Source organism: Kordia jejudonensis (assembly GCF_001005315.1).
GTDB classification, from domain to species: Bacteria; Bacteroidota; Bacteroidia; order Flavobacteriales; family Flavobacteriaceae; genus Kordia; species Kordia jejudonensis.
The window spans coordinates 1-57671 of record NZ_LBMG01000042.1 but is presented as its reverse complement, the minus strand read 5'-3'; the positions used below and the strand labels follow the sequence as shown (position 1 = coordinate 57671).

Genomic DNA, 57671 nt, shown 5'->3' with positions numbered 1-57671 from the left:
CCAATAGGACACAACAAAATAGTTGCACGAGATGTTTTAAAAAAGTAGTGAACTAAAACTCTTATGTTGTGGTATTACAATAATTTCAAGTAAGTTTGGTATTATTTATTTTCAATACTCTTTACAACACTGTTAATTGGTGTTATTTGCACTGTTTTATTGTCTTCTTTTAAGTAAAAAATATAACTACTATTGACGCCCATTATTTTTACGTTCACTTTTTCTCCATCAAGAAACGTGATGTGGTCATGATATTTAATATCGTTGTTTTCAATCTTACGTGAAGTTCCTAAGCCTTGTCCCATACCTGTTCCGATAAAGAAACCAAATAACATGATAGAAAATATGAACAGAAAACTTCGTAATAGCGTAGATTCTACTTCTTTATCAGTGAGGTTTTCCTCTAACTTTAAGCGTTTTTTAAACCAATTTTTCTCTCTTTTCTTCACTAACAATTTAGGCAACTGAAATACCAAAAACAGTAACACAAAGAAAACAATTAAGGTCTTTACACTAGATGTTAACTTCGCTATAGGACTTATCAACACATCTAAAATACTGGAATAACTGAGAATGTTAATTCCTATTTGACTGTAATAAAAAGATTCACTTAAAATTCCGATAGCAATTAAATAAATATAGCCTATTGACAGAATTTCTTGAAAGGATTTTACATTATTCATGGGAACACTATTAAGTATGCTCAATATACGTATTAATATAAAAAGTGTAGATTTCTACTCTAAATAGTGTATTGGAATGTGTAAAAAAAAGAGAACAACTAAAATTATTAAGGTTTTACCGTAAGAAAATCATCTGTGTTATTCTTACATTTAAAGAAATTAACTTTTAAACTTTTTACCATGAAAAAAAAGAATCTTAAGTCATTAAAGCTTAATAAGAAATCTGTTTCAGATTTAAACACGGACAGTGCCAAAGGTGGTGGAACTACAACAAGTTATGCGCCTAATAACTGTTGGGGAACGCTACAAGAATATTGTACAGGAAATAACTGTACTCAAAACTGGCATTGTGATATGGGAACACATCCTGCATAAAGATTTTTCGTTACAATAACTGTGATGGTAAAAGTACATAGCATGTAGAAACTGCGGTTTCAAAAGCATTTATACAATGGTAGTTGCTCAATATAAATTTTACAAAGTGATACCATGATCATTACATTTTAAAAATAGTTGTAACAATAGAACTTAGATTATAAAAGCTTAACACAGTTGTTGTGTTGAGCTTTTTTTATGCTAAATTTCATAATAATGTAAGCTAGTTTTTTCATATCTTGAAAGAAATCAAAACTATAAATCATGAAAAAAAGAACAACACAAAGTTTACAATTAAACAAAAAGTCAATCAGTAAATTAGATAGTTTAATCATCACTGGAGGCGATTTGAGCTCATTTAGAGAAACATTTCCACTTGGCGTTTGTACGTGTAATTATACATGTCAATCTGTTGAAATTTGTCCGCCAACCGAACTTGAAACCGCTCAAGAACACTAAACATAGATATCAAAATCTCTTCGTAAGAACTCTATGGAGAGATTTTTTTTTAAGTTTTGTGTTAAAAATGGAACATTTCTTTGAATCTTCCTGTCTTTGCAACAAATCTGTTATATAAATACAATTTTTTAAGAAAAAAGTTGTTATTTTTGTTTCACATTAAAGAAATGATTTAGATACTACATCTGAATCAGACGATAATATTCATGTTTTTTCTACACTGATTGCCCCCCAAATCGAGTATTTCATTTCATGAATCGTTGCAAGCAAATGTGCTTGTTTTTTGATGTGTTTAAATGAATTTAACCCGTTTTAAAAAAATTAGAAAATCACAAAGTAAACTATTGAAAACAAGGCGATTACATAAAATTATGTATCATGTAATGCTTTGTAATATTTTTTTGAAAAATAATCTTGAACGTGAATAAAAACAACTCACTTCATTGATAAAACTAAAGTACTTGTCCTTTTTTCAAGAACTTTACAGTTCATAAAATACTTAAAATCAATAGTTAATGTAAAATTTGTGAGTTTTTTTTTATATTTTTATGTTGTGAAAATACAATTTACCATATTATTATTTTTCATGTGTAGTATTTACTTGCTTGCTAGTACTCCGAAAACAACGGATAACAAGCTAGAAGGCTCTATAACTAGTACTGTAACTGCAAATGATTCTGACGCGTCAGGAGTATTGACGAACGTTTTAGATGATGAAAGTACGCTAAAAGGAAGTTTAAATTCCATTTTAAGCTATTCCATCTTTATCTTCTTTGCCGTATTAATTATCATACTCATCGATAATCGAAATCTTGAAAAACGCTACAAAAGGTTGGTATCTGACTTTAAAAATAAAGATCCACTTTTATAAAATACAATTTCACAAAAAAGCCGAATACTTGTTGTATTCGGCTTTTTTTATATAAGATAATTCAGAATTAACTAATTCCTTTAATAATATCGTATTTGGTAATAATATGGTGTTTTCCATCTCCTAAATCAACCAATACAGCTTGATTATCTTTCGTAATCAATTTAGAAATGTCATCAATAGCAGCATTTTTATGTACTACAGGAAACGGCTTTTGCATGATTTCTGAGATGTACATATCGCTAATTTCTTTATTTTCCATATACTTTGAAAACAAAGTAGTTTCATCTACTGAACCAACAAAACCTTCAGTATCTTCTACAGGAATTTGAGATATTTTAAACTTACGCATACGCTCAATAGCATGTGAAACCAATTCGCCAGTTTTTACAGTAACCAATGGCTTATCGTGATGATCTTTAATTAAATCTGCCGCTGTAGAAATATCTTCATCTAAGAAACCACGTTCACGCATCCAATCGTCATTAAACATTTTTCCAACATATCGACTTCCATGATCGTGGAATAAAACCACAACCACATCGTCTTTAGTAAAATGCTCCTTTAGTTGCAACAATCCTTTGATAGCTGAACCTGCAGAATTTCCTAAAAACATACCTTCTTCCTTCGCCAAACGCTGTGTGTAAACGGCAGCATCTTTATCGGTTACTTTCGTAAATCCGTCAATAATATCAAAATCTACATTCTTTGGTAAAATATCTTCTCCAATACCTTCAGTGACATACGAATAGATTTCATTTTCATCAAAAATTCCAGTTTCATGGTATTTCTTAAACACAGAACCATAGGTATCAACTCCCCAAATTTTCACGTCCGGATTTTGTTCTTTCAAATATTTTCCAACACCCGAAATAGTTCCTCCTGTTCCTACTCCAACTATAAAATGAGTAACTTTTCCTTCAGTTTGTTTCCAAATTTCTGGTCCTGTACTCTCATAATGCGCTTGTGCATTGCTCGGATTATCATATTGATTTACGTACCAAGAATTTGGTGTTTCTTCTCCTAAACGTTTTGAAACTGAGTAATACGAACGAGGATCGTCTGGTTCAACAGCAGTTGGACAAACGACAACTTCTGCACCAACGGCACGTAAAATATCAATCTTTTCTTTCGATTGTTTATCCGCCATCACACAAATAAGTTTGTATCCTTTTACCACGGCAGCCAACGCCAATCCCATTCCCGTATTTCCAGAAGTTCCTTCAATAATAGTTCCGCCTGGTTTCAAACGTCCATCCGCTTCTGCATCTTCAATCATCTTTAACGCCATTCTATCTTTTACAGAATTTCCTGGATTAAAAGTTTCATATTTCGCCAATACCAAAGCGTCAACATCTTTCACTAAGGCATTCATTTTCACCATCGGTGTGTTTCCAATAGTGCCTAATATATTTTCTGCGTATTCCATGCTTGTATTTTGAGCGTACAAAGATACAAACTCTCTTTAGATTTATGTTACCGAATTGAAAAGTCTTGCAGAAGTAGAAAGGGATTATCAAAATTATCTAGTTTGTCAGTTAGAGCATTATTTAAGATCAAATATATTTTGATTAAAAATACCTAGTGAAACTATCGAGAATCAAAACAAATCTAACGTTTTAATTGAATCTCGACTGCGCTCGATTTAACACTAGTTATAAAGAAATTCTTTATTTATTGAAATTTTATAGCCTTTACAGGTGTTATTTTTGTAATGATATACGAAGGTAAAATCAACATTAATACACAAAGTACCAACGTTCCGATGTTGAGCGCAATAATATGCCACAGTTCTATATGTGTAGGAATGATTGCCGTATGATATTGTTCAGGATTCGGAAATTTTAAGAATCCGAATGTTCGTTGCGCCCAAATTAGTCCAATTCCAAGTACATTTCCAACCACTAAACCAATAGCGATAAGATACGTAGCATTGTACAAAAATATTTTTCGAATGCTCCAATTGTTGCTTCCTAATGATTTTAAGATTCCAATCATTGGTGTTCTATCCAAAATAAGCACCAACAAAGCTGTTATCATATTGATTCCGCCAACAATAATGATAATTCCGATGATGAGAAAAATATTTACATCAAACAATGAGATCCACTCAAAAATAAACGGGAACTTACTAATAACGCTTTGTGTGTCTAAATTTGGCGGAATGACGCTGTAAATTTCGTCATCCTTTTGTTGAATCGTTTCAAAGTCGTCTAGAAAAACTTCAAAGTTTCCAATTTCGCCATTTTTCCATCTGTTCATCCGCTGAATGTGGCGAATATCTGCAAACAGCACATTTTCATCAAATTTTTGAAAGCCTGATTCGTAAATACCTACAATTTCAAACGTACGTTCATTTGGTATTTCGCTGGTATTTTCTTTTAAAAATAAGGCTTTAAATGTGTCTCCTAGCTTAAATTCTAAACGTCGTGCTAAATATCTTGAAATTAAAACCTCTTTATTTTCTCGCTTTTCAGTTACATTTGGCAAACGTCCTTCTTTCAAAAAATCTTCAAAAGATGTCCAATCGTAATCAGCACCAACACCTTTTACCAACACACCTTCAAAGGTTTTTTCCGTACGAATAATTCCTGCTTTCGTAGCTACTGCCTGAATGTGTTTTATACCTTCAACTTGTGTGAAATTTGGATAAAACTCTTGATTTGGATCTACAGGAAGTAAAGAAACTTCCGAATCATTATTGTCAAACGTAGAAATTTGAATGTGTCCGTTAAATGTAGACACTTTTTCTTGGATCGTTTTTTGCAATCCCATTCCTGTAGCAATCGCAACCATCATCATTACAATACCGATGGCGATAGCAGCAATAGCAATTTTTATTATTGTTGCAGATACACTACTTTTATACTGTTTTGCCTTAATAATACGTTTGGCAATAAAAAACTCGTAATTCAAATTCAAGAATGGTTTATAATTTTTTCAAAAATACATTTTTATTGTTGTTATTAATCGGATTTTTTACAAGATGTGATGCCAATACAACACAAAACTCAAAGAAATCTGAAGCAACCGCTGCTACTGTAATTCCAGAAACGAAAAAAGATATCGTAGTTGGCGCAAATAGAACAGCCGTATTTTTACCAAAACTCAAAAATAAACGCGTCGGAATTGTTGCCAATCAAACAAGTGTAATTTTTAAATCGGATACCGAATATACACATTTGGTAGATTCGTTGGTAGCACTGAACGTGAATGTACAAACGGTTTTTTCTCCCGAACACGGTTTTCGAGGAAAAGCAGATGCTGGCGAACTCGTAAAACATGGAAAAGATATTAAAACGGGTTTACCCATTGTTTCTTTGTATGGAAAAAACAAAAAACCATATCCCGAACAATTAGAAAATTTAGATATTGTCATTTTTGATGTACAAGATGTTGGCGCACGTTTTTACACCTATATTTCTACTTTACATTATGTAATGGAAGCTTGCGCGGAAGCGAATATTCCCGTGTTAATTTTAGACAGACCAAATCCGAATGGACATTATGTAGATGGACCAATTTTAGAAACGGCGTTTAAAAGTTTTGTAGGAATGCATCCAATTCCAATTGTTCACGGAATGACGATTGGCGAATATGGAAAAATGATCAATGGCGAAAATTGGTTAAAAAATGCTGTTCAATGTGAATTGATTGTTGTTGAAGTTGAAAACTACACACATGATATGTTTTACAGTTTACCCATAAAACCGTCGCCAAATTTACCGAATGATCAATCTATAAATTTATATCCGAGTTTGTGTCTACTTGAAGCAACACGCGTAAGTATTGGGCGCGGAACAGAAAAACAATTTCAAATTGCAGGAACTCCAGATTATTTCTTGAAACGACATACATATAGCTTTACACCAAAGCCAAATTTTGGAGCAAAAAGTCCAAAAAACAATGGAAAAGAATGTCATGGTTACGATTTGTCGCAAGAAAAACGATTGTCAGAAATCAACTTAAAATGGCTGTTAGAGTTTTACAAAACACATCAGCAACACGCGCCAAAAAAATCTTTTTTCAATACAGATAATTTCTTTTGGAAACTCGCTGGAACCGATAAACTACAACAACAAATTGAAGCTGGACTAACTGAAGCTGAAATTAAAGCAAGTTGGCAAGAAGGTTTGGAAGCTTTTAAGAAAATTCGCGAGCAGTATTTGATGTATGAGTGATTGAGTTTTTGGGTGTTTGGTGTTGGGTCTTGGGTCTTGGGTCTAAAAAATACACTTTTGTATTTAAAATTCAGCATTTAATATTTATCATTTCAAACCTTATTTTTCGCTTCTATCCAAAGCGACATATATTTCGTGCTTTTTGAAGTGTGTAACTGTAACATACTTCCGAAAAAGTTATTTGTTCTGTGTGTTGTAAGATTGTTTTGAGTCGTTTCTATTTTGTCTAAAAGCTGTTGCTGAAAGATTTCTTTTTGATAGCGTTTGGAAAGAATTTGAAAACCATTTTGCTGCGCTGTTGACCAACGATTTTTATCTGTGTACAATTCTACTGTTTCATTTACTAAAGTTTCTATATCGTCAGAAACAACTCCGTTCCACGGTAAATTTCCAGGCATTCCTTCTGCTCCAACAGTAGTAGTTACACAAGGTGTCCCGTTTTGCATTCCATCAATAAATTTTCCTTTTAAACCTGCGCCAAAACGTAATGGCGCTAATAGGATTTTAGCTTTTGAAATCACTTCCGAAGCACTTTCAGCTCTGCCATGTACAAAGAATTTTTCTTTTGGCTGATGCAACTGCAAACTGTCTTGTTTTGCATACGAACCATATATGTGCATTTCGGCTTTGGGTAATTTTTTTCGTAAAACTGGCCAAACTTCTTTTTTTAAATACAATACCATATCACGATTGGGCGCATGCAAAAAGTTTCCAATGGTTACAAAATGTTGGCGTGCTTCAAACGTTGGTAAAGCTTGTATGTGTTCTTTTGATAACGATTCCAACATAAATGGAATGTATAACAATAAAGAAGCGTCAATTTTAAAATCATTGATTAAAATATCACGCTCTACTTCTGAAATAAGTAATGAAATGTCACAGCGTAAAATACTCGCAATTTCACGTTGTGCTAGGTTGTAACTTTTTAATTGATCGATATGAAAATCCTTTCCATCTTTCAAGGCTTGCTGTCGTGCTTTTCGCAAACTGTGCAAGTCTTCTGTATCCAGAATTCGCAACGCATTTGGACAATGTTCAGCAACGCGCCAACCAAATTGTTCTTCCATCATGAAACGATCAAACAAAACGATAGACGGATTCAATTTTTGTATATAATCGTCAAATCCTGAATCATTAATCTGAATAGTTTTTGAAGCAATTCCAATCTGACGTAAGTCAACAGCAAATTCACTTTCAGCTGCTGGACAAGCAAACGTAACTTCCCAATTTTGTGCTCGAAATACGTGTAATAATTGCAACATACGCGTTCCTGCGGCGGACGAATTTGGCTCTGGCCAAACGTAACCAATGACTAAAACATGCTGTTTCATGTTGTAAAATTATTCATCAGCATTCAACGTTGTAGGCGGACGATATTTGTTAAACGGAATTTTTAATAAGCTTTTCAAGTTTGCATTTTCCGCAGCTTGTGGATAGGTATCAACGCCGTACACTAAAGTTTCGGGATCTTTTGTAGCAAAGGTTTGAAATATTCGATCCCAAATAGAAAATATATTACCATAATTTGTGTCTGTATATGGCAACACATGATGATGATGTACTTTGTGCATATTTGGCGAAACAATAATGTAACTCAACCAAGTATCAAGTTTTTTGGGAATGTTAATATTGGCATGATTAAACTGAGAAAGTACCACCGACATTGATTGATACAACATAATAATTGCCACAGGTGCGCCAACGATAATTACTCCAATCAACGTAAATGCAAAACGAATGACACTTTCGCCAGGATGATGACGATTTGCCGTTGTCGTATCTACATGTGTATCTGTGTGATGTACTAAATGAAAACGCCATAATACTGGAATTCTATGCTCAACGTAATGCGCCAACCAAGCGCCAAAAAAGTCTAATAAAGCTACGCCAAGTAACACATACCACCAAGCAGATAATGTTGGAAATTGAAGATCAATCCATTGGAGAATTCCAAATTTATGAGTCACTGTCCATTCGGAAGCTTTGAATAATAAAAAGGCCAAGAAAAAATTAATAATAATAGTTGTGAGCGTAAAAAAGATATTGATTCCTGCATGATTTACTTTTTTATAGTTAAATCGAAATAGCGGAATTAGATATTCAATAAGCCAAAAAAATGCGATTCCACCAATTAAAATGGCGCTTCGATGCGAAGAAGGAATTGATTCAAAATATGCTAAGATACTGTCCAAAATAGGTTTGATTTCGTAGGTTATGTAGCTTATAAAGATACGTTTTTCTAAAAATTAGTCCAAATTAACGTTTTGCTTTTGTGTCAATTACCGCTTTTAGCTTTTCCATAATATTATAGGTTGCGGGACAAATGGCAATATTTTGCATTGTAATTTCAGAGATTTTATGAAACTTTTTACGATTGGTATGCGGATATTCGCGACAAGCTTTTGGGCGTACATCATAAATCATACATTCATTATCGGCGCCTAAAAAGTGACATGGCGCGCTTTGTAACACATAATGATTGTCTTCATCAAAGTATAAAAACTGACTTATAAATTGATGTTCTTTCATTTTAAAATGCTTGGAAATTCGAGCAATATCAGCATTTGTAAAAATAGGACTTGTCGTTTTGCAACAATTCGCACATTCCAAACAATCTGTTTTTTCAAACTCTTCATCATGTAAATCTTGCATGATGTAATCTAAATTCTTTGGAGTTCGCTTTTTGAGCTTATCAAAGAATTTTCGATTCTCCACTTCAACGTCTTTTGCCAATTTGGGAAGCTTATCAATAAAATCTTGCATGAAATTTTCAGTTTGCGACAAAAGTACATGATATTTTTTGCTTTTGTTGGGTAACAAATCTTTTCCTGTGTAACTAAAGGTTGAATATCATAAAAAAATCATTCAGCAGATTGATGTTTGTGTATCTTTTTCTTGCACAAATAGGTTAAAATTAAGGTTATAGGTTAATTATTTAGGTTATAGTTAACACGGAAGCAACGAGGAATACAATGTATGAATCGTTGCTTTTTTTGGGTCTTTCGATTAAATATCAATTACTTGATGTACTTTTGCTCGCGAGCAACATTTTAGATTCATGAAAGATTTATTCGGAAAAGCCATTTTAGATTATCAGCAAGGAAATTATACAGAAGATTTAGTCACGGCCACATCGATTTCTGAAGAAGATTCGTTGCCTCTTCCCTATTTATTTCGTTCGTATGAAGAAATGCCACAATTGGAACAAACGGCTTTACAACTCTCTAAAGGAAACGTATTAGATGTTGGTTGCGGCGCAGGAAGTCATAGTTTGTATTTACAAAACGAACGCAACTTAGATGTTACGGCGATTGATGTTTCTGAAAAAGCAATTGAAGCCTGTAAACTTCGAGGAATTTCAACAGCAATTCAAACAGATGTGTTAGATTTTACTGGAAATTTTGACACGATTCTTTTATTAATGAATGGTGCCGGAATGTGTGGAAAGCTACAACACATATCTAACTTTTTACATCATTTAAAAACGTTACTAAATGATGGTGGACAAATTTTGGTTGATTCGTCTGATATCATTTATATGTTTGACGAAGATGAAGATGGCGGCAAATGGATTCCGTCGGAAACTGATTATTATGGCGAATTATTGTATTATGTAAGTTACAAAGGCGAACACGAAGCACCATTTCATTGGTTGTATATTGACTACAATACGTTGCAAAATGCAGCACACGCATGCGGTTTACACTGTGAACTCGTACTCGAAGGAGAACATTATGATTATTTAGCAAAACTATCAAAATAAAAAAGTTCACTTCGAAAATCATAGTGAACTTTATCTAAATTTTATAACTAAGGTTATGATCTAATTAAGACTATATCCTTTTTCGGCCAATTTATTAAGGACACTTTTATACAATTCGCCACTCCATTGCATCGAAATTTCTCCTTCTATTTTTGCCAAACCATCTTTACTCGCAATTATTTTTTGTCCCGTTTCAGAATCGTAAAAATTTCCAATTTGTTGACGCTGTACATTGGTCAATTTTGTAGTATCTGCCAACATTTGCTTTGCTGCTGCTGATTCATAAAAAACAATCATATTTTTGATATCATTCAATGAAAAATAAGCTTTATAAGCGGATACTAAAATAGCTTTTACTTCATCAACTTGTGTACTTTTCACACTTTCTAGCTCTTTCCAAACTGCTTCTGGAATTTTATACGCTTCAAATTGTTTTCGTAACATCGTGAACATTCCGTCAACAGCGCCTTCGTATTGTTGTTGAGTTCCATTAATTGCTAAATAATGCTTTACATTTTCGACATACGGATCAGTTTGTGCAACCGTGTGTTGTAAACTGCATAAAAATAAAATGGCAATACATAAATTTTTCATAGTGTAAAAATAAAACGGGTAGGTGTTTTACAATGAGTGCTTTTCAAATAGTATTCCAAAAGCATTACAAATATATTTTTTTATTCATCAATCTGTTAAAAATTGAAAATTATTAAGAAAAATCTATCAAATTTCACTATAAATCAATAAATATCCATTCATAATGTTATTTTTTTGTTAATTTCACGACAAAAATTACTAAAACTATTTAACCAAGAACTAAATACTATGAAAAAAATTATCCTTCTAGTCTTGCTAGCCTTTATTTTTCAGGCAACAGCACAGAACCTACGTCCAAAACCCGAAAGTTGGAATCTTTCAGAAATTGAAAAAGTGACTCCGATTGAGTTACCAAGACCAAATTTGGCACCTTTACAAGCAGAAGACGCGGTAAATGATATGGATAAGTCAATTCCATGGCGATTTGGTTATGATCATTTTGTTGATTTTGGTTTATCCAATGCTGGAAAATGGCATAACTTACCTAATGGAGATCGTATTTGGAGAATCAACTTTATTTCTCCGAATGCATTGACAATGAATTTAATTTTTGATCGCTACAACATTCCTATTGGTGGAAAAGTATACATTTATAATGATGATCGTTCTGAAATACTAAATGTTTTTACACACGAACACAATAGTCCTGAAGAAATTTTAGGAACTTGGATGGTACAAGGCGAAAACATTTGGATTGAATATTTTGAACCAAAAAAAGTTAAAGGTCAAGGACGCTTGAATATTGGAAATGTCATTCACGGATATCGTACATTACAAAATCATAGTTCAGACGGAAATCCTGAAGCAATTAACGATTCTGGAGCTTGTAATGTAGATGTAAACTGTGATATTTCGGCATTCAATTCAACAGCACACGATATCAAAGAAGATGTAAAAAAATCTGTAGGTATGATTGTTGTTGGTGGCGGAACAGGAATTTGTACAGGATCTTTAGTAAACAATACAAACAACGATGGAACGCCATACTTCTTAACAGCAAATCACTGTTTAGGTGGCTCTGTTGCTGGTTGGGCATTTCGTTTCAACTGGGCAAGTGATGCATCCGTTGCTGACTGTGCTACAAACGCACCAAGTGTAAACAATTCTTTTTTACAAACAGCTAGTGGAGGAATTTTAAGAGCTGCAAACTCTGAATCTGACATGGCATTGATTGAAATTACAGATGCAGCTTTCTTTGCGGGAAGTCCAGATGTAGTTTGGGCAGGTTGGAATCGTTCAACAACTGCTGTACCATCATTAACGGTTGGTATTCATCATCCAAGTGGAGACATTCAAAAAGTATGTGTTGATGAAGATATTGCAGTAAGACAAGCAATTAACTTTAATGGAAATCCATCTACAGAAATATGGCGAATTGCTGATTGGGATTTAGGTGTTACAGAACCAGGTTCTTCTGGATCGCCTTTATTTGATCAAAATGGATTGGTTATTGGAAAACTATCTGGAGGATTTGCTGCCTGCTCAGGAACAAATGATAACAATCAGGAAGATTGGTACGGACGTTTTGGCGTATCATGGGATTTTAGTGCTTCAAGCAATGCACAATTAAAATTTTGGTTAGATCCAGCAGGAACAAATCCAGTATCATTGCAACAATTTCCACCGCTTCAAACATTTGATTTTGATGCGGCTATTAGTGTATTAGACATTCCTACAAGTGTATGCGATGGAACCATTACACCAACCATACGTATTACAAATGCTGGAAGTGTGGCTTTAACAAGTGCAACAATTACTTACCAATTGGATAGCGGCGCGACTTCAACAATCAACTGGACAGGAAATTTAGCAACCGATGCTTTTGAAGATATCACGCTAAATCCAATAGCCGTTTCAGGTGTTGGAGCACACGCATTTAATGCTTCTGTAGCTAATCCTAACGGAAATGCTGATCAATCTACTAGTAATGATTCAAACACAAGATTATTTACAATTCCTGTAACTTATGAAGCAACAACAATCAGAGTTATTATTACACCTGACCGTTACGGAGCTGAAACTACATGGACTTTAGAAAATTCTAGCGGAACTGTTGTGGGAAGCGGCGGACCTTATATTACGACAGGAACTAATGGTACACAACCAGATGAAGTTACAGATGTAACAATTACGACATTTGATGAATGCTATACTTTTACCATTTTGGATTCATACGGAGACGGAATTTGCTGTTTATACGGAGCAGGAACATATCGATTGGAAGATCAAGACAATAATGTATTGATCAATGGAAACGGAGATTTCGGTGGAAGTGCTTCTAACTTATTCAATGTTATCATGCCACTAAGCGTTAGTAAACAAGCGCTGAATAATAACTTACGAATTTATCCAAATCCATCTGCAACTGATTTTACAGTTTCTGTGAATGGATTTTCAAACTTAGTATACGAAATTACAAATATTACAGGACAACGTTTACAAACAGGAGCATTTGCAACTGGCACAAACACCTTGTCCATGCAACGTGAGGCAGCTGGTTTATATTTCATCAAAATCTTAGACCCAGAAACGAATATTAGCATCACTAAAAAGGTCATCAAATACTAACTTAACGTTTACAATTATATAGAGAAGCATCCGTTTTCATAAGAAGAACGGATGCTTTTTTTAGTATACTTTTCAATTGAATAACTTTCTTGGAAATTGTCAACAATCTTTTTGGACTTCATTAAAATCGCTTATTTTTAACGAAATTTTGGAAGTAATGAATAATTCGATGGAAAATTTTAAAGATCATATTGATAAAGGATATGCAACCAAAGGCGATTATATTACCATGGGCGCTGCAATGCATGAAGGAGAAACGGTCACGGAAGCCTATGTAAAAGTTCCTTTAAAAACGCTGAATCGTCATGGTTTAATTGCGGGAGCAACGGGAACAGGAAAAACAAAAACCTTGCAAATTCTTGCTGAAAACTTATCTGACAAAGGAATTCCAGTATTATTAATGGATCTTAAAGGTGATTTAAGTGGAATAGCACAACCAAGTGCTGGACATCCAAAAATTGACGAACGCCACACAAAAATTGGGTTTCCATTTGAAGCCAATAACTTTCCTGTAGAAATACTTTCATTATCCGATCAAGATGGAGTGCGCTTGCGTGCCACCGTTTCCGAATTTGGACCTGTACTTCTTTCTCGAATTTTAGATTTGACCGAAACGCAATCAGGAATTGTCGCAGTTGTATTTAAATACTGTGATGACAACAAAATGCCTTTGCTCGATTTGAAAGACTTTAAAAAAGTATTGCAATACGCAACAGGCGAAGGAAAAGAGGAATTTAAAGAAATGTACGGACGTATTTCAAGCGCTTCCACAGGTGCAATTTTGCGTAAAATAGTAGAATTGGAACAACAAGGAGCCGATTTGTTTTTTGGAGAAACTTCCTTTGATGTTGAAGATTTAACTCGAATTGATAAAGACGGAAGAGGATATATCAACATTATTCGCTTGACAGATATTCAAGATAAGCCAAAACTATTTTCAACCTTCATGCTGAGTTTATTAGCTGAAATTTATGAAACATTTCCAGAGCAAGGCGACAGCGGACGACCAGAATTGGTACTATTTATTGACGAAGCGCATTTAATTTTCAAAGAAGCTTCCAAAGCATTATTAAACCAAATAGAAAGCATCGTAAAACTAATTCGTTCCAAAGGAATTGGATTGTATTTCGTAACACAAAATCCAACAGATGTACCTGATGCGGTTTTAGGACAATTAGGTTTAAAAATACAACATGCATTACGTGCATTTACCGCAAAAGATAGAAAAGCCATTAAACTAACAGCTGAAAACTATCCAGACTCTGAATATTACGATACTGCGGAAGTACTAACTTCATTAGGAATTGGAGAAGCCTTAGTTTCTGCTTTAGATGAAAAAGGACGCCCAACTCCACTGGCTGCTACCATGTTGCGTGCGCCAATGAGTCGTATGGATGTATTGACACCTGCTGAATTAAAAGAGCTCACGGACAACTCGAAATTGATAAAAAAATACAACGAGGAAATCGATCGTGAAAGCGCGTATGAAATGCTAAATGAGAAGATTAAAAAGGCAGAAGCTATTCATGAGAAGGAAAAAGAAGCAAAAGCTGAAGCGAAATCTTCAAGAAGCTCAAGCCGAAAAAGTACACGCCAAAATCCGATTGTAAAATTACTCACAAGTGTTACATTCCTTCGAAGTGTTTTAGGAGTTCTTAAAAAAGTGATCAAATAATAAAAAAGTAAAATTTAAAATAAATAAATGAAGAAGTTTTTATTCCTCGGAATTATCATGATTAGTTTGGCTAGTTGTGCAAAAAAAGAAGATCCATTTTTGATTCAGAAAGATCAAATTGGAAAATTACACAAAGAAATTACGGTACAACAATTGGATTCTATCTATGCAAATGATTCCTTGGTAAAGCGTATTGGCGAAGGCGATTATGTGCAAGCTGGCGATGATAAATATTTGATTTATGAAAAAGGTGGAAAACAATTATTAACTATTACGCCAAGACAACAACACGATACAAACGAAAAAATTAAAACAATTCAAATTCATGATGATCGTTTTAAAACGGCAAAAGGCATTTCTACAAAAAGTACCTTTAAGGATATTCGTGAAAACTATACTATCAAAAACATTTACAATACCATGAATACCATTGTGGTTATTGTAGATAGCAATGAATATTTTACTATTGATAAGAAAGAACTTCCTGAAGATTTGCGTTACAATCCAAGTTTGAATATTGAAGCTGTTCAAATTCCTGATGCAGCCAAAATAAAATACTTCATGATCAATTGGGAACATGTAGAGGAAACCAACACTGAAAACGAAACGAAAGATGAGCACTAAAAAATACCACATTCAAAAAGCACCTTTTGTAGTTCCAACCACAGACGGAAAACTAATTGAAGAGCATTTTGGAAATGCTACAGACGGAAATTCAAATGTAAGCATTGCACATATGATTGCGCCTCCGAAATGGAAAGAACCGTTTCAAACTCCTGAATTTGATGAATTTACTTATATCATCAAAGGAAAAAAGCAATTCATCATTGAAGGTGAAACAATCGTATTAGAAGCGGGACAATCAATCAAAATAGAAAAAAACACGCGTGTTCAATATTCCAATCCGTTTGAAGATGATTGCGAATATTTGGCAATTTGTTTGCCTGCATTCTCAATGGATTTAGTTCACCGAGAAGAAGAATAGTAGAAATATATATATTTAAATAAATCATTAAAACATAGTTTAGTATAAAAAATACACACTGTCATTTCGAGCGCAGTCGAGAAAAATAGGAAATCTATTGTGTGCATTGAATCTCGATAGCTTCGCTACGTATTTTCAATCAAAAAATTTTTCGATTTCAATAATGCTCGATTTGACATTATCCACTAAGATTTTTAAAAACAAAATCATACTATAAAAAGTTACATTAAACTCAAGTTAACAGCAGTAATGAAATACAATTCATTACTGCTTTTTTTATGTTTTAAAACGAATTCTAGTTTACCACCAACGAATTCTAAAAGCACTCCAAAAAACCGTGAAGTTGCTACTACATTTGAAATGTAATTAAGAAACAAAGTCATCTTAATCGCATCTAAAAAATTACAAACAATAAAAAGAAATAACAAATGTGGTACGATATAACAGCAACAAAAATGATTCAAAACTATTTGAATATCTATTCGCAAATCAACTTAAAGTTTGATGCAAAAGGAAAAGTAAACGCGGTTGCTTTATATCAAGAAGGCAGATGGATTTCAAGTCCAACATTAGCAAAACGCATGCAATTGCAACACATTGCATTGCCAATACAGCAAGCAGCGTCTATTACATTAAAAAGATAACTATGAAGATTGGCTCAATGTTGAAAATAGTAAGTTTTTTTCTTTTCCGCAGTGTAGAAATACTTTCTCGTTAAGAATTTTTGAAGCCTTGGAAAAAATTTAGAGAAAGAATTGCGGTTTTAGCTTTTTCAGCTAAAAACACCTCTGGAAATGCTGTGCATTCATGAATACCTTAATTTAAAATGTAGACGACATAAACTAAAAGTGCCCTTTCTTTTGTTTCGTTTTCTTTGGGCAAACAAAGAAAATGAAAAATAGAAACTGAATTTGAATCATTTAAGTAAAATGGATATGAAAAACTTAAATAAGATTAAGTCAAGATCAAATTAAACAAATTAGGTTGGTTAGTTGGGTAAAATCAGCTTGAATAGCTTTTGATGGCTGTCAAAAGTGACTATCAAAATGTATTGAAGAGTGGGTTTTCAAAATGCAATGCTGATAGTCGTTTCAATCCGAAAGCAGATTGAACGTATTCAGGCTGATTTTTACACTAAATCAACAAAATATAACAACACAAAAAACACACAACGTATAATTTTAAAATCACAACACTATGAACACAAAAACATTAAGATTCACAGGATTCATGGGACTTGTATTAGCACTCGTATTTGCATGTTCCCCAAAAGAAGAAACGAAAGATATCGCTTCGTTGGAAGCAAGCGAAAAAGTAGTCGCACAGCAAGCAGTTGTATTTATTGCAGGATACGATAAAGGTTCACAAACGTATTATAAAGATGCAAAAAAGCATTTTGAAGCACAAAATTATACCATTGTTGATGATGCGTTTTCACTTCAAGAAATCATAGCTTGGCTAAATAAAAATCACAATGCACAAGATTACAAGGAAATTCATATTGTAAACAAAGGAAACGCAAAACAAGGACTTTCATTAGAAACAACTATTCATGGCGTACCTTTATCACAAGAATCATTACTAAACTGTTTAAAAGAAAGTACACTTCCTAAACTTGAAAATGTATTGGCAGAAAACAGCAAACTTGTGTTTCACACTTCTGAACTTGGCAAAAACAAAGCATTATTGCAAATATTGAAACAAACGTTTACAGCAAACTATCAGCCAAAAGTATTTGCCACTCCACATGCAACGGTTTTCAACGGGCAATTTCAAAAACACTTCTTAGCCAAAGCATTTTACGGATACTATCCAACAGCACAATCGCCAGGAAATGTAGATTTATCAAAGCAATTTATCCGTAACTATCCTTACGAAGACATTCACTGGTTAGATGCCATCAGAACGAAAGAAGAAACGGAACCTGGAAAGCCATTTGCATACAAATTCAACATTCCAATTCGTTGGGAAGTACAATTCTCAGATGATGAAGATGTGCCTTCATTAGCAGATGCAAACGAAATTATGGATTGGATTGAAGACAATGAAGTATACGCGCAAAAAGTAAAAGACACTGGAATTCCTTTAGAAAAATTTAGATGGAAAGCTGTCAAAGTTGGTCAAAAAATAATCATCAAAGGAAAATCTACTGCCGTTTGCGTAATGAAACCGATGATGCAACACAATAATCCTTTATCGTATGTTCGCACAGAATTTGACAATCAACGCTATTACACACAATTGTAGTAAATGTATCAATTTGAAAATTTGATGATTTGAAAATGAGTAGTCTTTCACTCCTCTAATCATAACATTTTTAAATCTTTATAAACGCAGTCGAGATGCTTAATTACGGAATAAGTACTCTCGATTGTGTTTACTTCTAAACCTATCAATTTTAAACTATATTTGTGTCATGCATTTCTTAAAATCCAAAATCCTTCTAACGCTATTTTTTATTTGCTGCTTGTCGCATACGTACGCTCAGGAAAAAGAAATTACCTATGTAGCAGAAAGTTTTAGAGTCAACACAACATATGCTCTTTTTGGCGATAATGTAAAATTAAGAGCTGCACCAAATACCACTTCTGAAGTTATTACGATATTGCGTATTGGCGATGAAGTGACTATTTTAAAAAAAACGGATCAATTTTTAGAAACTGCAACAGCGAAAACGGCTTGGTATGAGGTAAAACACAATGATAAAACTGGTTTTATTGCTGGACAGTTCATCGCAAATGCGCACAAAAAAAGTGGCGATCAACATTTTTATTTACATAAAACAGAAGGAGAAGATGCATTTGGAAAACTACACATCAGAACTATTTTTAATGCTACTACAAAAGCATATACAGAAACTACAATTGAACCATTAGATAATAACATCGGAATTAGTTTTGACTCGTCGTACGACTTAGAAAATATAATTCAAATTGTAAACATAAACTACTTTGGCGATTCTTGCGGCGCAGAAAATGGCACAACGGTATTATTTTTGAAGGAAAACTATCAATTGGTTAAAATTGCAGATTTATCATTAATTGGCGATGGTGGCGTTTATGGTTTAATAGAAAAATTCACCTATACTTTCAATGAAGAAAATGGACAACCGATCATTATTTTTACAAAAGAAGAAGAAGAATTGATTGATGAAGAAAAAAAATGGTACGAAACCAAACATATGAAACGTATATTTGAATGGAATGGCGAAAAGCTAGTGCCAGAATTTTCAAAAAAATTCGCAAAAAGAACGCCTGAAAACTAAGATGAAATTTATTTCTAATACATATCTCCTACTCGCTTTCATACTTTTTTATTGCTGTATTTCCTCAGCACAAAACAATCAATTGCGCGCATATACCTTAAAAGATGGTTTGCCGCAATCGCAAGTAAATGCTATTGTTCAAGATGATTTTGGGTATTTATGGATTGGTACACAAGGTGGCGGAATTGTACGTTTTGATGGACTTTCATTTACCAATTGGAAAGAAAAAAATGGGTTGGCTTCCAATTACATTCATGCATTACAGTTTTCAAACGACACATTGCTTATTGGAACACGTCAAGGACTTTCTACACTTGTAAAAAATACATTCAAAAAATATGCAACACCTACAATTTTTCATATTGAAACTACGGAAAACAACACCTATTTAGCGACAAAAAAAGGATTGTACTACTACAAACCCAATGAAGGCGCAAAACCACTAAACTGCAACGCTATCTTAAATGCAACTCAAATAAATGATGTATTATTTGATGGAACTACATTTTGGATTGCTTCGCGAAAAGGCTTATGGAAAACGGATCGTTTGGAAAATTCGGCAACCTTTACAAAAGTTCTCGAAGGCGATTTCAAATCGTTGGCAAAATATAAGCAAAAAGTAATTGCGGCAAGTTTTACGGATGGAGTCTTCGCGTTTACACCTAAAGAAAAAGGTTTTCAAATAGTTTCTGAAGTCAAAAAAATCAATAGCATCACGGTTATTAACGATGCTGAATTATGGATTAATACGACAAATGCAGGCATCAAACGAATCAACTTAACGGACAATTTGCCTGAAAAATCAATTACAAAACGAAATGGTTTGTCTGTCTATAACATTCGTGAAGTATACAAAGACCGACAAAACAATATTTGGATTGGTTCGTCAGGTGGCGGATTATTTAAGTTTGAAAAAAATAATTTTAGACATTACACAAAAGATAATGGATTGACAGCCAATCGTATTTACGCGGTACACAGCTATGACAAAAAATTGTGGCTTTCTACGTCTGAATCGGGTTTAATGACCATTGATTCTACAGGAATTCATCAAGAAGTTGCCGCAAGTGAGTATTTGACGGTAAAAGTAAAAACACTTACAAACGATACCGCAGGACGAATTTGGGCAGGAAGCGAAGGAAAAGGCATCTACATTTATCAAAAAAAGATTCGTGATTCTATTGTGTACGATAGCACTTTCGTAGATGAAATTACCTATGAAACGCTCAAAGTTGAAGATATTTACAGTGCAAGTATCACTACAAAAGACGGTTTACCTTCCGATTGGATTCGCAATATAAAAATAGTTGGTTCACAAATTTGGGCGGCAACATATTCCAATGGAATTGTACGATTTCAGTACGATTTTGACAAAAAACAAATTTACAATATCAAAACATTTGGTGTACAAGAAGGCATCAAAGATTTGTCCATTCGCGATTTGGCTCGTGATGAAACTGGTCGTATGTGGTATTGTACCAACAAAGGACATTTAGGATACATCAAAAAAGATAAAGTTACGCACCTAATGCCAAAAGATGTCACTGGAAACGAAGTCACGATCGGAACCATACGTTTTCACAATTATGACATGTATATTGGCACGTTTGGAAAAGGAATTTGGTATTCGGAACTATCTTCTAAACTAAAGTTCAACCAATTACAAGGAACAAAAGACCTCTACTCAGACAATATCTATCAACTCATTTTTGACGATAATGGAACACTTTGGGCAGGAAGTGAAGGTGGCGTAGATCAAATTACATTAAACAAGAAAAATGAAATTACCAACGTTATTCACTACGGAAGAAATGATGGTTTTTTAGGAATCGAAACTTGCCATAATGCTACTACAAAAGATACAGAAGGAAATCTTTGGTTTGGTACAATTTACGGACTTACAAAATACCAACCTTCTACTTCGGAGCAGCAACTTTTAAAACCGAAAATACATTTTGAAGACATCGAAGTTGATTCAAAAAGTTTAGATTCTATCGATTTGCAGCAATGGACAAATACTGACAAAAGATTGCAACTTCCTGAAGATCAAAATAATATAAAATTTCAATTTCGCTCTGTAGATTTAGACAATCCTGAAGCCATCGTATATCGGTATAAATTTGACGAGGAAGATTGGAGTTCGTGGACAAAGGAAAGTAAAATTACCATTGGCGGTTTAACCTACGGAGATCATGATTTTATGGCGCAAGCACGTAACAAAGATTGGCTGGAAAGTGATTCCATTGGTTTTAAACTGCACGTCATTCAACCATTGTACAAAAAAACATGGTTTAAAAATCTTGGTTGGACAATACTTGGGCTAATTATCATTCTCATCATTTACAGCTATATCAAACGGATCAAAGCTAAAAACAAAGCAATTCGTGAACGTTTACAATTAGAAAATCATTTGCTTTCGCTAGAACAAAAAGCATTGCGTTTGCAAATGAATCCGCATTTTATTTTCAATGTCTTGAATGGCATCAAAGGCATGAGTAGAAACGATATTCCAAAAATGGACAATACCATTAATACTTTTGCTGTTTTATTGCGTGAAACCTTGACAAATTCTAGAAAAGATAGCATTTCGCTTTCGCAAGAAATCAAAACGCTTTCCAACTATATTGAAGTGGAACGTTTGATGGCTAGCAAAGATTTTTCATATACAATTGATGTCACTTCTGAGTTAGATCCGGAAGAAGTACTCATTCCTCCAATGTTGATTCAACCATTTGTAGAAAATGCTATTCGACACGGAATTATGCCATTGCAACGACCTGGCGAATTGAAGGTGCATTTTAAAACGGACAATCATTTTTTGTATGCGACGATTACGGATAACGGCATAGGCATCAATCAATCGCAACAAAACAAAAAAAGTACCGATCATCAGTCGATGGCGTTGCAAGTAACCAAAGAGCGAATTGAATCCTTGGCAGGACGCAACACGCTAAAAATTGAAGATATGTCTAAAAAAGATCATACCTTAGCTGGAACGAAAATTTCATTTAAAATTCCGTTGGAAACAGATTATTAATTAGATGAAAGATTGCTGTCGCTGTTGGAAGTTAGACCGCTTTTAGATTTATTTAAGTCTAATTATTATGAAGAGTGTTATCGAGACAAATCTCAATACTCAATACTAAATACTAAAACCTCAATACTAAGAAACATGCTTACTACTGTAATTGTTGACGATATTCCTGCTGCGTTACATATGCTAAAAAGCGACATTGAACGCTTGCATCCTGAATTGAACATTATTGGAACTGCTTCAAGTGTGGTTGAAACTGCAAAACTGTTACGCAAGCAACAACCTGATATTTTATTTCTTGACATTATGTTGGGCGACGGATCTGGGTTTGATGTATTGGAAATTTTCCCAAATTTGACTTCAAAAATTATCTTTGTGACTGCAAGTGATGAATTCGCCATCAGAGCTTTTAAATTTGCCGCAATCGACTATGTATTAAAACCGTATGCGGAAGAAGAATTATCGTTAGCAATTGAAAAAGCGAAAAGTCAAATTCACCCGAACAAAGAACGTTTGGATATTTTAAAAGATACCTTAGCGGCCCCAAATGAAAAGCCAAACAAAATATCACTTCATACCTTAGATAAGATTATTATTGTGAGTTTGGATGAAATTATTCGTTGCGAATCGGATAGTAACAATACTATTTTCTATTTACAAGATGGACAGAAGATTTTTGTAACAAAAACACTCAAATACTTTTCAGATATGTTGAAAAGTTATCAATTTTTGCGTGTACACCAAAGTCATTTGGTCAATCTGCAATTCATCAAAGCCTTTATAAAAACAGATGGCGGTTATTTATTGTTAAAAGATAAAAGTACGGTTCCTGTTTCTGTTCGTAAAAAAGTAGAAGTCATGGAAATTTTGAGTAGTATTCATCGAAAATAATCTTATTGGATGTTAGATCGCTTTGCTACTAGATTTCTTGACTTGTTAGATTTCTAATACGTGAAGAATAACTACAGACATACTTTAAAGAATAATCCCTTCAAACAATATATATTTCAACATTGTAAAAGTTTATATAGTATCTCGTGCGTTCTATATTCATAATCATTTCTTAATAAAGTGAATTCATTACGAGACTAAAAAAGTTAATCTACTCATTTTTAAAACATTATAAAAACTCATAAAATTCACTTATACATATCATATAAAACATAAATAAAAACATATGGATTATATTTTTCATCTTTGCAGTGTCAAAAAAACTCAAAGCAATGGAAAATACAAAAACTACGAAAACGATTTCTAAACAAACGACCAACCAAGTAACGAAAGTTGCTGTTGCATACGGAGACGGGATTGGTCCTGAAATTATGAAAGCAACCTTAAAGATATTAGAAGCAAGTGGTGCAAACATTCAGCCAGAAATCATAGAAGTAGGCGAAAAAGTATACCTATCAGGAAACTCTTCAGGAATTGAGAAAAAATCTTGGGAAGTGATCAACACGAACAAAATTATCTTAAAAGCGCCAATTACAACGCCACAAGGTAAAGGTTATAAAAGTTTAAATGTTACGTTGAGAAAATCATTAGGATTGTTCGCAAATGTTCGCCCAGTAAATGCTTTGCATCCGTATGTACACACAAACTTTCCAAACATGGATGTTGTCATTATTCGTGAGAATGAAGAAGATTTATATGCCGGAATTGAGCATCAACAAACACAAGATGTGGTACAATGTTTAAAATTGATTACTCGTCCTGGTTGTGAAAAAATTGTACGCTACGCATTTGAATATGCAAAACTATACGGAAGAAAAAAAGTTACTTGTATGGTAAAAGACAACATCATGAAACTTACAGATGGTCTTTTTCACAATGTATTCAAAGAAATTGCAGCTGAATATCCAGAAATAGAAAGCAATTCACAAATTATTGATATCGGATCTGCACGTTTGGCGGCAACTCCTGAAAACTATGATGTGATTGTAACTTCAAACTTATATGGAGATATTATTTCTGACATAGCGGCTGAAATTGCAGGTTCTGTAGGAATGGCAGGTTCGGCAAATGTAGGAAGAAATGTTGCCATGTTTGAAGCAATTCACGGTTCGGCTCCTGACATTGCAGGAAAAGCCATTGCAAATCCTTCAGGCTTACTAAATGCGGCGGTAATGATGTTAATTCATGTTGGAAAAGTAAACATTGCTAACAAAATCAAAAATGCTTGGTTGACAACAATTGAACAAGGATATCACACAGCAGATATTTATGAAGAAGGACAAAGCGTTCAAAAAATGTCTACAAGCGAATTTGCTGATAAAGTCATTGAAAACTTAGGAAATGTACCTGAAAAGTTAACACCAAGTACTATAGACGAAAAAGCAGGAAGTATTTCAATTCCTGTATACGAAAGAAAACAACAAGAACAAGTTTTAGTCGGTACAGATGTATTTATCAACTGGCAAGGAAGCAATCCTGAAGAAATTGGAAATGCATTGGCAGGATTAGATTCATACAAACTAAAACTCAAAATGATTACCAATAGAGGTGTCAAAGTATTTCCGAATGGAATGCCAGAAACATATTGTACAGACCACTGGAGATGCCGATTTGTAGCTATAGACGCCGTTACGGAAGGAACGCCAAAATATGCTCCGATCAATTTCGAGCAAATCTTAGCATTGTTATCAAATATCAATAAAATAGGATACGAAGTTATTAAAACAGAAAACTTATACGAATTTGATGGAAAACGTGCATTCTCACTAGGACAGGGAGAATAAATAAAATACTGAAAATCAATAATATAGAATGTAAAAATAGTCCGTATTTTTGTATGACTAGTTTTAAAAAACCGAATAGTAAATGATGAGGCTATTCGGTTTTCTTTTGTTTATCATAAATATTGTTTATGATGAACATTTAAAACATAAATAAAAATATATAAACAATATTTTTCATCTTTGTAGTGCAAAAAAGAATAAGACAAAAGTGTTTTTTGTATAGCTAGTTTTTAAAAAAACCGAATAGCAAGTGATGAGGCTATTCGGTTTTTTTATGTTTAATTGCGAGCCACTATTTAGACTCATTGAAAATAAGAACCTTTCATGTTAATTATTTTATAAATTAAGAATAGTTGTTTAATGTTTAATTAAATTCGTTAAACAATTAATAAACTATAATAACGTCTGCTATGAAATCTTTTCTACTAAAACTCTCCGCACTTACTTTTTTAGTGCTTTTATCATTTAAACCAAACACTGCATCCACACAAGAATTTCAAGGGCAAGCCTTTTATTATTCTAAAACGAAGATGGAATTAGGAAGATGGGGCGCACGAATGAGTGAAGCTCAGAAAAAAGATGTGGCAGCTCGTCTAAAGAATCGTTTGGAAAAAACATATGTGTTAACTTTCAATAAAGAAGAATCTGTTTTTAAAGAAGAAGACAAATTAGATGCCGTTTCAGGAGCAACAGATTCGTGGGGCGCAAACTTCTCTCGTGGATATCAATATAAAAATGTAAAAGACAATGCCTTAGTACAAAGTCAAGAATTTTATGGTAAAAAGTTTTTAGTAAAAGACAAATTACAAAAGATAGAATGGAATATGGGCAAAGAAACAAAGCAAATTGGTCAATATACTTGTTTCAAAGCTACGGCAATTGTTCCTTCAAGTGAATTAGATTGGTACAATTTCTCTTGGGCAGATTTACGAAGTGCCGAACCAAAAAAGAATGCGGATGGTACAACGTCTGAACCAGAAATAAAAATGACAACTATTGAAGCGTGGTATTCTCCACAAATTCCAGTAAGTCACGGACCAGCAGAATATTGGGGATTACCAGGATTAATATTAGAAGTAAGCGCTGGAAATACAGTGATGCTTTGCTCTAAAATTGTTATCAATTCTGGAGAAACAATCACTATTGAAGCACCAGATAAAGGAAAAGAAATCAATAAAGCAGACTATCAAACTACGATTCGTGAAAAAATGCTTGAAATGAGAAACAATAGAGGAAGAAGAAGAGGTTAAACCTTTGGCTAAAATTGTAGTCTAATTGAAAATACTCTTTTTTAAAACTAACTAATAGCACCACACCAATGAAAAAAATACTTTGTATTTTCTTATTCCTTATTGCTCACCAAACGTACGCACAAGTTAAAATTGAAGGAAAAGTTACAGACAGTTTAAACAAACCTCTCGAATTAGCGAACGTTATAGCAATTAACAAAGCGACAAGTACTCTAGAATCCTATAGCATTACAGACAAAGAAGGAAAATATCGTATTGAACTCAAAAAAAATAACAAATACAAAATTCAGGTAAGTTATATTGGTTTAAAAACACTTACTGATTCTTTAGAAACGAAAGAAAGTGACATCACTAAAAACTTTATACTCAAAGAAGATAATACGTTAGATAAAGTTGAACTTACGTATGAAATGCCCGTTACCATTAAAGGAGATACATTAATTTACAATGCAGATTCTTTCAAAAATGGTTCTGAACGAAAATTAGAAGACGTTTTAGAAAAATTACCTGGCGTCGAAATTAACGAAGACGGACAGATAGAAGTTGAAGGGAAAGTCGTAAACAAGTTAATGGTCAACGGAAAAGACTTTTTTGACGGAGATACCAAACTTGCTACCAAAAACATTCCATCGAAAGCTGTAGATAAAATTCAGGTTTTACGAAATTATTCTGAGGTAAATCAGCTCCGAAGTGTTACAAACAATCAAGATAATGTTGCAATCAATATTAAGCTAAAAGAAGGAAAAGAAAACTTTTGGTTTGGAAATGTTACCGCTGGTGGAGGAAGTTCGCCAGATAATAAATTGTATTTGTTACAGCCAAAATTATTTTATTACAGTCCAGAATACAGCATCAACTTTATTGGCGATATGAATAATATCGGAGAAGTTGCCTTAAGCCGTAGAGATATTCGTGGTTTTGGTGGCGGATTTAGAGCGCCAAGTAGAGGAAGCGGAACAAATATTAATTTGGGAGACAACAGTTTAAATTTCCTTACCAACCAAGGAAACGCACTCGAAATAGAAAACAAATTAGCCACAGGAAACTTTAGCTATTCGCCAAGTAAATCTTTAGATTTAAGCGGATTCTTAATTTACAATAGCAGTCGTATTCTTTCCCAAGAAACCAGTTTTGTACAATACACAGATCCAAGTTTAGGCATTCCTGATGAAGCTACAGAACAACGCAGTAGAGAACGCTCGGATCAAGGATTGGCAAAGTTTAGTGTCAAATTTCAGCCAAACTTTAACAATCAATTGGATTATGATGTGTTAGCACGAACGTCTAACGATTCGCAAGTACAAGGCGTATTTTCGTCTGTTATTGGATCTACAGATCAGATCAATAATGTGAAACCGTTTAGCATTAATCAAAATGTAAATTATTATTACACGATTAACGAAACTAATATTCTAGCTTTTGAAGCGCAGCATTTAATCAAAGATGAAGATCCTTTTTACAATGCACGTTTAGAAAATGGAACAAACAATGCTTTTGATACAACGGCAGACGCTTTAGGATTGGATACTTCTGTAGCTGATTTCGATTTGGCGCAGAACAGACGAATCAAGTCGAATCAGTTAGATGCAAAGTTGGATTATTACAATATTTTAAACACGAAAAGTAATATCAACTTTACGTTGGGAACTATTTTAAGTCGCCAAGAATTCAATTCAAATCTATTTCAGTTTAGAGGTACAGGCATTCAATTTAATCCAATACCTACTTTTAACAATGGACAAATTACCAATGATGTAGAATACAATTTTAGTGATGTTTATGTTGGTGTGCATTATCGTTTAAAAACGGGTAAATTTACTATCACTCCAGGATTCTCAGTACATGCATACGGTAACAAAAATACGCAAAGTGGTGTTACGTTTGAAGACAATTTCTTTAGAGTATTGCCTGATTTTGAAACACGCATTCAGTTTAAAAAGAGTGAAGCATTAACTTTACGCTACGAAATGCAGAATCAGTTTACCGACGTGACCCGATTGGCAGAAGGTTTGGTCATGAACAACTTCAACAGTTACCAATTTGGAGAACCAGAATTGCAAAATGCATTATCGCACAATGTGAGTTTGGTATATACAAGTTTCAATTTGTTTAATTATACCAATGTATTTGCCAGAGCATCGTATTCTAGTAATATAGATCAGATACGAAGCTTGACAGATTTTGAAAGTGTCATCCGTACAAGTACCTTTTTCAACTCTAATTTTGCAGATGAAAATGTGAATGTATTTGGACGTGTGCAGCGTACGTTCGGAAAGATTCGTGCGAGTTTGAATGCAAGTTTTAATTACAGTAAGATCAATCAGTTTATACAAGGACAACAATCGTTGAATGAAGGATTTACACAAACGTATACGCCTGGTATTCGAACCAATTACAGAGTGGCACCAAATGTAAGTTTGCGTTACCGTTACAGTGTTACGAACAATACACAAGGTGGACGTGAAACGAAGTTTGTGACCAATGCACCTTCGATTAACTTTGATGCATATATTTGGAAGCGCGTTACTTTCCGAACTGATTATACCTATACCAATCAAGATTTGGGCAATGGCGAATCGCAATCGTTCCAAACATGGGATGCGACACTTTCATATAGAAAAAATAGAGATGCCAAATGGGAATATGAACTCAAAGCAACCAATATATTAGATATTGATTCACAAGTACGAAACAGCGCGAATAACTTATCAGTGTTTACTTCTGAAACGTTTATTCAGCCACGATTTGTTACCTTCCGTTTTGTTTATACGTTGTAATGTAATCATAAAGTCTAGTTTTTGATTGAAACTAGCAACTTATAAAATAGTTAGTACTGGTTAGTTAAAAACCGAACAATATGTTTAGAATATGTTGTTCGGTTTTTTGTTTTGCAGTTTTAGCCTTCAAAATGTTTTAGATAAATCAAATTATTTCCCGATGCTAACAATAAGTATTCAATTTTCTAAAACTTGTATATATTTTAATTTAAAAAGTTTCTGTTCAAAAGTTCTCTTCTGAATTTTTATAAAATATAATGCATGCTAAACAGTGCGGTTTATCGCAATTATCAAATCTATAGATTAAAAATATCTTCAATGATGTGAGAAAGTAGCAAAAAAGAAATCAACCTATCTAAAATCGTTTTGTAACCAATTTTACGGGCTTTTTAGGTGCTTTCGAAATGATTTCAAATTCAATAACGCCAAGCAACAACGATTCTTCTGTAGTGACAACATCTACACGCCAATGACCATCAATAATATTTTCTTTATATGTATATCCGCGATAACCATGATCGCGTCCGCCTGTAATTTCATAAGTCATTTCATCCATGAGTTGCCATGTTTCTGTGTCAGGATTGTAATAATTCCAACGGTGTGAAACAACTTTGTCCAAATCCGTAGGTGCAAATATGGACGAATACACATACACGCGCTCATCTACATGATGGTAAAATTTTATCTTATGCGTGCGCCAAAAAATATACCATGCATCCGATTCGTACGTCGCGATGTATTGATCATTTTCTTTGGTAATATTATGCGCCACAAAACCTTCTGCCAAAGCCAACGGAACTGGCGGAATCATTCTAAAATAATACAATCCATTAATTAAAATATACACAGCAGCAATGATTGCTATGAGTTTGCCCAACTTTATCTCGGCTCTCGTACTTGGACTAGAAAAATAGATAAAAGCAATCAAACCAATGGTTAACGCACTGCTTATTAAACCTGAATAGAGAAAAATAGTCGTGTTCATTTCCTTGATCATTACAGGAATCATAAACACAAAGAATATAAAACTGATAAAGTAATAGACGCTAAATTGCAGGTATTTGTTTGATATTCTTTTCTTTAGAAATTCATTTGCAAAGAGAAGCAATAAGAGAATGACAAAAAATGTGACGGTTTTAGATAATGAAACACTTCTGGAAAAGTAAATGACATATGCACTTGAAAGTCCTCCAAAAAAGAACTGAATTGCTAAGGGGAAATAAAGTTCATAGCGTTCTAAAAATGTGTTTTTCCACCGTTGATCATCAACCAAATTGAATAGATACAATACAATGGTCAATAGCGTCATGTGCGATGTCAACACTACCAAATCGTACATTCTGTCAATCCGTCCTAATGTGAGCGAATCAAAAATAAATCCGCCAATAAAGAATAGTAACGGCGCATACTTTTCATGCCGTTTGATGAATTTCCTAAATTTACTATTTCGAAATTTGACTAATGTACGCTTCATAAGGTTGGTTATGCTCCAAATATAAAGGTTTCTAAATACTTCGATTAACGCATTCAATTATGAGTAAGTGCTCATACATTTTGTAATGTAACTATTAAATGCGTTCAAACGGTCATGGAGTATGAAATAATATAGTAAAAATTATACAGTTTTTACAAAAGCAACCAATCGTTCATTGATGAAATATTGCCAGCCTGCCTCACAGCTTTCGCGTTTAAATTCGGGAACTTCATCAGGAAAATCTTTAATAACAGTTGTGGTTAAAGTTAATTTCGTTTTGTTATCGATTGAATCTAATTTGAAAGTAACAAATGAATCGCCTTGCAAATTTTTATATTTCCAATTGTAGACTACCTTTCTATGCGGAATAACTTCCGTAATTGTCCAAAGATGTAAAAAGTCACGCGAAGGTGCTTTGACATTGAATGCTATTTGAAAACCAACTTCTGGGTTGAAATCGGGAATGTTCTCAAAAAACCATTGGCGCATTTGTGTAACATCTGTAATGGCTTTCCATACAACTGCCGCAGATTGCGTAAAACGTTGTGAGACGATTACTGGTGGTTCAGAGGTTTTCATTTACATTAGGTTTTAGATAAAAGTAATGAAATTATATTTTATAAATTTTCATATAAGAAAAGCTAAAAACCAAGTATTGATTTTCAGCTTTTCCAGTTAAGAACTGAGCTATTTATTGTTTAACTGACGCTGTTGCAGCTAAGGTTTCTGTTTTTTCACATTTGCCTTCTGGATCATTTGTACATACTGTACAATATCCATCTCCATTGCTTTGTCTTCTTGGATTACAGCCAACAGTACAACCTGTACAACTTACAATTGTAGCAGTATCCGAAACTTCAAATTCATTTCCCCTTCGTTTTAGTAAATAGGCTGTTTTTTCCGTTTTGTCTTTACTTGCTACTATTAGTTGTACTATTTCTATTTTTTCATTATCAGTAGCTTTACTAAAATCAATTTTAAGAGTACTCATGTCCATTTGGGCAGCTCTACTTGCTCCCATACTTTTTTCGAGGGTTGCCACAAGTTTCTTTTTATCAGTAAAAACAATTTTACCCTTTTCCATTTTAGCTATACTATTACTTTTCTCTTTTTCAGTACTTTTTTTTGATTCTGTTTTTGTTTCGTTGTTAGATTGCTTATTCTCTTTATTTGCACAAGAATATATAAATAAGAGACATAATATGAGCAACAATCCACTTGTTTTTACTGTTTTCATTAGTTAAAGTATTGGTTAATATCTTTAATTAATATAAGTTTTTTATTACAAGACTGCTATTTTATTCTATGATCGTTCAGAAAATTCGATGTATTAACTCACACTAAATCAATACAATGAATAATTATTTAAAAACATTATAAAAAAAGCAACTCCTTTCGAAGTTGCTTTTCAATATATTATAATTAATTATTTTATCTTCTATTTGCCATATTATGACGTTCTCTAGCCAATAAAGTATTTTTGAGTAACATTGCAATGGTCATAGGTCCTACTCCACCTGGAACAGGCGTTATGTGACTTGTCTTTTTGCTGACATTTTCAAAATCAACATCTCCCGTGATACGATATCCACGTTTTTTAGTGTCGTCTGGAACTCTTGTGATTCCCACATCAATTACAATCGCATCATCTTTTACCATTTCCGCTTTTAAGAAATTTGGTTGTCCCAATGCCGTAATGATAATGTCTGCCTGACAGGTAATTTGTGTAATGTTTTTAGTGTGACTGTGCGTTAGTGTAACGGTTGAGTTTCCTGGAAAACCTCTTCTTCCCATTAAGATACTCATCGGTCTTCCGACAATGTGACTTCTTCCAATAACAACCGTATGTTTTCCTTTGGTTTCTACATCGTAACGCTCCAGTAATTCTAAAATTCCAAAAGGAGTAGCAGGAATAAAGGTAGACATATCTAATGCCATTTTTCCAAAGTTTTCAGGATGGAATCCATCAACATCTTTGTCTGGATGTACCGCCATAATTACTTTTTGTGTGTTGATTTGCGGTGGTAAAGGCAACTGAATGATGAATCCGTCAATGTCATCGTTTTCATTCAATTCGTGAATCTTCTTTAGCAATTCGAGTTCTGAAGTTGTGTTTGACATGCGCACTAACGTAGATTCGAATCCGACACGCTCGCAAGAACGCACTTTGCTTCCTACGTATGTTAGACTTGCGCCATCGTCTCCTACTAAAACTGCGGCCAAATGCGGAACTTTTTCACCGCGATCTTTCATTTTCTGAACCTCAGCAGCAATTTCATCTTTGATATCATTCGATACCTTTTTTCCATCTAATAAAATCATGTATAGTTGTGTTGTGTGTGTCTTTTTGGCTGTTGGTTGTTGGCTGTTGGCTGTTGGCTGTTGGCTGTTGGCTGTTGGCTGTTGGCTGTTGGCTGTTGGCTGTTGGCTGTTGGCTGTTGGCTGTTGGCTGTTGGCTGTTGGCTGTTGGCTGTTGGCTGTTGGCTGTTGGCTGTTGGCTGTTGGCTGTTGGCTGTTGGCTGTTGGCTGTTGGCTGTTGGCTGTTGGCTGTTGGCTGTTGGCTGTTGGCTGTTGGCTGTTGGCTGTTGGCTGTTGGCTGTTGGCTGTTGGCTGTTGGCTGTTGGCTGTTGGCTGTTGGCTGTTGGCTGTTGGCTGTTGGCTGTTGGCTGTTGGCTGTTGGCTGTTGGCTGTTGGCTGTTGGCTGTTGGCTGTTGGCTGTTGGCTGTTGGCTGTTGGCTGTTGGCTGTTGGCTGTTGGCTGTTGGCTGTTGGCTGTTGGCTGTTGGCTGTTGGCTGTTGGCTGTTGGCTGTTGGCTAAATTTATTAAAATATTGAAATACTTTTACATTTATAATTCAACATTTATAATTTAGCATTTAGCAAACTATCCGCCCATTCCTTTCATCATCTGCATCAGCTTTCTTCCGCCGCCGCCTTGCATCATCTTCATCATTTTACTCATTTGATCAAATTGCTTTAACAATTGATTCATTTCTTGTACCGAACGACCAGCTCCTTTGGCAATACGCTTTTTACGACTTGCATTGATCATTGCTGGTTTAGAACGTTCTTCTGGCGTCATTGAGTGAATTAATGCTTCAATGTGTTTGAAAGCATCATCTTCAATTTCCATACCTTTCATTGCCTTGGAAGCTCCAGGAATCATGCCGACTAAGTCTTTCATGTTCCCCATTTTCTTCACTTGCTGTATTTGCTTTAAGAAATCGTCAAAACCAAATTGATTTTTGGCAATTTTCTTTTGTAATTTTCTAGCTTCTTCTTCATCAAACTGCTCTTGTGCTCTTTCCACTAACGAAACAACATCTCCCATTCCCAAAATACGATCTGCCATACGTGAAGGATAGAAAACATCAATAGCTTCCATCTTCTCTCCTGTACCAATAAATTTGATCGGTTTGTTTACTACAGATTTAATAGAGATTGCCGCTCCACCACGTGTATCACCATCTAATTTCGTTAAGATAACTCCATCAAAATTTAAGATGTCATTGAAGGCTTTTGCCGTGTTTACAGCATCTTGTCCTGTCATTGAATCTACTACGAAAAGTGTTTCTTGTGGTTCAATTGCTTTGTGAATGTTTGCAATTTCGGTCATCATGGCTTCATCAACTGCCAAACGACCTGCGGTATCAATGATAACAACATTGTGTCCATTTTGATTTGCATGTGCAATTCCTGCCTGGGCTATCGCAACTGGATCATTGTTTCCTCTATCTGAAAATACATCCACTTTTATCTGATCTCCTACAACATGTAACTGATCAATCGCCGCTGGACGGTATACATCACAGGCAACTAATAAAGGTTTCTTTGTTTTTTTATTTTTTAAGTAATTGGCAAGTTTACCAGAAAATGTTGTTTTACCCGAACCTTGCAAACCAGACATTAAAATGATGGTTGGCTTTCCAGACAAGTTGATTCCTGCGGCATCGCCTCCCATGAGTTCGGTAAGTTCGTCTTTCACGATCTTTACCATTAATTGTCCTGGTTGTAAAGTAGTTAGTACGTTTTGTCCTAAAGCTTTTTCTTTTACTCTTTTTGTAAAATCTTTTGCAATTTTGAAGTTTACATCGGCATCAAGTAACGCTCTACGCACTTCTTTTAGTGTTTCTGCAACATTTACTTCCGTTATACTTCCATGTCCTTTAAGAACATGCATCGCTTTATCTAGCTTTTCACTTAAATTATTAAACATACGTTTGTATTCTTTTTTTGAGAAGTTGCAAAGATAGGAGAAACTTATAAATTTTGAAAGTTTAAAACCGCTCGTTTTCAACAAGATTCTACAGGTTTTTTTTGTTCTTTTTAAAGGAAGAAAGCTAAAATTAAACTGTTTGCTTCAAAAAAGGCTATTGCTGTTTCTTAATGAAACTATAATTTCCAAGTATGTATGACTTATTTTTTATGATTTTTTTAAGCTTTCTTTTATGCAACACCTTCAATTCATAAACCAAAGGTTATGATGCTTGTTGCGAGCTAGAAACAGGCCTAATTTTGTACTATTATTAATCTTTAAATCAAATAGTATGAAAAAGAGAAATTTAAAATCATTACGATTAAACAAGGAGTCAATTTCTAACATTACAGCTATTTTAGGAGGTAGACCGCCCAAAACACACACGTGTGATAGTTTGTCAGATGTGAGCCGAACAGGAACATGTCATCCAACAGCAAGTGAACATGCTTGTTAGTTTTTTTTAGTTGAGTAACAAGTTAAGTTAGGTAAGGTCGGAGTTCGTTCCGGCCTTTTTAATAGTATATCGTTTCGTTTTAAAAAATATTAGAATTGTTCAATTCAGAATAATCTATTATTTTTAAAATCTTAAAACTGTATATCCCATGATTATTTTCAATGCAGGTGCTATTATGGCTACCTTACTCGCTGCACTTTTATCTCTTCCTTTTTATGGTATTTATTATTTTGGTGGCATGAACGAAGAAATGCTTATTATTTGTGCTAGTTGGATGGTGATGGTAGCTTCTTTTATTGTTAGAGAAGGGCGATTATTTTTTATTCCGATGTGGCTACTGAGTATTCCGTTACCTTTTGTAATTACGTATATGGCATACCAATGGACAGGAATTGGTGTGACTTTTGGAATTTTTATTGGCTTCATTCTTTTAATTGTTGGATTTTCATATATGTCTGAAAAGAAACGCTTGAAAAATTTACGATCAGAGAAAATAGAATTTCCAGATCGTGAAGAAGATGCAGAAGTGTATTGGCAAGGAGTAAAAGATAAATTTTTCTTACCCTCATATTTAAAAATAACACCTGAAATTGCACGTTTTAACATCAGAGTTGCAGAAGCATTGGAAAAACAAGAAATTGAATTGACAACGCTTGAAGCCTTTAAAACCGAAATGAGCAAAGCAGGATCAAAACGTAAAAAGATAGATCCTACTGCGCAAAAGAATCTTACCGAAGAAATTGATCAAAAAATTACCGAACTGCAAGAAGCCAAAGAGTTATTGGAAAAGGTTTCAGGGTAAGTTTTAAATATTGTAACTAAGTACATGTAAATATGACTTATAACTAAATATTAAAATTTTATAGTATGAAAAAAAAGAATCTTAAATTATTAAAACTTGCAAAAATGTCTGTCTCTAATTTGAGCAATTCAGTTAAAGGTGGAACGTATGGAACTTCTACTTTTTGCTCAATTGAGCGCTGTGGAGAAGGCGACAATACAAACATATTTGTCTGCGCACCTGGCACCCAAACTTGCGTAAGTGAATGCTGTCCAAACCCAGCCTCTAATATGGATTGTCCAATATCAGTAAGTTGTCCACCTAATCCAGAACTCACGTTCTAGACATCAGCATATTAAAGTAACTTACTTTGATTCGCTCTTAAGGCTTTTCAATATCAAAACTTCTTAAAAAAGGGAATATATGAATTATAGTTACTGCAAAACTAGTATTAGATCCCGTTCTTCAACGGGATTAGTAAAACTCAATTTTTAGTATTGAGTTTTACTAAAAAAAGCTGCCCTAATTCAACAAAAGGCAGCTTTTAAACTAAGTCACTAAACTAACTTAAATAAACACTTATTTTTATATATTATAAACACACATTGCAATCAGCTTCTAGTGTAAATAGTGTAGAAACTTGATTTGGATTTAGTGCAATGTTGTACATGCGTATATCGTCTAAATGACCTTCAAAGCCATTTCCTAGTATGTAATTTAGTAATGGTGTACTTCCAATATCAATGGCAGCGTTGATGTCTGCATTTCGTTGGATACCATCTCTGTATAATCGTACGGTATTGTTGTCATCAACTGTGAGCACTAAATGATGCCAGTTGGTGGTGTCAGTTGGTAAATTGGCATCCATATTCCAAGGATCATCCCATAAACCGTAGCCAGAATCTGCATCACTAAATACGGGCGTATTTAAATCGAATACACTGATTTGAAAACCTTCACTGATAGAACTTCCTTTTTGGAATAAGATTTCATAGTTTGATGGATTGGTATTTTGCATTTTAAACCACAGACTTACCGAAAACGCATCGCCTTGCACAATTTGATTTGTTGTGGTAATAGGAATTTCAACCGTTTCATTTCCGTTAAATCCAATAGCACAACTTGAATTTCCTGCTCTGTCAGATACATAAGTATAGTTTCCTGTTCCTTCCCAATTACTTACCAAATCTTTGGTTTCGTTGGCAAACGGCATGTATAAAATTAAGTTGTCCGTTAACGGAGTGGTATTGCTTGTGCAACATTCTTCTATGGAAATTGTAATTATATAGATTTCATATGTTCCAGCAGCATCTTCAATACGTAAATACAAGGTTTCTACCGAACTCGTATTGGTATATGACACAGGAATCAATGCATTTTGATTGGTATCTGCGTCAATTTGTGATAAGTGAAATGAAAAGTTAAAAGATTGTGTACATGGAACCGTGGCAATGAAGAGTTCTTCTAAATTCATGTCTACAAAACCGTCAAATGGATTTTCTTCATCACATATTGTCGTTTGTAAATTAGCGAAACATTCAAAAGGTGTATTGTTTTCGCAACTTTTTTGCAATGTTAATTGTTGATTATTGTTATGCAATTGTATTTCTTCCGAAGTACATTGGTCAATAATCCAAGTGCCATTAATTGTTGTAACTGCAGAAGCTACATTGCTAATATTTAAGACTAAATTTCCTTGCGCCGTTGTAATTTCCCAGTTTCCTTCATACACTACACTACTTGTTGGATCTTGTGAAAAGGTAAACGATCCGTCAGCATTGAAATAAAATTCATAGTCAAATTGTGTATTTCCGTTTAAGCTTGAAATTCGCCAAAAACAATCCAGCAAATTTTCTGTTATTTGAGCTATTGTACAATCTGTATCATTATAATTATTGTCGTCATCTTCATCACAACTATTTACAGCAGCATTTATTGCTGTTTCTAATGCTGAATTACTATTGACCGTAATTACCGTTCCATCTGCCTGCACCAAACTAATTGGATAATTGATACTTGCGACTGTTCCGCTAGAAAGTGTTCCTAAGAAATAGAACAAAGTTTCGTCATCAGTAATCGTTTGTGTTTCGATGACTTCAAAGTTGGTGTCAAAAATGGCAATGCTAAACGGATATTGAAAATCAATACATTCAATATCAATATCAGGCTGATTTGGTCCAGAACAGTTGACTATTTCCGTTTCTAATTGTTCTTGATTTTCAATGATTATTTCTGAATAATCGCTTAAAATAATTGTAATTGGATACGTAATTGCAACAGTATTGTCATTTGATTGGTTCAACAATTGAACAATTTGAGCATAGTCATTGCTATTAGTTACAGTTACAGTTGTTCCGTTCACGGAAACCGTCACAGGCAAATTGACTAAGAAACAGTTTGCGTTATCAATGAAGTTATCTGTAGAACCATCAAGCAACGCCATACGTTCCATGAGTTGTGGTAACATCGTATTAGCAACCAGCGTTTCAGAAGTATCAGGCGTCGTGGTTTCTAATCGTTCTTCCTGACATGAAGTGAAACAGAGACTTATCGCGAGAAGCGAAAAAACAAATTGCAAATACGTTATTTTAGTGATTTTAATCATATACATTAGTACTATTCGGGCATTTTAAAACACAATTTTATGTAGGTATGCTACTAATGAAACAACTTCAGATGCAAAATTCCCACCTTTATAAATTAAAAAATTTATGTTTACTTTTAGCGTCAAATTAACCACCATTCATGCCAACATCATTACACGAAAATATTTGTAACGAAGGTTTGTTTTCTAAAATTTTCAAGAAACATTACCAAAGTCTGCATGCATATTTGTACTACAAGTTTGGCGATTATTTGAATCCTGAAGATAAAGCGCAAGAAGCTTTTACCAAGTTGTGGCAAAATTGTGGTAAAGTGAAACCCGAAAAAGCAAAAAGCTACCTGTTTACGATTGGCAATAATATGATGCTAAATGAAGTAAAACATCATAAAGTAGTATTGCAACATCGACAAATAAAACCTAAATCGCATACGAATGAGAATCCTGAATTTTTAATGCAGGAACAAGAATATTTGCAAAAGTTACAACGCGCTATTGCAAATTTGACCGAATCGGAACGTACAGCTTTTTTGATGAATAGAATTGAAGGAAAACGACATAAAGAAATTGCTGAAATATTGGGCATTTCTTCAAAAGCAGTAGAAAAACGGATTTATAGAGCGTTGAGTAAATTGCGGGAAGAGATTCATGAGTTATAAATTATGAATTGTTAGATGTTAGATGTTAGATGTTAGATGTTAGATGTTAGATGTTAGATGTTAGATGTTAGATGTTAGATGTTAGATGTTAGATGTTAGATGTTAGATGTTAGATGTTAGATGTTAGATGTTAGATGTTAGATGTTAGATGTTAGATGTTAGATGTTAGATGTTAGATGTTAGATGTTAGATGTTAGATGTTAGATGTTAGATGTTAGATGTTAGATGTTAGATGTTAGATGTTAGATGTTAGATGTTAGATGTTAGATGTTAGATGTTAGATGTTAGATGTTAGATGTTAGATGTTAGATGTTAGATGTTAGATGTTAGATGTTAGATGTTAGATGTTAGATGTTAGATGTTAGATGTTAGATGTTAGATGTTAGATGTTAGATGTTAGATGTTAGATGTTAGATGTTAGATGTTAGATGTTAGATGTTAGATGTTAGATGTTAGATGTTAGATGTTAGATGTTAGATGTTAGATGTTAGATGTTAGATGTTAGATGTTAGATGTTAGATGTTAGATGTTAGATGTTAGATGTTAGATGTTAGATGTTAGATGTTAGATGGAAATTAAATATTCTAGCGTCATTTCGAGTGATTTTTTTGCAAAAAAATTGTATCTAGAAATAACAGTTTTATTGCTAATAAAAATATAGGACAACGTAAAAAATTAAAAAAAGTATATTTACAGTAAAAATAGGGGAATTTTAAACTATTGGTTGTTATATAGATAAGAAACGATTATGACACGAGAAGAATTACTACAGAAATGGCTAGATCACTCGTTGACTCCTAAAGAGTTGGAAGCTTTTAAAAAGCTAGAAGATTATGAGGAATTGACAAAGATGAACGCTGCCCTACAGTATTTTAAAGCGCCCGACGTTGATGTTGAGGCGGCTTATAATGCGATACAAACACCAAAACAAAAAGAAGCACCGAAATCTACTTCGTGGTTCAAACCTTTGTTGCGCATTGCGGCTATTTTAGCTATTGGATTTGGTACGTATGTATATACCACCAGTTCCAATCCGACTACTATAGAAACTGAAATTGCAGCAAAAACTTCTGTTAAATTACCTGATACTTCTGCGGTGCAACTAAATGCGGTTTCAAGTTTAGTTTATAATGAAGATTCTTGGGATGAAAATAGAGAAGTCAACTTAACAGGAGAAGCGTATTTTAAAGTTGCAAAAGGTGCTACTTTTAGCGTGGTTACGGATGCGGGAATTGTAACTGTTTTAGGAACAGAATTCAATGTAAAACAACGTAAAAACCTCTTCGAAGTCTTTTGCTATGAAGGTTCTGTAAAGGTACATCACAAGAATACAAATATTGTTCTAAAACCAGGACAACGCTTTTTAATACTCGATGGGAAACAAATTCACAATGAAAAAGAAATGCTAAAAGAACCTTCATGGATTCGCAATGAAAGTTCTTTTAAAAGCTTACCTTTACGAGAAGTTATTCAAGAATTTGAACGACAGTATAATGTAACAATCGATGCCAGCAACGTAGATACTGCGCAAATAGTTACTTGCGGTTTCACGCATACCAATATGGATATGGCTTTGCAATCGATCACGATACCATCACAACTGAAGTATCAAAAAAACCAAAACACGATTATTTTAAAACGTGACTAAAAAACGTGTAGTAACCGTATTCACTTTTCTCTGCTTCTTTCTTATTTTTCAGCTAGTTAACGCACAGAAAAATCAAGAGAACACTATATTACTGTCTAAATTACTGCCCAGTATAGAAAAAGAATATGATGTCGTTTTTTCATATGTCGATGCGTTTATTGAGAATGTGTATGTAACTCCCCAAAAAAACACTACTTCACTTGAAGCCATTCTAAAGAGTTTTGAAGCGGAAACCAATTTGCGTTTTACCTTGATTAATGGCCGATATATTGCAATTACGGTGTTTACAGAACAAATTCAGGAGTTAGACGAAATTTACTTAACAGAATATATTGCATCTGGAATTTCCACCAATAGAACAGGACAAATTACCGTAAAACCTAAAGATTTTAGTATTCTTCCAGGCGTTACGGAACCTGATGTTTTATTGACAATTCAGGCACTTCCAGGTATTTCTAGTAGTAACGAAACGGTTTCTAATATCAATATTCGTGGTGGAACAAATGATCAAAATATTTTATTGTGGGATGATATTAAAATGTATCAATCGGGTCATTTTTTCGGCCTAATTTCTGCCTTTAATCCGTATTTTTTAGACAAAATTACAGTCACTAAAAATGGAACAAGCGCAAAGTATGGCGATGGCGTTTCTGGGATGATTCAAATGCAATTAGATGCACATCCAAATGATTCTTTGCAAGCTGGCGCTGGATTGAACTTGATTCATGCGGATGGTTTTGCTAAAATTCAACTCAACAAAAAAATGGAAGTACAAGTTTCGGCGCGTCGTTCTATTACCGATTTGGTTGAAACACCAACGTATACGGTATATTTTGATCGAATTTTTCAAGATACAGACATCACAAATAACACTCAACAAACCAATAGTACCGTAACCACAAATAGAGATTTTTATTTCTATGACATGAGTACAAAGTTGATCTATGATATTTCTAAAAAAGACAATTTACAACTGAGTTTCCTGACTATTTTTAACGATTTGAGTTATACCGAAGAAGGTTTGTTTAATAATCGGGTTCAAACCGTAAATAGTGGCATTACACAACGAAATTTAGCCGCAGGTCTGACGTACAATCGGGAATGGTCATCTTCGTTTTCTACGCAAGTGCAATTGTATTCTTCCAATTACAATTTGGAAGCGACCAACTTTGATATTACCAACAATCAACGCCTATTTCAGGAAAATGATTTGGCAGATAGCGCTCTTAAATTTCACACAAAATATCGCATCAATGAAAACTTTACTACGCAAAATGGATATCAATTTTCAGAGATTGGTATTACGAATATTCAAGATGTAAGCAATCCACAATTTCGAAGCGATCGTAAAGATGTCATGCGAAATCATGCTGTATATTCAGAGTTAAATTATATTTCGGACAGTTACCGAACGATGATCAATGTTGGAATTCGCGGTAATCATTATGGAGAGATTGACGTATTTCGTTTTGAACCGCGTTTGAATTTTAGACAACAATTTTCAAATTATTTTAGTGTATTGGTCTTGGGCGAATATAAAAGTCAAGCTATTTCACAAATTATAGATTTACAGAATGATTTTTTAGGGATTGAAAAACGTCGTTGGACGCTGGCAAACGGAACTTCTGTGCCACTTATTAGAAGTAAACAAGCTTCCGTTGGCATACAATACACAAAAAACAACTTGCTCATTAGCGCAGAAGCCTATATTAAAGAAGTGGATGGCATTACGACACGAAGTCAAGGATTTCAAAATCAGTTTCAATTTGTGAATGCCGTGGGAAGTTACACTACCAAAGGAATTGATGTGTTAGTTAATAAAAAATGGCACGATTTCAATACGTGGATGAGTTATTCGTTTAGTACCAATAATTATGAATTTATGTCGTTGAATAATGGCGAACATTTTCCGAATAACTTAGACATTACGCACAATTTGACACTTGGCGGCACTTATTCTTGGAAAGCATTTGAGTTCTCTTTAGGAACATATTATCGTTCTGGAATACCGACAACTTCTATTGGAAATCCTTCTGTTATTAGTGGAGATATTAATTACAATTCGCCAAATTCGGAAAATTTAGATGATTATTTTAGAACGGATTTTTCCGCGACGTATCGCTTGACACTTTCAAAAAAGAAAAAGATCAATGCTAAAATTGGATGCGCTGTTTGGAACGTATTTGATCAGCAAAATGTATTGAACGAATATTATAATTTAGATAACGAAGTTATTTCTCAAGTTCAAAATCGTGCATTGGGCATTACGCCAAATTTGAGTTTTCGGGTGGATTTTTAAGCTTTATATTCTTTTTTATCTAATCCTTAGCCTTCACATAACAAATAGGTCATCTTCTTAATTTGTGTTAAAAAAATGATAAGCAACTTTGATCTTTAATTATATTATTATAGTTTTAAAATACATGGGAACAACTATTGGAATTTTAGGATTTATCACTATTATCATTGCTATTATATGTTTTAAATACAGTTTTTTTTCAAAACCAAAAGAAGAAGAAATAGTAGAAGTAGCAGAAGAAACTGATCCTTTAGAAACACAATTTAAAGCAACTCAAAAGCTATCGGAAGAAGTTCAACTAGACATCGAAAACTATATTGTAAAAGCGAATGCTGCCAATAAACTTCTGTTTAAAGATATGACATTTAGTAATTATCTAGCGCACATGAAGGAAACGCATGATGAAAATTTATCTGACAGTTTATATGAAAGATTGCGTAATTTAGAATTGACTAAAAGCAATACCGTTTTCCTTATTAAAAGCCTTGAATTCCAATTTTCTGCTTTACAGCAAATGAAAACTAAAGTGCAGTTATTAAACCTATTATATTCAAGAAAAATAGCGCTTACAAAAAAACAAAATTTAGCCTTACGCCAAGTTTGAGTTTTCGAATGATTTTTTGATAAATGACTATTGATTCATTTATTTTTTATTCAATTCTTTCAGTATAATTTCAATTGCTTTATCTAGTTGTGGCATTTCATTCTCCAAACGCTGCTTAAAATTTTCACCAACATATACATCTGGCGCAACTCCGCTCATTTCTAAATCTTTCCCATCTAAGGTATAACATCCCCAAGTTGGCAATCGATATGAAGAACCATCGACTAATGATTTACTGGTTGTAAAAATAATCCAACGATAAGTTTCAGTACCTACAATGGTTCCAATTTTTAATTCTTTAAAACCAGCAGCCGTCATTTCTGCATCCGATAACGATTGTTCATTGATGAGTAACACAATTGGTTTGTCACCGTAATTAAAGTTAGATTGACTTGTTAATTTTCCCTCTCTATATTTCCAGTTTAGGTATTGTTTTTGTCGCAAGAAATTCAATACTGCATCATGTACATTTCCTCCTGTATTCCAACGTAAATCTAAAATTAAACCTTCTTTATACGCTTCATCACTAATTAAATCTTGATAGAATTTGGTCAACTCTCGTCTTCCCATATCTTTCATACACACATACGCAATTTTATTGTTAGACTTTTTATCTACATGTGCCTGATTTTGATCTTGCCATTCGTCAATCAATAAGTCTTTAAGTCCCCAAAAAGATATTGCATGTATATTTACCTTAAATTCTTTGTTGTTACGGCTGAATGTTAATTGTAATTCCTCATTAAATTTTGGATTGGCAAAATACTGTTCTCTGTTAGATTTTTCATTTATTCGTTTGCCATTTACGGCAACTAATTTATCGCCTTTCTTAAGATCTTTATTTTTGATATCAGTTGGTCCTTCTGTAACAATTCTTTCTACGACAAACGGATTTTCGGTATTGAAAATAATTCCTGTCTCTGATGTACGTGTCCCGTGATAGGTTTCTTCTTCTTTTCCAGACGATCGAAACCCAGAATGAGATGTATTTAACTCGCCCAACATATCGTTAAAGATTAATCTTAAATTTGCTCTGCTAGACACATACGGTAAATATGTAGCATATTGATCTCTTAATTTTTGCCAGTTTTCTCCGTGGAAATTTTCATCATAATAATTCTCTTCCATTCCTGCCCAAGCTTCATAATACATTTGATCAAATTCATTTGACAACGATTTATGAAAGCGATAATCAATTGTTACGGGTTGTAGCTTGTTGGCTTTTAAATCTACCGTACTTATATTTCCACCTGATAATATAAAGTGTTTTTTTCCAACAGAGTTAAATTGATAGCCATTTATTGTCTTATCACTTAATTTCACTGTTTTATTGTTTTCAAAAGGCGCTAAAGTTGTTTTCCACAACTTTCTTTTCCCTTGATCATGATTTGATACATACAATACATGCGTTTTCTCTCCATCATTTACAACAGTGATACTATGTTGATTACCAAATTGCGGACTGACTAAGGTTAACCGATCCATCAATCCTTTTTCGTTGATTGCCACGATAACTTCTTCCTTTTTCTTGGTGGTTTTTTTATCTTTTCCGTCTTTCTCGTCTTTTTCTTTTTTCTTTTCCTCTTTAAAAAGCGCGTTTATTTTATCAATTTTAAATGGTTTTTCATATTTGTCTAAAGCCATTTTATATACTTTAGAGTTTCCACTTCCACCACTAGGAAAGCTCGGCGCTGTTCTTTCAGAAGATAAATAGATGTATTTTCCATCTGCAGACCAAATTGGTTCACGTTCGGAAACTTTGGTTTTTGTCAGATTGATTGATTTTTTTGAAGCTATGTTGTACACAAAAATATCTGCTTCAAAATCTCTGTATGCAGTGTATGAAATATACTTTCCATCAGGAGAAAATTGTGGATTTGAATTGTAAAATCCCCACAATTCATCTGTCACTATCAATTCACTTTTAAAAGTTTCTAAATCTAGAATATAGATGTCGTTTCTCCCTCGCAAATACACACCTTTGGTTTTGTCTGCATTAAACGTAATTTGCCTATTGTTTTGTGTATTTTTTGTAAGTTGTTTTGTTTCAAATTTACTAGTTACGCTTGTTACAAACCAATTGTAATATCCTTTGTCTGATTGAGAAAACAGCAGCGAATTGTTGTCCTTTAGCCATTTTACTTCCTTGACAGCTTCTAATGAATTGGTTGGTATTTCTTTGACAAATTTGCCTTTTACATCAGAGACAAATAATTTTCCTCTCGCAACAAATGCCATCTTTTTTCCATCAGAAGAAACATCGAAAAAAGTGATTGCACCTTTGACTGTATACGACTCTTCTTTTTCGAGTGTAGAATTGTTACTGATGTTAATTTTCAGCTTTTTAGTCGTTTTATTGGCTACATCATATACAAACAATTGATAGTCTTTTCGGAACACTATTTTTTCACCATTCGCGCTTACTTTTGGCCACATAATTGACGTAGAAAAATTGGTCAATTGTGTGGAAGTTCCGTTTTCTAGTTTGTATAAATTGTACTCACCATTTCCGCTGTCTGATTGAAAATAGATATTTCCAGCAGCATCGATAGTTGTTGCAAAATCTTTTCCTCTGTAGGTTGTATGCTGTGTGTATTTTTTTGTTTGTTGATTGTATGATTTTATATCAGGATTGTAATCGCCTTTGTATCTTTTTCTATTGGCATCAAATGAAGCTTCACTTGATTCGTTAAAGTAAATATCGTTTGTTTTTGGATGCTGTACCACGTTGTGAACTCTGTTAAAATAGTGTCCAAAGGTTCTTTTGGGTGTTCCGCCATTTATAGCTATTGTATAGTTTGTTTCCAAATTGTACCTGTTTGAGGTAAAATTGATGGTTGTACTGTCCCAACTCCAAGAAGACATCATATCATCCGCTTGATGAAACGTTAGTTGTGTAATTTTTCCGCCTTTTAGCGGCATTATATACACATCATTATTTCCGTATTGATAGCTTGAAAACGCCAACCATTTTCCATCAGGAGAAACACTCGGATTTGTTTCAACGCCTTGCATGGCAGTTATTCTGTACGCTTCTCCTCCATCTGAAGAAACTTTCCACAAATCGCCTTCGTAACTAAATATGACTGCTTTTGCATCGGGTGTTAGTGTTGGTTTTAAGGTAAAATGAGCAGTGTCATCGGTTTGCTGTTGTCCATGAACAATGGATATAACTACAAAAACGAGAAGAAAGAATATTTTTTTATGCATAACTAAAAGACATATTATTTTTGATTGATGAATCAGGTTTTGACGTTCGTTTCTAAATAGTATTTATAAAACGTTCAATCAGCCCTAGAAGCAACTAAGATATGAACTTAAATTTTATTTTTAAATACGAGTGAGATGCTACTTTTATCTAGATGCAGAAACTTTTCTAATATAAAAATCGCTTACACTGACATTTGCATGCCTGCGGAAGCGATTTAAGCGTATATTTTTATATAAATTACATTCGTTCAGGAACTTGAATTCCCAACAATCCAAATGCTAATTTGATCGTGTCTCCCACTTTTTTAGACAATTGTACTCTGAATACTTTTTTAGCTTCGTTTTCTTCTCCTAAGATGTAAATATTTTGGAAGAATGAATTGTACAGTTTTACCAAATCATAGGTGTAGTTAGCAATGACTGCTGGACTTTGATTGTTTGCTGCCAACTGAATTGCCGCAGGATATCCTTGTAATTGTTTTAGAATTTCTTTTTCACGAATGTCAATTTCGATATCGGTAATTTCTGCGGAATAATCAAAATCAGCTTTGCGCAAAATTGATTGAATTCGCGCATACGTATATTGAATGAAAGGTCCTGTATTTCCTGCAAAATCAATGGATTCTTTCGGATCAAATAAGATTCGTTTTTTAGGATCTACTTTTAAGATGAAATACTTCAACGCTCCCATTCCGATTACTTTGTAGAGTTCTTCTTTTTCTTCGTCTGTATAGCCTTCTAGCTTTCCTAATTCTTGTGAAATTTCTTTGGCGGTTGCTGCCATTTCCACCATTAAATCGTCTGCATCTACAACAGTTCCTTCACGACTTTTCATTTTTCCGCTTGGTAAATCTACCATTCCGTAGGATAAGTGATGTAAGTTTTTAGACCAGTTGAATCCTAGCTTTTTTAAGATTAAGAACAATACTTTAAAGTGATAATCTTGCTCGTTTCCAACCGTGTAAATCATTCCGCCAATATCTGGATAATCTTTTACACGCTGAATTGCCGTTCCGATGTCTTGTGTCATGTACACTGCCGTTCCATCAGCTCGCAATACAATTTTTTCATCTAAGCCTTCATCTGTCAAATCGCACCAAACCGAACCATCTTCTTTTGCATAGAAAACACCACTTTCTAATCCTTCTTTTACAAAGTCTTTTCCTAATAAATATGTGTCACTTTCATAATACAACGCATCAAAATCAACACCTAAGTTTGTATAAGTAGTTGCAAAACCATCATACACCCATTGGTTCATTTTTTTCCAAAGCGCCACCACTGCATCGTCTCCAGCTTCCCATTTACGCAACATTTCTTGTGCTTCAAGTAATATTGGCGCTTGCTTTTTTGCATCTTCTTCTGATATTCCATTGGCAATTAACTGTGCAATTTCTTCTTTATAGGCTTTGTCAAAAGCTACATAGTAGTTTCCGACTAATTTATCGCCTTTTAATCCTGTTGAAGTTGGTGTTTCGCCGTTTCCAAAACGTTGCCAAGCCAACATGGATTTACAGATATGAATTCCACGATCGTTGATGATCTGTGTTTTGTATACTTTTTTTCCAGAAGCTTTGATAATTTCTGCAACACTATAGCCCAATAAGTTGTTTCGAATGTGTCCTAAATGCAACGGTTTGTTGGTATTAGGCGAAGAATATTCAACCATGACAGCACTATCATCTTTAGCAGGCGTTTCGTGTCCAAATGATGTATTATTGGTAATATTTGCAAAGAAATTTAGGTAATATGAATCGTCAATAACTAAATTCAAAAATCCTTTTACCACATTAAAACGACTTACTTCAGCAACATGTTTTTCTAAATATTGCCCAAGTTCTTCTCCCAATTGTGCAGGATTCATCTTTTTAACGCGTAACATTGGAAACGTCACTACGGTGATGTCTCCTTCAAAATCTTTTCGTGTTGCTTGAAATTCTACAGTGTCTAAGGTAGCGCTGTATAAGGTTTCAAATGCTTCTTTGACTTTTGCCGATAATACGTCTTGAATATTCATTACTCCTAAAAATTAAGGTGCAAAGATATCAATTATTGATTAGGTATCACGAAAGTTGTTAGAGATAATTGAGATTTACAAAATAGTAAGATCTTCTAGTGTTTTGTTGTCTAAAACGGCCAACATATTATCGCGTACTTCTAACATGAGTTGATGCAATCCGCATTTGGTTTCATCAGGACAATCATCACATTTTTCGTAGAAATTTAGACTCACACACGGCAACATTGCTATCGGACCTTCTAAAATGCGAATAAGCGATGCAACTTTTATTTCACTTGGAGTTTTAATTAAGTAATAGCCGCCGCCTTTTCCTTTTTTGGAACCGAGCAAACCATTGTTTTTGAGTTGTAGTAAAATTGCCTCTAGGAACTTTTTAGAAATATTTTCTTCCGTAGCAATTTCTGAGATCAACACAGGCAATTCGTCTCCTTTGCGTGCGATGTAGGTTAATGCTTTGAGTCCGTATTTAGTCTTTTTAGAAAGCATATTTTTATTTTTCAGATAATGGTAACGTTTCGAGGCATTCCAATCTAGTGCATAAAAGTAAATGGTTGTTTGTTAAAAACAAAAGTATTCGTCAATTATCTATATTTTACGAAGTATTATTGCCAATATTTAGCATATATTTCATTTTTTTCACACTTTTTCTATACGACTATCAACATTCAATTTTTAAAAGTACCGATGTAAGCTTTTCATCTGTAACATTCTGATTATGTGTCCTTTTATTTTAGTACATTAGCCACCGATTCTATTACAAACTCATAAACATTGACATGAAAAAATTAATATTTGCGCTACTATTATTACCAGTTTTAGCATTTGGTCAGAAAATTAAGATCAAGAAAAATAAAATTCTTTTTGACAAGAAAGAAGTTGCCATTTTTGAAGATGGAGATTCAAGAGATAAATATACATTTAAGTATTTATCGGGCGAAAAAGCATTTGATGCACATTATAAAGCAATTTCAGTTTCTTCAATTCAAGATCATCAATATGTAGAAATGACTTCTGCTGATGGACAAAAAACGGAGATTCCGTATGAAATTTTACAAACTTCATTTAGCTCAAAAAAAATTATCATCCGTTTGTTGAGTCAGAAATACAATTTGATTGATGCTAACGGAATTAATAAAGAAAATGTAGCTGCCTTTTTTGCAGAAGATCGTGAAATTATTAGTGAAAAGTTTGCAAAAGCAGCAGCAGCGGCAAAACTTGAAGATGATAAACGCAAGGAAACTGTTGGACGCTACAAACCGTATGTAAAACCAAATGGAACAATTACGTTTGGCGGCGCTACAGGAACTAAAATTGTTGGAAAAGTATTTTATTCTGCTTCTGATAAGTCGTATGGAATTTCAGATTTAGACGGAATTAGAGTTGCCACGGCAAAAGAATCGCGCAAAGTAGGTTCTACAGCAGCCGTTGTAACAACATATACAGACGAAACGTTTGATTTTGATGAAGGTTCTAAGACGATGTTTACCAATCGTTTTTCTAGAACTTTTGGGCAGATTTTCGTTGAAGAAATGGTAGGTCGCGGTTATGTATTTGGTCGTCAGGCGAAGAAATACCAAAGTGATTTACGCAAAGAAAAAGTAAAAATTGCCAAAGAAAATAGTGTTAATTTATACGGAGTTCTAGGAAGTATTACCGATAAAAAAGGTAAAACCTATACGGGAACAGTGTATGTTATTTTTGAAAAGTTAGTGATTGAACCAGGACAGCAAGTTGCTGGTTTGCACGATATGAATTCTATTGATAATTATGGAAAGTCAATTAGTATTCGCTATAAAAATGACAAAGGTCGCACACGTATTAAAAAGTTTTCTGCGAAAGACGGAATTTCATTTACAGCTACTGACGAAGGTGTTGAGAAATCTTTTTATGGTATGAAAACGAAAGGAAATGCCATGAAAAAGTTGACAAATGCATCAAATTTTGGATTCAATAATTCGTATTTCTATGAGATGTTGTATGAAGAAAACGGAAATATGTTATTGACAAAACCTGGCGAAGAAGGAACGTATGTTATTAAAGTGAACGATCAGAAAGTTGGTTTTATGATTGACGATCGTAATAACGAAAAGATTTCCAAAGCAATGGCAAAGTACTTATCTAAGTGTAAACAAGTCGCTACTGATTTAAAAGAAGGCGAGTTTGATGTAAAGAATGAAGAAAATCTGAAACAAATTATTCAAGAATATACTGATTGTAAATAGCCTGAAAGCTTGAATGATTCAACTATAAAAAAGCCTGAGAAGTGAATTTCTCAGGCTTTTATTATTATACTACTAAATTTTATTTCATTACGCAAAGCTAAACTTGACTCAACTTCACATCATACTTGACTTACTGTTATGAAATTCTGAGTCGAGCTTAGAATGACCATTTTCTATTCACTATAATGATTTCAAATTATTGCTTTGGCAAGAAAACCTCAGCCATCATACAACGCGCGCTTCCTCCACCACAAGCTTCAATAGTATCTAAAGAACTTGATACGATCTTGCAATGTTTTTCAATGGCTTTTAGCTGACTTTCTGTTAATGATTTGTGTGCGGCATCACTCATGATTAAGAAACGTTCATCATTGGCTCCTTTTACTTGCAACATGTTTCCTGCAAAGTTATTGACTTGCTTTTCAGTGATGGTTATGATTTCTTTTCCATCTGCTTTGAGATGTTTTTTGACGTTTTCACGTTCTTTTTTGTCATCGATACATTCCAAACAAATGACTGCAAAGTTTTCTGCCAAACACATCATTACATTGGTATGATAGATAGCTTCGCGTTTCCCGTTTACCGTTTGATTTGCTGTAAAAATTACAGGCATATATTCAAAATCTTCACAGAATTCTATGAATAATTCTTCATCAGCTCTTGGCGATAACGCACAGTATGCTTTACTGTTGACTCTATCTAGCAATAAACTTCCTGTGCCTTCTAAAAAAATGTCTTCGTCTTCTGCTGACGTATAATCTATAACATTCTCAATGTGAAAACCTAATTTTTCGAGTTCCACTAAAATGTCTTCTCTACGTTCTTGACGACGATTTTCAGCATACATTGGATATAAACCAACATTTCCATTTTCATGAAAAGAAATCCAGTTGTTTGGAAAAATAGAATCTGGTGTATCTGGTTCTTTGGTATCTTGAATTACAACTACATTGACGCCAATTGCTTTTAACTTTTCCACATATGCATCAAATTCTGCTACTGCTCTCGCTTGTACTGTTTCTGGCAATAAGCCATCTAATACTTTTTGATAGTAATTGTTTACCGCCGTTTGTTCGTTCATACGAAACGCAACCGGACGTACCATAAGGATCGTATTGGTGATTTGTTGCATTTTGTTAGCCTTGCTTTTAGTGTTTTTATTGTTGCGCTAAAATTACATAAAAACTAAAATAATGTTCATTTTTTTTCGATTTTTTCAATGAAAGCCCATTCAAATTATGAAGTTCTTAAATAAGTTGCTGATTTACAGGTTGTTTTTTATTTAAAAGATATCGGAATTACAGTTGGTACGTCCAACCTACATGATATGCAAATCCTTGAAATACATTTCTTCCTGAGATTGTGTATGAAGGTGCAATGTAAATTCCTGATTTGCTTGATAGTGGAAAATGATAAGTGCCGCCAATTTTATGAAAACCAACGCCTAATTCTCTAAAGTTTTGTGGAGCTGGCGTGCCACGATAATCAATTCCGCCAAAAGCGTATTGGAAATCATACCAAAAATCGAAGTAACTTTTGGCACTTGCTTTTCCAAATTTTACGTTGAACGGAAAGCTATTCGGTACTTCTTCAAATTTGAAAGAGAATCCTGTTTGAACGTTTGCAAACCAGCCTGACTTTTTTTGATAGTGAAGCAACGCGCGTGTTTCAAGTATTTTGGCACGCTGACCTAAATCGTTTAATCCGCCAACATCGTAATTGCTTACATTGAATGAAAATCCTGTTGCAATAGAGAATTCAAATTTGTCTGTTGCACGCTGCTTTGTAAACGCTAAGTATTTGAGAAATAGTTGTGCATCTTGCAATCCGCTTTGATCGTCACTGACTAAATATGGTAATGAAGCTTGGACATTTAATCGATTATTGATTCCGTAAATTCCAAAGACTGAAACGCTGTATAAGTTCCGACTCAGATCACTTTTTTCTCTTCCGATGAAGTAGTTTTTAGAGTCTTCAAAACCTGCGCCAACGACAAGTGTTGTGTTTCCTTTTTCATTGTAAAATCCGCTAATAGCGCCTTGTGCAAATCCGTTATAGGAGTTACAGAAAATGATGAAGCAAATAGCTTTGATGAGATGTTTCCACATACCTAATGTTTTGGTTTTAGTCTGTGGTGCTTTGAGAAACTTACTTAGTTTGCATGAATTTAATTTTACGGACTGTAAAACATCAAGCAATTCTAGTATTTTTTAGTTATCGTATTTTATAAAATGAATTATGCTCTTATTAATGGCATGGTACTACAACGCAATAAACCTTCTTGCTTGGCAATTTCTGCATACGGAACTTTTTCAACAGTAAATCCTTGTGCTTCAAACCATGTGTTTAGACGTGTAAAGTTTTGCTCTGAAATGACAACTTCTGGAGAAATAGAAAATATGTTACTGTTCATATTGTACATTTCGTCTTTGCTGATTTCGAAGATATTTTCCTTCCCAAAGAAATCTACTAACCATTGATATTCGTCTTCAACTAAGAATCCATTTTTATGCAAGATGGCTTTATTGGTGCCAATAGGTTGAAAACAGCAGTCTAAGTGCAATGCATTTTCTTTTGGATCTGTATTCGATTTCCGAAGCTCGAATGATTTAACGGTTTTGTTTGGAAATAATTCTTGCAATGCAATTACCGCATCAATGTTTGTACGCGCTGTGATGTAGTCTGGATAGTCTTCACCTGAATATGTGCCAACAAATATATAATCGCCCCAAGGCATAACATCGCCACCTTCTACATGTACTTCTTCAGGTAAGGTAATGATGTTTTCTGGATGGATTTGATCAATTACGTGCTGAATAGCCTCAATTTCACGTTCACGATCTGGTAGTATATTCGATTTTATAAATTTGTCTTCGATGACAAAAGCGATATCTCTTGAGAATATTTGATTGTAATCTTGAATAATTTTCGGTCGAAAGACTTGTACGTTGTATTTTTCAAAAACTGCGGCAACGGCTTCCATTTCAGGAATCATGTCTTTTTCTAAAGGATATGTTCCTGCAATCACATGTTGTTTTGATTTTGGGTCATAACAGTCTTCAGCTTTTGGCGTAGGCCCGCAACTTTCGGCAGTTCCTAGTACAACTGCTTTTAATTGAGAAGTTTCATCGTTTACGTAAAGTTCTAACATACATTCGGGATCTATAGTAAAAAAGCTTCATAGATGTTTAGATCCATGAAGCTTTTGTGTGTTATTCTGTGTTTTATCTATCAGAGATATTCTTGAAATTTCTATGATTTTCTCCAACGTATACTTGACGTGGACGTCCAATTGGTTCTTTGCGTAAGCGCATTTCTCTCCATTGTGAAATCCATCCTGGCAAACGTCCTAATGCAAACATTACGGTAAACATTTCTGTTGGAATTCCCATTGCTCGGTAGATGATTCCTGAGTAGAAATCTACATTTGGATATAATTTTCTATCTACAAAATACGAATCTTGTAATGCTTCTTGTTCTAAACCTTTTGCGATGTCTAAGATTGGATCTTCCACACCTAAGTCGCCCAATACCTCATCGGCAGCAACTTTGATGATGGTAGCTCTTGGATCGAAGTTTTTGTAAACTCTGTGTCCAAATCCCATTAAACGGAAAGGATCGCTTTTATCTTTTGCTTTCGCCATGTATTTTTTAGTGTCTCCACCATCTTGACGAATTCCTTCTAACATTTCTAATACAGCTTGGTTTGCTCCTCCGTGCAATGGTCCCCAAAGTGCTGAAATTCCAGCAGCTAAGGAAGCAAATAATCCTGCATGTGACGAACCTACGATACGAACTGTAGACGTTGAACAGTTTTGCTCGTGATCTGCATGTAAGATAAGTAGTTTGTCTAGTGCATTTACTACAATTGGATTTAGCGAGTATTCTTCATTTGGCTGTTTGAACATCATTTTTAGTACGTTTTCTACGTATCCTAATGATGAATCGCCGTAGTCTAACGGTAATCCTTGTTTTTTGCGCATTGTCCAAGCGACTAACACTGGAAATTTTCCAAGTATTTTTACGATAGCTTTGTACATATCTTCTTCCGAATCAACATTTACAGAAGAAGGATTGAATGCTGTTAGTGCATTTGTTAACGAAGCTAACACGCCCATTGGATGTGCAGATTTTGGAAATGCATCTAATATTTTTTTCACGTCATCATCAACAACAGATTCTTTTTTGATGTCTTTGTGAAATTTTTCTAATTGTTCAGAAGTTGGCAACTCTCCAAAAATAAGTAAGTAAGCAACTTCTAGGAAGTCTGCTTTTTCAGCTAAGTCTTCTATAGCGTATCCTCTGTAACGAAGCACACCTTTTTCTCCATCTAAAAATGTAATGGCACTCTCGCAAGAGCCTGTATTTTTGTATCCTGGATCAATTGTGATGACGCCACCTGTTGCGCCTCTTAATTTTTTGATATCAATAGCAATTTCATTTTCCGTTCCTTTGATTATTGGGAACTCATGTTTCTCACCATTGACTTCTAACGTAGCTATATTATCTGACATATTTTTAGTAGAATTTTTATTTATTTATCTGGTTTGCTAAATTACGAAATAAGTCGCGATTTATGAAAGGACTTTACAAAGGATTTAACAATTAAGATATCATAAAAATTTATGATGAAAATAAATACTATTAATACTAAAAAAAGCTGCTGTTTTATAATGTATTTCGACCGCTATTTAAGTTGTTTTTTGATAGCTTTTTACGGAGTTTTTAATGTGTTGAATTTATTTTTATTTTTTAGCTCACTACTCATTTTCGGGTAATTGCTCTGAGATTTGAAATGTACTAAAGTTTAGGAAGTTTCCTGGATGTGCCAATATGTTTTGTAATATGAATGGCGTATCGGGATTTGTACCTGTGTACTGTATGCTTCCATCCATGTTGACATCATTTGTATCGTACCCAGAAACAATGAAGGTTGGAAAGTTTAGAAAGTTATCAGGATCATTGAGCACCGTAGAGAGAATGGTTGGCACATCTGGATTGGTTCCAGAGTATTGCACTACGTTATCTCCATTTACATTTCCGCACCACATGGCTACGACATCAATTGGCATTCCGAAAGTAGCTTGTGCATTTGAACCATACGTTATTTGGTTGGCACGATCTGTAAAATCTACCACAAGAACTGTACTAGATAATGATACCGCGATGTCCGACATGACACTTAAGTGATTTCTATGCTTTATTACGATGTAATAGTCATTTGGTGCTTGATTGAAACTAACAGGCGTTGTAGTATTGTCAGCAAGTGCTTCTACAATATCGCCATCACGTTGTAACAGCGCAGATTTTCCATCAATGATGTTTGTAGGATCTGTAGCGTCTCTGAGTTCTATCCAAATCCAATCGACAATTTTATCCTGTTCTGTAGCAATATATACAGGATCGGTTGCAACAATTGCAGTGGCATCAGCGTATGGACTTACTGTTAAAATATGATTGTTATCTTTTAAGTCTGTTCGCATAAAACCATCTGTATTGTCGAGCATAGCTCCTTGCAAATATACTTTTGCAGCTACTTGAATAGGATTTCCACAGTATTCACTGAAACTTGTAGTCGATTCAATTAGCGTCCAATTGGTGGTACTATACGCGGCATCATCTACTTGAATACAGAATAAATCTACATTACCAAGTGTGATGAATGTTGTAACATTGGTATTGTTTCCGTTTTTAACGTTTAAGGCAACTAGTGCCGTATTATCCGCGATTAGTGAGTTTAGATTTGTGTTTTGACTTAGATCTACTTCGCCTAAAAAGTTTAATCCACAGTTTAAGATTTCTAATCCAGCAAAGTCTTCTATTCCTGTAAGGTCAAAAATACCAAGGTTACGAATGTTTAAGTCATTTACTGTGTTGATGTTACTCGTTGTTACATAATCGTCTAATGCTGTATCTAAACCTAAATCGATGAGTGCTTGCTCAAAGTTATCATCAGGCACATAGGTTTGCCCTGGAATTAAGTTTGTAGATACACAGATATCAAATGTCGTGTTTGCATTTGCCACATGCGAGTATACTTGTATGTAATATGTATTTCCTACAGTTAAACCTGTTGCTGTATCTTCTAATGCATCTGTACAATAAATAGCATCTGTAATGTTTCCACATGTATACGCTTGAGCATCAATAACAGCATGCCAAAGAAAATTAGGCGAACCTATTAGATTTTGTAGTTTAATTTCATGTGTTGTTTCAGTAGCAACAA

Annotated in this window: 47 protein-coding genes; 25 read left to right on the top strand and 22 right to left on the bottom strand. The window is 34.1% G+C overall.

What is annotated here, in order from left to right; translation table 11 throughout:
- Positions 1-101: 101 nt before the first annotated feature.
- Positions 102-683, bottom strand: a complete 582-nt coding sequence (locus AA089_RS17855; RefSeq protein WP_046758348.1) for a hypothetical protein — start codon at positions 681-683, stop codon at positions 102-104.
- Between the two features lie 180 nt (positions 684-863).
- Between AA089_RS17855 and AA089_RS17850 the strand changes: the two genes are divergently transcribed.
- The 3 genes from AA089_RS17850 to AA089_RS17840 all read left to right on the top strand — a co-directional run bounded on the left by AA089_RS17850 (position 864) and on the right by AA089_RS17840 (position 2388).
- On the top strand, positions 864-1058 hold the full coding sequence (locus AA089_RS17850) for a hypothetical protein (RefSeq protein ID WP_046758347.1): 195 nt from the start codon (positions 864-866) through the stop codon (positions 1056-1058).
- Between the two features lie 264 nt (positions 1059-1322).
- On the top strand, positions 1323-1517 hold the full coding sequence (locus AA089_RS17845) for a hypothetical protein (RefSeq protein WP_046758346.1): 195 nt from the start codon (positions 1323-1325) through the stop codon (positions 1515-1517).
- A gap of 586 nt (positions 1518-2103) precedes the next feature.
- On the top strand, positions 2104-2388 hold the full coding sequence (locus tag AA089_RS17840) for a hypothetical protein (RefSeq protein ID WP_046758345.1): 285 nt from the start codon (positions 2104-2106) through the stop codon (positions 2386-2388).
- Positions 2389-2455: 67 nt separating this feature from the next.
- Here AA089_RS17840 and AA089_RS17835 read toward each other — a convergent pair whose 3' ends face one another.
- Together AA089_RS17835 and AA089_RS17830 are read right to left on the bottom strand one after the other, a co-directional pair.
- Positions 2456-3817, bottom strand: coding sequence for a pyridoxal-phosphate dependent enzyme (locus AA089_RS17835; RefSeq protein WP_046758344.1), 1362 nt, complete (start codon positions 3815-3817; stop codon positions 2456-2458).
- A gap of 245 nt (positions 3818-4062) precedes the next feature.
- Positions 4063-5304, bottom strand: coding sequence for an ABC transporter permease (locus tag AA089_RS17830; protein WP_046758356.1), 1242 nt, complete (start codon positions 5302-5304; stop codon positions 4063-4065).
- Positions 5305-5312: 8 nt separating this feature from the next.
- Here AA089_RS17830 and AA089_RS17825 point away from each other — a divergent pair, with 8 nt between their 5' ends.
- The gene (locus AA089_RS17825) at positions 5313-6569 is read left to right on the top strand and encodes an exo-beta-N-acetylmuramidase NamZ family protein (RefSeq protein WP_046758343.1); all 1257 of its coding nucleotides are present in this window, start codon (positions 5313-5315) and stop codon (positions 6567-6569) included.
- 92 nt (positions 6570-6661) lie between these two features.
- Here the strand turns inward: AA089_RS17825 and AA089_RS17820 are convergent, their stop codons facing one another.
- From AA089_RS17820 to AA089_RS17810, 3 genes are all read right to left on the bottom strand, one after another.
- Entirely contained in the window at positions 6662-7900 is a 1239-nt protein-coding gene (locus AA089_RS17820) for a glycosyltransferase family 4 protein (protein ID WP_046758342.1), read from the bottom strand.
- Between the two features lie 9 nt (positions 7901-7909).
- Positions 7910-8761 carry a sterol desaturase family protein gene (locus AA089_RS17815; protein ID WP_046758341.1) on the bottom strand — a complete coding sequence of 284 codons (852 nt, stop codon included), beginning with the start codon at positions 8759-8761 and terminating at the stop codon, positions 7910-7912.
- A gap of 64 nt (positions 8762-8825) precedes the next feature.
- The gene (locus tag AA089_RS17810; RefSeq protein WP_046758340.1) at positions 8826-9332 is read right to left on the bottom strand and encodes a YkgJ family cysteine cluster protein; all 507 of its coding nucleotides are present in this window, start codon (positions 9330-9332) and stop codon (positions 8826-8828) included.
- Between the two features lie 295 nt (positions 9333-9627).
- Between AA089_RS17810 and AA089_RS17805 the strand changes: the two genes are divergently transcribed.
- Positions 9628-10332 (top strand): class I SAM-dependent methyltransferase, encoded by a 705-nt coding sequence (locus tag AA089_RS17805; RefSeq protein ID WP_046758339.1) that lies wholly within the window; start codon positions 9628-9630, stop codon positions 10330-10332.
- A gap of 60 nt (positions 10333-10392) precedes the next feature.
- Here AA089_RS17805 and AA089_RS17800 read toward each other — a convergent pair whose 3' ends face one another.
- Positions 10393-10926, bottom strand: a complete 534-nt coding sequence (locus AA089_RS17800) for a DUF2059 domain-containing protein (protein WP_046758338.1) — start codon at positions 10924-10926, stop codon at positions 10393-10395.
- A 228-nt stretch (positions 10927-11154) separates the two neighbouring features.
- Here AA089_RS17800 and AA089_RS17795 point away from each other — a divergent pair, with 228 nt between their 5' ends.
- The 12 genes from AA089_RS17795 to AA089_RS17740 all read left to right on the top strand — a co-directional run bounded on the left by AA089_RS17795 (position 11155) and on the right by AA089_RS17740 (position 29215).
- Positions 11155-13494 carry a T9SS type A sorting domain-containing protein gene (locus tag AA089_RS17795; RefSeq protein ID WP_053002547.1) on the top strand — a complete coding sequence of 780 codons (2340 nt, stop codon included), beginning with the start codon at positions 11155-11157 and terminating at the stop codon, positions 13492-13494.
- Between the two features lie 169 nt (positions 13495-13663).
- The gene (locus AA089_RS17790) at positions 13664-15169 is read left to right on the top strand and encodes a helicase HerA-like domain-containing protein (protein WP_241480011.1); all 1506 of its coding nucleotides are present in this window, start codon (positions 13664-13666) and stop codon (positions 15167-15169) included.
- A 27-nt stretch (positions 15170-15196) separates the two neighbouring features.
- Positions 15197-15793: a hypothetical protein gene (locus AA089_RS17785; RefSeq protein WP_046758337.1), complete on the top strand. Its 597-nt coding sequence runs from the start codon at positions 15197-15199 to the stop codon at positions 15791-15793.
- The gene (locus tag AA089_RS17780) at positions 15783-16154 is read left to right on the top strand and encodes a cupin domain-containing protein (protein ID WP_046758336.1); all 372 of its coding nucleotides are present in this window, start codon (positions 15783-15785) and stop codon (positions 16152-16154) included. The genes AA089_RS17785 and AA089_RS17780 overlap by 11 nt, the downstream gene beginning before the upstream one ends.
- A gap of 428 nt (positions 16155-16582) precedes the next feature.
- The gene (locus tag AA089_RS17775; protein ID WP_046758335.1) at positions 16583-16798 is read left to right on the top strand and encodes a hypothetical protein; all 216 of its coding nucleotides are present in this window, start codon (positions 16583-16585) and stop codon (positions 16796-16798) included.
- A 553-nt stretch (positions 16799-17351) separates the two neighbouring features.
- Positions 17352-18401 (top strand): hypothetical protein, encoded by a 1050-nt coding sequence (locus AA089_RS17770; protein WP_046758334.1) that lies wholly within the window; start codon positions 17352-17354, stop codon positions 18399-18401.
- 169 nt (positions 18402-18570) lie between these two features.
- Positions 18571-19419 (top strand): SH3 domain-containing protein, encoded by an 849-nt coding sequence (locus AA089_RS17765; RefSeq protein WP_082113312.1) that lies wholly within the window; start codon positions 18571-18573, stop codon positions 19417-19419.
- Between the two features lies 1 nt (position 19420).
- Positions 19421-22456, top strand: a complete 3036-nt coding sequence (locus AA089_RS17760; RefSeq protein ID WP_046758332.1) for a ligand-binding sensor domain-containing protein — start codon at positions 19421-19423, stop codon at positions 22454-22456.
- 135 nt (positions 22457-22591) lie between these two features.
- The gene (locus tag AA089_RS17755) at positions 22592-23344 is read left to right on the top strand and encodes a LytR/AlgR family response regulator transcription factor (RefSeq protein ID WP_053002539.1); all 753 of its coding nucleotides are present in this window, start codon (positions 22592-22594) and stop codon (positions 23342-23344) included.
- 332 nt (positions 23345-23676) lie between these two features.
- The gene (locus tag AA089_RS17750) at positions 23677-25188 is read left to right on the top strand and encodes an NADP-dependent isocitrate dehydrogenase (RefSeq protein WP_046758352.1); all 1512 of its coding nucleotides are present in this window, start codon (positions 23677-23679) and stop codon (positions 25186-25188) included.
- Positions 25189-25598: 410 nt separating this feature from the next.
- The gene (locus tag AA089_RS17745; RefSeq protein WP_046758331.1) at positions 25599-26438 is read left to right on the top strand and encodes a GLPGLI family protein; all 840 of its coding nucleotides are present in this window, start codon (positions 25599-25601) and stop codon (positions 26436-26438) included.
- A gap of 68 nt (positions 26439-26506) precedes the next feature.
- Complete coding sequence (locus AA089_RS17740) at positions 26507-29215, top strand: carboxypeptidase-like regulatory domain-containing protein (RefSeq protein WP_046758330.1); 2709 nt, start codon at positions 26507-26509, stop codon at positions 29213-29215.
- Between the two features lie 355 nt (positions 29216-29570).
- Here the strand turns inward: AA089_RS17740 and AA089_RS17735 are convergent, their stop codons facing one another.
- From AA089_RS17735 to AA089_RS17720, 4 genes are all read right to left on the bottom strand, one after another.
- The gene (locus tag AA089_RS17735; RefSeq protein ID WP_046758329.1) at positions 29571-30689 is read right to left on the bottom strand and encodes a DUF2914 domain-containing protein; all 1119 of its coding nucleotides are present in this window, start codon (positions 30687-30689) and stop codon (positions 29571-29573) included.
- 141 nt (positions 30690-30830) lie between these two features.
- The gene (locus AA089_RS17730; RefSeq protein ID WP_046758328.1) at positions 30831-31268 is read right to left on the bottom strand and encodes an SRPBCC family protein; all 438 of its coding nucleotides are present in this window, start codon (positions 31266-31268) and stop codon (positions 30831-30833) included.
- A 112-nt stretch (positions 31269-31380) separates the two neighbouring features.
- Complete coding sequence (locus AA089_RS17725; RefSeq protein ID WP_046758327.1) at positions 31381-31926, bottom strand: hypothetical protein; 546 nt, start codon at positions 31924-31926, stop codon at positions 31381-31383.
- Positions 31927-32120: 194 nt separating this feature from the next.
- On the bottom strand, positions 32121-33011 hold the full coding sequence (locus tag AA089_RS17720) for a bifunctional 5,10-methylenetetrahydrofolate dehydrogenase/5,10-methenyltetrahydrofolate cyclohydrolase (RefSeq protein ID WP_046758326.1): 891 nt from the start codon (positions 33009-33011) through the stop codon (positions 32121-32123).
- Between the two features lie 15 nt (positions 33012-33026).
- Here AA089_RS17720 and AA089_RS17715 point away from each other — a divergent pair, with 15 nt between their 5' ends.
- Complete coding sequence (locus tag AA089_RS17715; RefSeq protein ID WP_162200457.1) at positions 33027-33506, top strand: hypothetical protein; 480 nt, start codon at positions 33027-33029, stop codon at positions 33504-33506.
- 66 nt (positions 33507-33572) lie between these two features.
- Here AA089_RS17715 and ffh read toward each other — a convergent pair whose 3' ends face one another.
- Entirely contained in the window at positions 33573-34904 is a 1332-nt protein-coding gene (gene ffh, locus AA089_RS17710) for a signal recognition particle protein (RefSeq protein ID WP_046758325.1), read from the bottom strand.
- Positions 34905-35235: 331 nt separating this feature from the next.
- On the opposite strand from ffh, the gene AA089_RS24940 reads away from it, so the two are divergent.
- Both AA089_RS24940 and AA089_RS17705 read left to right on the top strand, forming a co-directional pair.
- Entirely contained in the window at positions 35236-35400 is a 165-nt protein-coding gene (locus AA089_RS24940; RefSeq protein WP_156169094.1) for a hypothetical protein, read from the top strand.
- A gap of 148 nt (positions 35401-35548) precedes the next feature.
- A complete protein-coding gene (locus tag AA089_RS17705; RefSeq protein ID WP_046758324.1) occupies positions 35549-36202 on the top strand; it encodes a hypothetical protein in 654 nt (217 codons plus the stop codon).
- Positions 36203-36260: 58 nt separating this feature from the next.
- Here AA089_RS17705 and AA089_RS17700 read toward each other — a convergent pair whose 3' ends face one another.
- On the bottom strand, positions 36261-36518 hold the full coding sequence (locus tag AA089_RS17700; RefSeq protein WP_046758323.1) for a hypothetical protein: 258 nt from the start codon (positions 36516-36518) through the stop codon (positions 36261-36263).
- Between the two features lie 255 nt (positions 36519-36773).
- The gene (locus AA089_RS23855) at positions 36774-38786 is read right to left on the bottom strand and encodes a LamG domain-containing protein (RefSeq protein ID WP_053002537.1); all 2013 of its coding nucleotides are present in this window, start codon (positions 38784-38786) and stop codon (positions 36774-36776) included.
- A gap of 140 nt (positions 38787-38926) precedes the next feature.
- On the opposite strand from AA089_RS23855, the gene AA089_RS17690 reads away from it, so the two are divergent.
- The 4 genes from AA089_RS17690 to AA089_RS17675 all read left to right on the top strand — a co-directional run bounded on the left by AA089_RS17690 (position 38927) and on the right by AA089_RS17675 (position 43993).
- The gene (locus tag AA089_RS17690) at positions 38927-39442 is read left to right on the top strand and encodes an RNA polymerase sigma factor (protein WP_046758322.1); all 516 of its coding nucleotides are present in this window, start codon (positions 38927-38929) and stop codon (positions 39440-39442) included.
- A 748-nt stretch (positions 39443-40190) separates the two neighbouring features.
- Entirely contained in the window at positions 40191-41090 is a 900-nt protein-coding gene (locus AA089_RS17685) for a FecR family protein (RefSeq protein WP_046758321.1), read from the top strand.
- Positions 41083-43389, top strand: a complete 2307-nt coding sequence (locus tag AA089_RS17680) for a TonB-dependent receptor plug domain-containing protein (RefSeq protein WP_046758320.1) — start codon at positions 41083-41085, stop codon at positions 43387-43389. Before AA089_RS17685 ends, AA089_RS17680 begins: the two co-directional genes overlap by 8 nt.
- 124 nt (positions 43390-43513) lie before the next feature.
- Positions 43514-43993, top strand: coding sequence for a hypothetical protein (locus AA089_RS17675; protein WP_046758319.1), 480 nt, complete (start codon positions 43514-43516; stop codon positions 43991-43993).
- Positions 43994-44032: 39 nt separating this feature from the next.
- Here the strand turns inward: AA089_RS17675 and AA089_RS17670 are convergent, their stop codons facing one another.
- The 3 genes from AA089_RS17670 to AA089_RS17660 form a co-directional block, all read right to left on the bottom strand.
- A complete protein-coding gene (locus AA089_RS17670; RefSeq protein WP_046758318.1) occupies positions 44033-47203 on the bottom strand; it encodes a S41 family peptidase in 3171 nt (1056 codons plus the stop codon).
- A gap of 238 nt (positions 47204-47441) precedes the next feature.
- Positions 47442-49220 (bottom strand): arginine--tRNA ligase, encoded by a 1779-nt coding sequence (gene argS / locus AA089_RS17665; protein ID WP_046758317.1) that lies wholly within the window; start codon positions 49218-49220, stop codon positions 47442-47444.
- Positions 49221-49295: 75 nt separating this feature from the next.
- Entirely contained in the window at positions 49296-49709 is a 414-nt protein-coding gene (locus AA089_RS17660; protein WP_046758316.1) for an RrF2 family transcriptional regulator, read from the bottom strand.
- Positions 49710-49999: 290 nt separating this feature from the next.
- Between AA089_RS17660 and AA089_RS17655 the strand changes: the two genes are divergently transcribed.
- Positions 50000-51445, top strand: coding sequence for a hypothetical protein (locus tag AA089_RS17655; protein WP_046758315.1), 1446 nt, complete (start codon positions 50000-50002; stop codon positions 51443-51445).
- Between the two features lie 196 nt (positions 51446-51641).
- Here AA089_RS17655 and ctlX read toward each other — a convergent pair whose 3' ends face one another.
- From ctlX to AA089_RS25215, 5 genes are all read right to left on the bottom strand, one after another.
- Positions 51642-52577, bottom strand: coding sequence for a citrulline utilization hydrolase CtlX (gene ctlX, locus AA089_RS17650; protein WP_046758314.1), 936 nt, complete (start codon positions 52575-52577; stop codon positions 51642-51644).
- Positions 52578-52743: 166 nt separating this feature from the next.
- A complete protein-coding gene (locus tag AA089_RS17645) occupies positions 52744-53553 on the bottom strand; it encodes a transporter (RefSeq protein WP_046758313.1) in 810 nt (269 codons plus the stop codon).
- 128 nt (positions 53554-53681) lie between these two features.
- Positions 53682-54596, bottom strand: a complete 915-nt coding sequence (locus AA089_RS17640) for a dimethylarginine dimethylaminohydrolase family protein (RefSeq protein WP_046758312.1) — start codon at positions 54594-54596, stop codon at positions 53682-53684.
- Positions 54597-54669: 73 nt separating this feature from the next.
- Entirely contained in the window at positions 54670-55959 is a 1290-nt protein-coding gene (locus tag AA089_RS17635) for a citrate synthase (protein ID WP_046758311.1), read from the bottom strand.
- A gap of 246 nt (positions 55960-56205) precedes the next feature.
- Positions 56206-57671, bottom strand: a 1466-nt coding sequence (locus AA089_RS25215; protein WP_053002534.1) for a hypothetical protein, incomplete at its 5' end; no start/stop codon positions are given.

What these genes read in the sequence shown, in the direction of transcription:
- AA089_RS17705 (WP_046758324.1), top strand. Translation starts at nt 35,549, where the DNA reads ATGATTATTTTCAATGCAGGTGCTATTATGGCTACCTTACTCGCTGCA.
- AA089_RS17760 (WP_046758332.1), top strand. Translation starts at nt 19,421, where the DNA reads ATGAAATTTATTTCTAATACATATCTCCTACTCGCTTTCATACTTTTT.
- AA089_RS17855 (WP_046758348.1), bottom strand. Translation starts at nt 683, where the DNA reads ATGAATAATGTAAAATCCTTTCAAGAAATTCTGTCAATAGGCTATATT.
- AA089_RS17820 (WP_046758342.1), bottom strand. Translation starts at nt 7,900, where the DNA reads ATGAAACAGCATGTTTTAGTCATTGGTTACGTTTGGCCAGAGCCAAAT.
- AA089_RS17840 (WP_046758345.1), top strand. Translation starts at nt 2,104, where the DNA reads ATGTGTAGTATTTACTTGCTTGCTAGTACTCCGAAAACAACGGATAAC.
- AA089_RS17740 (WP_046758330.1), top strand. Translation starts at nt 26,507, where the DNA reads ATGAAAAAAATACTTTGTATTTTCTTATTCCTTATTGCTCACCAAACG.
- AA089_RS17655 (WP_046758315.1), top strand. Translation starts at nt 50,000, where the DNA reads ATGAAAAAATTAATATTTGCGCTACTATTATTACCAGTTTTAGCATTT.
- AA089_RS17730 (WP_046758328.1), bottom strand. Translation starts at nt 31,268, where the DNA reads ATGAAAACCTCTGAACCACCAGTAATCGTCTCACAACGTTTTACGCAA.
- AA089_RS17810 (WP_046758340.1), bottom strand. Translation starts at nt 9,332, where the DNA reads ATGCAAGATTTTATTGATAAGCTTCCCAAATTGGCAAAAGACGTTGAA.
- AA089_RS17790 (WP_241480011.1), top strand. Translation starts at nt 13,664, where the DNA reads ATGGAAAATTTTAAAGATCATATTGATAAAGGATATGCAACCAAAGGC.
- AA089_RS17685 (WP_046758321.1), top strand. Translation starts at nt 40,191, where the DNA reads ATGACACGAGAAGAATTACTACAGAAATGGCTAGATCACTCGTTGACT.
- AA089_RS17645 (WP_046758313.1), bottom strand. Translation starts at nt 53,553, where the DNA reads ATGTGGAAACATCTCATCAAAGCTATTTGCTTCATCATTTTCTGTAAC.
- AA089_RS17640 (WP_046758312.1), bottom strand. Translation starts at nt 54,596, where the DNA reads ATGTTAGAACTTTACGTAAACGATGAAACTTCTCAATTAAAAGCAGTT.
- AA089_RS17690 (WP_046758322.1), top strand. Translation starts at nt 38,927, where the DNA reads ATGCCAACATCATTACACGAAAATATTTGTAACGAAGGTTTGTTTTCT.
- AA089_RS17800 (WP_046758338.1), bottom strand. Translation starts at nt 10,926, where the DNA reads ATGAAAAATTTATGTATTGCCATTTTATTTTTATGCAGTTTACAACAC.
- AA089_RS17795 (WP_053002547.1), top strand. Translation starts at nt 11,155, where the DNA reads ATGAAAAAAATTATCCTTCTAGTCTTGCTAGCCTTTATTTTTCAGGCA.
- AA089_RS17745 (WP_046758331.1), top strand. Translation starts at nt 25,599, where the DNA reads ATGAAATCTTTTCTACTAAAACTCTCCGCACTTACTTTTTTAGTGCTT.
- AA089_RS17755 (WP_053002539.1), top strand. Translation starts at nt 22,592, where the DNA reads ATGCTTACTACTGTAATTGTTGACGATATTCCTGCTGCGTTACATATG.
- AA089_RS17720 (WP_046758326.1), bottom strand. Translation starts at nt 33,011, where the DNA reads ATGATTTTATTAGATGGAAAAAAGGTATCGAATGATATCAAAGATGAA.
- AA089_RS17675 (WP_046758319.1), top strand. Translation starts at nt 43,514, where the DNA reads ATGGGAACAACTATTGGAATTTTAGGATTTATCACTATTATCATTGCT.
- AA089_RS17770 (WP_046758334.1), top strand. Translation starts at nt 17,352, where the DNA reads ATGAACACAAAAACATTAAGATTCACAGGATTCATGGGACTTGTATTA.
- AA089_RS17635 (WP_046758311.1), bottom strand. Translation starts at nt 55,959, where the DNA reads ATGTCAGATAATATAGCTACGTTAGAAGTCAATGGTGAGAAACATGAG.
- AA089_RS23855 (WP_053002537.1), bottom strand. Translation starts at nt 38,786, where the DNA reads ATGATTAAAATCACTAAAATAACGTATTTGCAATTTGTTTTTTCGCTT.
- AA089_RS17845 (WP_046758346.1), top strand. Translation starts at nt 1,323, where the DNA reads ATGAAAAAAAGAACAACACAAAGTTTACAATTAAACAAAAAGTCAATC.
- AA089_RS17850 (WP_046758347.1), top strand. Translation starts at nt 864, where the DNA reads ATGAAAAAAAAGAATCTTAAGTCATTAAAGCTTAATAAGAAATCTGTT.
- AA089_RS17670 (WP_046758318.1), bottom strand. Translation starts at nt 47,203, where the DNA reads ATGCATAAAAAAATATTCTTTCTTCTCGTTTTTGTAGTTATATCCATT.
- AA089_RS17835 (WP_046758344.1), bottom strand. Translation starts at nt 3,817, where the DNA reads ATGGAATACGCAGAAAATATATTAGGCACTATTGGAAACACACCGATG.
- AA089_RS17725 (WP_046758327.1), bottom strand. Translation starts at nt 31,926, where the DNA reads ATGAAAACAGTAAAAACAAGTGGATTGTTGCTCATATTATGTCTCTTA.
- AA089_RS17765 (WP_082113312.1), top strand. Translation starts at nt 18,571, where the DNA reads ATGCATTTCTTAAAATCCAAAATCCTTCTAACGCTATTTTTTATTTGC.
- argS (WP_046758317.1), bottom strand. Translation starts at nt 49,220, where the DNA reads ATGAATATTCAAGACGTATTATCGGCAAAAGTCAAAGAAGCATTTGAA.
- AA089_RS17735 (WP_046758329.1), bottom strand. Translation starts at nt 30,689, where the DNA reads ATGAAGCGTACATTAGTCAAATTTCGAAATAGTAAATTTAGGAAATTC.
- AA089_RS17780 (WP_046758336.1), top strand. Translation starts at nt 15,783, where the DNA reads ATGAGCACTAAAAAATACCACATTCAAAAAGCACCTTTTGTAGTTCCA.
- AA089_RS17775 (WP_046758335.1), top strand. Translation starts at nt 16,583, where the DNA reads ATGTGGTACGATATAACAGCAACAAAAATGATTCAAAACTATTTGAAT.
- AA089_RS17660 (WP_046758316.1), bottom strand. Translation starts at nt 49,709, where the DNA reads ATGCTTTCTAAAAAGACTAAATACGGACTCAAAGCATTAACCTACATC.
- AA089_RS24940 (WP_156169094.1), top strand. Translation starts at nt 35,236, where the DNA reads ATGAAAAAGAGAAATTTAAAATCATTACGATTAAACAAGGAGTCAATT.
- AA089_RS17785 (WP_046758337.1), top strand. Translation starts at nt 15,197, where the DNA reads ATGAAGAAGTTTTTATTCCTCGGAATTATCATGATTAGTTTGGCTAGT.
- AA089_RS17805 (WP_046758339.1), top strand. Translation starts at nt 9,628, where the DNA reads ATGAAAGATTTATTCGGAAAAGCCATTTTAGATTATCAGCAAGGAAAT.
- ctlX (WP_046758314.1), bottom strand. Translation starts at nt 52,577, where the DNA reads ATGCAACAAATCACCAATACGATCCTTATGGTACGTCCGGTTGCGTTT.
- AA089_RS17750 (WP_046758352.1), top strand. Translation starts at nt 23,677, where the DNA reads ATGGAAAATACAAAAACTACGAAAACGATTTCTAAACAAACGACCAAC.
- AA089_RS17825 (WP_046758343.1), top strand. Translation starts at nt 5,313, where the DNA reads ATGGTTTATAATTTTTTCAAAAATACATTTTTATTGTTGTTATTAATC.
- ffh (WP_046758325.1), bottom strand. Translation starts at nt 34,904, where the DNA reads ATGTTTAATAATTTAAGTGAAAAGCTAGATAAAGCGATGCATGTTCTT.